General features: G+C 64.0%; 49 protein-coding genes, 2 tRNA genes and 4 pseudogenes (1 of these 55 running past the window's edge). 21 read left to right on the forward strand and 34 right to left on the reverse strand.

Features of this window, described 5'->3' with window-relative positions; genetic code table 11:
- Positions 1-504 precede the first annotated feature (504 nt).
- From FHU13_RS24115 to FHU13_RS24125, 3 genes are all read right to left on the reverse strand, one after another.
- The gene (locus tag FHU13_RS24115) at positions 505-672 is read right to left on the reverse strand and encodes a hypothetical protein (RefSeq protein WP_246714842.1); all 168 of its coding nucleotides are present in this window, start codon (positions 670-672) and stop codon (positions 505-507) included.
- Positions 673-806: 134 nt separating this feature from the next.
- Positions 807-1,004, reverse strand: a complete 198-nt coding sequence (locus FHU13_RS24120; protein WP_183438377.1) for a hypothetical protein — start codon at positions 1,002-1,004, stop codon at positions 807-809.
- A gap of 271 nt (positions 1,005-1,275) precedes the next feature.
- Positions 1,276-1,539 (reverse strand): hypothetical protein, encoded by a 264-nt coding sequence (locus FHU13_RS24125; RefSeq protein ID WP_183438378.1) that lies wholly within the window; start codon positions 1,537-1,539, stop codon positions 1,276-1,278.
- Between the two features lie 159 nt (positions 1,540-1,698).
- Between FHU13_RS24125 and FHU13_RS24130 the strand changes: the two genes are divergently transcribed.
- Positions 1,699-1,772 (forward strand) — tRNA-Gln (locus FHU13_RS24130).
- A gap of 273 nt (positions 1,773-2,045) precedes the next feature.
- On the opposite strand, the gene FHU13_RS24135 is transcribed toward FHU13_RS24130, so the two are convergent.
- The gene (locus FHU13_RS24135; RefSeq protein WP_183438379.1) at positions 2,046-2,999 is read right to left on the reverse strand and encodes a LysR family transcriptional regulator; all 954 of its coding nucleotides are present in this window, start codon (positions 2,997-2,999) and stop codon (positions 2,046-2,048) included.
- Between the two features lie 157 nt (positions 3,000-3,156).
- Here FHU13_RS24135 and FHU13_RS24140 point away from each other — a divergent pair, with 157 nt between their 5' ends.
- Together FHU13_RS24140 and FHU13_RS24145 are read left to right on the forward strand one after the other, a co-directional pair.
- Positions 3,157-3,420: a hypothetical protein gene (locus FHU13_RS24140; RefSeq protein WP_183438380.1), complete on the forward strand. Its 264-nt coding sequence runs from the start codon at positions 3,157-3,159 to the stop codon at positions 3,418-3,420.
- A gap of 31 nt (positions 3,421-3,451) precedes the next feature.
- Positions 3,452-4,204, forward strand: a complete 753-nt coding sequence (locus tag FHU13_RS24145; RefSeq protein ID WP_183438381.1) for a sulfite exporter TauE/SafE family protein — start codon at positions 3,452-3,454, stop codon at positions 4,202-4,204.
- 10 nt (positions 4,205-4,214) lie between these two features.
- On the opposite strand, the gene FHU13_RS24150 is transcribed toward FHU13_RS24145, so the two are convergent.
- Complete coding sequence (locus tag FHU13_RS24150; RefSeq protein ID WP_183438382.1) at positions 4,215-5,087, reverse strand: AprI/Inh family metalloprotease inhibitor; 873 nt, start codon at positions 5,085-5,087, stop codon at positions 4,215-4,217.
- Entirely contained in the window at positions 5,084-6,058 is a 975-nt protein-coding gene (locus FHU13_RS24155) for a 2-hydroxyacid dehydrogenase (protein WP_183438383.1), read from the reverse strand. The genes FHU13_RS24150 and FHU13_RS24155 overlap by 4 nt, the downstream gene beginning before the upstream one ends.
- A gap of 285 nt (positions 6,059-6,343) precedes the next feature.
- Here FHU13_RS24155 and leuC point away from each other — a divergent pair, with 285 nt between their 5' ends.
- Positions 6,344-7,753, forward strand: coding sequence for a 3-isopropylmalate dehydratase large subunit (leuC, locus tag FHU13_RS24160; protein WP_183438384.1), 1,410 nt, complete (start codon positions 6,344-6,346; stop codon positions 7,751-7,753).
- Between the two features lie 153 nt (positions 7,754-7,906).
- Positions 7,907-7,991: transfer RNA gene (locus FHU13_RS24165), tRNA-Leu, on the forward strand.
- Between the two features lie 593 nt (positions 7,992-8,584).
- Here the strand turns inward: FHU13_RS24165 and FHU13_RS24170 are convergent.
- The 12 genes and pseudogenes from FHU13_RS24170 to FHU13_RS24210 form a co-directional block, all read right to left on the reverse strand.
- Positions 8,585-8,740 carry a hypothetical protein gene (locus FHU13_RS24170; RefSeq protein ID WP_183438385.1) on the reverse strand — a complete coding sequence of 52 codons (156 nt, stop codon included), beginning with the start codon at positions 8,738-8,740 and terminating at the stop codon, positions 8,585-8,587.
- Between the two features lie 356 nt (positions 8,741-9,096).
- Positions 9,097-11,574: a TonB-dependent siderophore receptor gene (locus FHU13_RS24175; RefSeq protein WP_246714843.1), complete on the reverse strand. Its 2,478-nt coding sequence runs from the start codon at positions 11,572-11,574 to the stop codon at positions 9,097-9,099.
- A gap of 186 nt (positions 11,575-11,760) precedes the next feature.
- Entirely contained in the window at positions 11,761-12,765 is a 1,005-nt protein-coding gene (locus FHU13_RS24180; RefSeq protein WP_183438387.1) for a FecR family protein, read from the reverse strand.
- 106 nt (positions 12,766-12,871) lie between these two features.
- Positions 12,872-13,426, reverse strand: a complete 555-nt coding sequence (locus FHU13_RS24185; protein ID WP_312889639.1) for an RNA polymerase sigma factor — start codon at positions 13,424-13,426, stop codon at positions 12,872-12,874.
- 300 nt (positions 13,427-13,726) lie between these two features.
- A pseudogene (locus tag FHU13_RS28665) lies at positions 13,727-13,952 on the reverse strand (SOS response-associated peptidase); the annotation flags it as partial.
- Between the two features lie 433 nt (positions 13,953-14,385).
- Positions 14,386-14,559: pseudogene (locus FHU13_RS28670) on the reverse strand (DUF4113 domain-containing protein); the annotation flags it as partial.
- Between the two features lie 177 nt (positions 14,560-14,736).
- Positions 14,737-18,429, reverse strand: a complete 3,693-nt coding sequence (locus FHU13_RS24190; RefSeq protein ID WP_246714850.1) for a hypothetical protein — start codon at positions 18,427-18,429, stop codon at positions 14,737-14,739.
- Positions 18,430-18,588: 159 nt separating this feature from the next.
- A pseudogene (locus tag FHU13_RS28460) lies at positions 18,589-19,038 on the reverse strand (peptidoglycan-binding domain-containing protein); the annotation flags it as partial.
- A gap of 1,491 nt (positions 19,039-20,529) precedes the next feature.
- Positions 20,530-21,441 (reverse strand): succinate--CoA ligase subunit alpha, encoded by a 912-nt coding sequence (gene sucD, locus FHU13_RS24195; RefSeq protein WP_183438390.1) that lies wholly within the window; start codon positions 21,439-21,441, stop codon positions 20,530-20,532.
- Positions 21,438-22,592 (reverse strand): succinate--CoA ligase subunit beta, encoded by a 1,155-nt coding sequence (locus tag FHU13_RS24200; RefSeq protein WP_183438391.1) that lies wholly within the window; start codon positions 22,590-22,592, stop codon positions 21,438-21,440. Before FHU13_RS24200 ends, sucD begins: the two co-directional genes overlap by 4 nt.
- On the reverse strand, positions 22,589-24,061 hold the full coding sequence (gene sauS / locus FHU13_RS24205) for an acylating sulfoacetaldehyde dehydrogenase (protein WP_183438392.1): 1,473 nt from the start codon (positions 24,059-24,061) through the stop codon (positions 22,589-22,591). Before sauS ends, FHU13_RS24200 begins: the two co-directional genes overlap by 4 nt.
- Positions 24,062-24,117: 56 nt before the next feature.
- On the reverse strand, positions 24,118-25,425 hold the full coding sequence (locus tag FHU13_RS24210) for an MFS transporter (protein WP_183438393.1): 1,308 nt from the start codon (positions 25,423-25,425) through the stop codon (positions 24,118-24,120).
- A 285-nt stretch (positions 25,426-25,710) separates the two neighbouring features.
- Here FHU13_RS24210 and FHU13_RS24215 point away from each other — a divergent pair, with 285 nt between their 5' ends.
- The 8 genes from FHU13_RS24215 (at position 25,711) to FHU13_RS24250 (ending at position 33,215) form a co-directional block, all read left to right on the forward strand.
- Entirely contained in the window at positions 25,711-26,526 is an 816-nt protein-coding gene (locus FHU13_RS24215) for a LysR substrate-binding domain-containing protein (RefSeq protein WP_312889640.1), read from the forward strand.
- A 124-nt stretch (positions 26,527-26,650) separates the two neighbouring features.
- Entirely contained in the window at positions 26,651-26,866 is a 216-nt protein-coding gene (locus tag FHU13_RS24220; protein ID WP_183438394.1) for a hypothetical protein, read from the forward strand.
- Between the two features lie 293 nt (positions 26,867-27,159).
- A complete protein-coding gene (locus tag FHU13_RS24225) occupies positions 27,160-28,845 on the forward strand; it encodes a GMC family oxidoreductase (protein ID WP_183438395.1) in 1,686 nt (561 codons plus the stop codon).
- Complete coding sequence (locus FHU13_RS24230; protein ID WP_183438396.1) at positions 28,842-30,230, forward strand: MFS transporter; 1,389 nt, start codon at positions 28,842-28,844, stop codon at positions 30,228-30,230. Before FHU13_RS24225 ends, FHU13_RS24230 begins: the two co-directional genes overlap by 4 nt.
- A gap of 95 nt (positions 30,231-30,325) precedes the next feature.
- Positions 30,326-31,396, forward strand: coding sequence for a YeiH family protein (locus FHU13_RS24235; RefSeq protein WP_409518536.1), 1,071 nt, complete (start codon positions 30,326-30,328; stop codon positions 31,394-31,396).
- Positions 31,397-31,455: 59 nt separating this feature from the next.
- Positions 31,456-32,661: a molybdopterin-dependent oxidoreductase gene (locus tag FHU13_RS24240; RefSeq protein ID WP_183438398.1), complete on the forward strand. Its 1,206-nt coding sequence runs from the start codon at positions 31,456-31,458 to the stop codon at positions 32,659-32,661.
- 11 nt (positions 32,662-32,672) lie between these two features.
- Positions 32,673-32,996 (forward strand): cytochrome c, encoded by a 324-nt coding sequence (locus FHU13_RS24245; RefSeq protein WP_183438399.1) that lies wholly within the window; start codon positions 32,673-32,675, stop codon positions 32,994-32,996.
- A 78-nt stretch (positions 32,997-33,074) separates the two neighbouring features.
- Positions 33,075-33,215 (forward strand): hypothetical protein, encoded by a 141-nt coding sequence (locus FHU13_RS24250; protein ID WP_246714845.1) that lies wholly within the window; start codon positions 33,075-33,077, stop codon positions 33,213-33,215.
- Between the two features lie 92 nt (positions 33,216-33,307).
- On the opposite strand, the gene xsc is transcribed toward FHU13_RS24250, so the two are convergent.
- A complete protein-coding gene (gene xsc, locus FHU13_RS24255; RefSeq protein WP_183438400.1) occupies positions 33,308-35,083 on the reverse strand; it encodes a sulfoacetaldehyde acetyltransferase in 1,776 nt (591 codons plus the stop codon).
- 210 nt (positions 35,084-35,293) lie between these two features.
- On the opposite strand from xsc, the gene FHU13_RS24260 reads away from it, so the two are divergent.
- From FHU13_RS24260 to FHU13_RS24270, 3 genes are all read left to right on the forward strand, one after another.
- On the forward strand, positions 35,294-36,070 hold the full coding sequence (locus FHU13_RS24260; protein ID WP_183438401.1) for an IclR family transcriptional regulator: 777 nt from the start codon (positions 35,294-35,296) through the stop codon (positions 36,068-36,070).
- Positions 36,071-36,107: 37 nt separating this feature from the next.
- Complete coding sequence (locus tag FHU13_RS24265) at positions 36,108-37,292, forward strand: acetate/propionate family kinase (RefSeq protein WP_183438402.1); 1,185 nt, start codon at positions 36,108-36,110, stop codon at positions 37,290-37,292.
- Between the two features lie 210 nt (positions 37,293-37,502).
- Positions 37,503-37,835 (forward strand): hypothetical protein, encoded by a 333-nt coding sequence (locus FHU13_RS24270; RefSeq protein ID WP_183438403.1) that lies wholly within the window; start codon positions 37,503-37,505, stop codon positions 37,833-37,835.
- A gap of 1,314 nt (positions 37,836-39,149) precedes the next feature.
- Here FHU13_RS24270 and FHU13_RS24275 read toward each other — a convergent pair.
- From FHU13_RS24275 to FHU13_RS24300, 6 genes are all read right to left on the reverse strand, one after another.
- A complete protein-coding gene (locus tag FHU13_RS24275) occupies positions 39,150-39,359 on the reverse strand; it encodes a cold-shock protein (RefSeq protein ID WP_183438404.1) in 210 nt (69 codons plus the stop codon).
- An 817-nt stretch (positions 39,360-40,176) separates the two neighbouring features.
- Positions 40,177-40,374, reverse strand: coding sequence for a hypothetical protein (locus FHU13_RS24280; protein ID WP_183438405.1), 198 nt, complete (start codon positions 40,372-40,374; stop codon positions 40,177-40,179).
- Between the two features lie 668 nt (positions 40,375-41,042).
- The gene (locus FHU13_RS24285; RefSeq protein ID WP_183438406.1) at positions 41,043-41,246 is read right to left on the reverse strand and encodes a hypothetical protein; all 204 of its coding nucleotides are present in this window, start codon (positions 41,244-41,246) and stop codon (positions 41,043-41,045) included.
- 579 nt (positions 41,247-41,825) lie between these two features.
- Positions 41,826-42,029, reverse strand: coding sequence for a hypothetical protein (locus FHU13_RS24290; protein ID WP_183438407.1), 204 nt, complete (start codon positions 42,027-42,029; stop codon positions 41,826-41,828).
- 53 nt (positions 42,030-42,082) lie between these two features.
- Positions 42,083-42,451 carry a septal ring lytic transglycosylase RlpA family protein gene (locus tag FHU13_RS24295; RefSeq protein WP_183438442.1) on the reverse strand — a complete coding sequence of 123 codons (369 nt, stop codon included), beginning with the start codon at positions 42,449-42,451 and terminating at the stop codon, positions 42,083-42,085.
- A 261-nt stretch (positions 42,452-42,712) separates the two neighbouring features.
- Entirely contained in the window at positions 42,713-43,012 is a 300-nt protein-coding gene (locus tag FHU13_RS24300) for a hypothetical protein (RefSeq protein WP_183438408.1), read from the reverse strand.
- A 419-nt stretch (positions 43,013-43,431) separates the two neighbouring features.
- On the opposite strand from FHU13_RS24300, the gene FHU13_RS24305 reads away from it, so the two are divergent.
- A complete protein-coding gene (locus FHU13_RS24305; RefSeq protein WP_183438409.1) occupies positions 43,432-43,836 on the forward strand; it encodes a cupin domain-containing protein in 405 nt (134 codons plus the stop codon).
- Positions 43,837-44,559: 723 nt separating this feature from the next.
- Positions 44,560-46,815, forward strand: coding sequence for an EAL domain-containing protein (locus tag FHU13_RS24310; RefSeq protein WP_312889641.1), 2,256 nt, complete (start codon positions 44,560-44,562; stop codon positions 46,813-46,815).
- A 6-nt stretch (positions 46,816-46,821) separates the two neighbouring features.
- Here FHU13_RS24310 and FHU13_RS24315 read toward each other — a convergent pair whose 3' ends face one another.
- Complete coding sequence (locus tag FHU13_RS24315) at positions 46,822-48,297, reverse strand: thioesterase family protein (RefSeq protein ID WP_312889642.1); 1,476 nt, start codon at positions 48,295-48,297, stop codon at positions 46,822-46,824.
- Positions 48,298-49,068: 771 nt separating this feature from the next.
- Here FHU13_RS24315 and FHU13_RS24320 point away from each other — a divergent pair.
- Entirely contained in the window at positions 49,069-49,254 is a 186-nt protein-coding gene (locus tag FHU13_RS24320) for a hypothetical protein (protein WP_183438412.1), read from the forward strand.
- 424 nt (positions 49,255-49,678) lie between these two features.
- On the opposite strand, the gene FHU13_RS24325 is transcribed toward FHU13_RS24320, so the two are convergent.
- The 4 genes from FHU13_RS24325 to FHU13_RS24340 form a co-directional block, all read right to left on the reverse strand.
- A complete protein-coding gene (locus FHU13_RS24325; RefSeq protein ID WP_183438413.1) occupies positions 49,679-49,930 on the reverse strand; it encodes a hypothetical protein in 252 nt (83 codons plus the stop codon).
- A gap of 268 nt (positions 49,931-50,198) precedes the next feature.
- Positions 50,199-50,495, reverse strand: a complete 297-nt coding sequence (locus FHU13_RS24330) for a hypothetical protein (protein WP_183438414.1) — start codon at positions 50,493-50,495, stop codon at positions 50,199-50,201.
- A 117-nt stretch (positions 50,496-50,612) separates the two neighbouring features.
- Complete coding sequence (locus tag FHU13_RS24335) at positions 50,613-51,557, reverse strand: YsnF/AvaK domain-containing protein (RefSeq protein ID WP_183438415.1); 945 nt, start codon at positions 51,555-51,557, stop codon at positions 50,613-50,615.
- Positions 51,526-52,074, reverse strand: coding sequence for a DUF2382 domain-containing protein (locus tag FHU13_RS24340; protein WP_183438416.1), 549 nt, complete (start codon positions 52,072-52,074; stop codon positions 51,526-51,528). Before FHU13_RS24340 ends, FHU13_RS24335 begins: the two co-directional genes overlap by 32 nt.
- An 817-nt stretch (positions 52,075-52,891) precedes the next feature.
- Here FHU13_RS24340 and FHU13_RS24345 point away from each other — a divergent pair.
- Complete coding sequence (locus tag FHU13_RS24345; protein WP_183438417.1) at positions 52,892-53,209, forward strand: hypothetical protein; 318 nt, start codon at positions 52,892-52,894, stop codon at positions 53,207-53,209.
- Positions 53,210-54,630: 1,421 nt separating this feature from the next.
- Here the strand turns inward: FHU13_RS24345 and FHU13_RS24350 are convergent.
- Positions 54,631-54,861 carry a hypothetical protein gene (locus FHU13_RS24350; RefSeq protein ID WP_183438418.1) on the reverse strand — a complete coding sequence of 77 codons (231 nt, stop codon included), beginning with the start codon at positions 54,859-54,861 and terminating at the stop codon, positions 54,631-54,633.
- Between the two features lie 241 nt (positions 54,862-55,102).
- Here FHU13_RS24350 and FHU13_RS24355 point away from each other — a divergent pair, with 241 nt between their 5' ends.
- Positions 55,103-55,462 carry an ATPase inhibitor subunit zeta gene (locus tag FHU13_RS24355; RefSeq protein ID WP_183438419.1) on the forward strand — a complete coding sequence of 120 codons (360 nt, stop codon included), beginning with the start codon at positions 55,103-55,105 and terminating at the stop codon, positions 55,460-55,462.
- A 150-nt stretch (positions 55,463-55,612) separates the two neighbouring features.
- Here the strand turns inward: FHU13_RS24355 and FHU13_RS24360 are convergent, their stop codons facing one another.
- The 3 genes and pseudogenes from FHU13_RS24360 to FHU13_RS24370 all read right to left on the reverse strand — a co-directional run.
- Positions 55,613-56,500, reverse strand: a complete 888-nt coding sequence (locus FHU13_RS24360) for an alpha/beta hydrolase (protein WP_183438420.1) — start codon at positions 56,498-56,500, stop codon at positions 55,613-55,615.
- Positions 56,501-56,574: 74 nt separating this feature from the next.
- Positions 56,575-56,895 carry a hypothetical protein gene (locus FHU13_RS24365; protein WP_183438421.1) on the reverse strand — a complete coding sequence of 107 codons (321 nt, stop codon included), beginning with the start codon at positions 56,893-56,895 and terminating at the stop codon, positions 56,575-56,577.
- A gap of 323 nt (positions 56,896-57,218) precedes the next feature.
- Positions 57,219-57,542, reverse strand: a pseudogene (locus FHU13_RS24370) (heme NO-binding domain-containing protein); its annotated part runs 57 nt beyond the window's last position; the annotation flags it as partial.

Here is a 57,542-nt window from a genome sequence, read left to right on the forward strand (position 1 = left end):
TCGCCTTGCGTTGCAGGCGGAAGCGCTCGTCTCCTCCAGCCATCAGCGCCTGCGTCAGAACCGCTGATGATGGGTACTGACATAGATCCATGTTGCCGGATGTCTCTAGGACAGGTTGATTTTAACCGGCGACAGCTCCCTTGAGCTATATCATACACCTTCGAGCGGGAGGGGAGCCGGAGCGTTCTCCGCCTGAACATCGGTCCTCCGCTCCTCAATCGTAGTGGACGAGGCCCTGCATCGGCGCTTGGTGGCAGACGGGTGAGCTTCCGTTCGGCGGGCCACCATCCGGGTGACGACATCGTGTCCGGCCAGCGGCGTGACAGGAATGGACCGCTCGCCTCTGGCCGATCATTGATACCGCACACGCAATCAGCCCCTGCGGGCACCTCTCCAGCCCCGCCCGGTTCACCGGCGCGGGGTTTTTGTGCGGTTTCAGATGGAGCCTGGACAACGCTCCTAGAGGCCAGTTGCCCCTTCATGGACCTTGGCGTGTTCGTGCTATCAGGCCGGCCGCGGCGTCGGATCGAACCCGCGTTCCTCCAGCATCCGCCGGTAATGCGCGTCCATGTCCCGCATGAACTTCACGTCGCGTGAGCCACAAGCCGTGCAGCGTGCGCGCCGGATGATCTGGCTGCGCTTCGTCTCGGGCGGCAGGCGAGTGATGTCCACCGCGGCGTGATGCCCGCAGGGCTTGGCGATGCAGAACAGAGCGATCGTCGTCTCGCCCTCGGCGATCCAGTCGGCGACGGTGCGGTCTTTGATGCCTTCAGGCTAACGTGGAGAGGACCGCTCCGCGAGGGCTGCTAGGGCTTCTCCAGCGAGCCCGCGAACCGTTCGCGCGCTTCTCGGAGCCTGCCCTGTTGATGGGCGATGCCATGAGAGATCATCGCTTCGGCAGGATGGGCGAGTCGTGTCAATTCCAGCATTCGCTCAACGGCCTCGGCCATTTCGATCAGCATCTGGTCCCTGTTCCGCTGGTGCGCCCGCTTAGCTTCGATCATAGGCGTCTCCTCGGCGGCGGCCTTGGCTGGCGGGAGTCTTATCTTTTCGTCCGAGCCGCCCGGCGATCAGCATTCCACTTAACGTCGTGCTTACAAGACGCGAAGGTTGCGCAGACGCGATGGCGCTGGCCACCCGGCTGTGGATTGGGGGTGAGCGGGAGGTAGGCCAGCTTCAGGGTCGCATCATGCCCGCACCCAAGCGCCACGCAGTAGAGCGGCATGGTCGTCAGGCTCACATCGACCTATTCGCCAACGGTGCGAGCCGGCCTTCTCAGTCCTTCTGCGCCCGCGCGAGCAGGATCGCGGTGCGCACCGCTCCGCGCTTCAGAGATTGAGTTGCATCGAACAGCCCCATGACCTGGGTCGCCCAGCGGTGCGCAGCGACGGCGTCGCCGAGATCGAGGCTGTAGCCGTCGGCGATCGGGTGTGCGCTCGTCTCGTACTGGGCGAGACAAGCATCAACCGTCGCGTTCACCTGCTCGCCGGTGGCGGCCTTCGCCTTGAAGAGTTCGCCGACGGTGGGGGCTTCAGGCATGGGACGAGCGCGAACTTTCGCTTTGTGATGGCCCATCCACAGGTTGACGGGCGGTTCAGCTCAGCCTATCTGATCCCGGCACCGGCCGCGAGCCTTGGAAACCAGGTATCGCGGATTGGAAACCGGCCGGAGATTCCGCTGGTTTTACAATGTGTTCGGTGGGGGATAGTTTAACGGTAGAACCGCGGACTCTGACTCCGCTAGTCCTGGTTCGAATCCAGGTCCCCCAGCCATCCATGTTCGCCCGCCCAGTCGATGACTTGGCGGGTTTTTTATCGCGTGTCGAGGCGCCGGCCGGCACGGCAGAACGGCCCTTGTGCTCCGCTCACAGACGCAACGCAGCCGGAGCAGGCTTGCTGTTTGACGAGGCGTCCGCCGCTCCTGCTACGAGTAGCAGGGTGCCCGCGGCATCCCGTATCGGGCGAGCATCTCGTTTGACCGGGATCGCTGACGAAGCGGACGGAGCCGTCCGGCCCCTGCGCCACGAGCACCCCCGAGGGCTCCCGTCAACCAGGGCTCCGTCCTGGACCCCCGAAAGGGCGCGTCCTCTCGAAACCGGGATCTTCGGTCGCCCCGAGATGCGCGATCAAGTGCTCTGCGAGTTGGCGGGCGTGCGGCGGGAGCGCCGCGAAGCGGCGGGCGCAGAGCTTCAGGCGGCGCAGGGCCCAGGGCTCGTCGATCGGGATCGCGCGGATCGCCAGCGTCTCGGCCGCGCGCCGCGCCGCCGCCTCGGGCACGATCGCCACGCCGACTCCTCGCTCGACCATGCGGCAGACCGCGTCGAGCCCGTTCAGCCGCACCCGAAGCTTGAACGGACGGCCGGCGCGGGCGGCGTGAGTCGCCAGATGCGCCTGGAGCGCCCGGCCGTGGCTGAGGCCGACCAGGGGCTCGTCCAGCACCTCCCGGAACGTGACGCTGACCCGCTGCGCCAGGGCGTGGTTCGTCGGCACCACGAGGACGATCCGATCGAGGTGGAGCGGCAGGGTTTCGAGCGTACCGAGATCGGTCGTGTCGGCGACGATGCCGATATCGGCGAGCCCGCCCGCCAGGGCATCGACAGTCTCGCGGCTGGTGCGCTCCTCCAGATCGATATCGACGCTCGGATGCGCCGCGAGGAAGCCGGACAGTGCATCGGGGAGAAACGCCGCGATCGCCGCGGTGATCGATAGAAGCCGGACATGGCCGCGCAGGCCATGGGCATACTGGCCGAGTTCGCCGCGCATCTGTTCGAGTTGGCCGAGCACGAGCCGGGCGTGATGCGCCACCGCGAGGCCCGCCGGCGTCGGCCGAACCCCGCGGGCATGGCGCTCCAAGAGCGGCACACCGCCATCCGCCTCCATGCCGCGGATGCGCTCGCTCGCCGAGGCGAGCGCCAGCCCGGCTCGCTCGGCGCCGCGGGTGATGCTTTCCGCCTCGACGACGTGGAGGAACAGGCGCAGGTCGGTCAGGTCGAAGCGCATGGCGCCATCGTCGGCGAGCCGGCATCGCTCGGCAAGGATTGCTCTGCAAGGGTTTCGCTCGGCAAGGGCATTGCACGGCAAGGGTTTCGGCTCAGCCGAAGGCTGGTACGGGCCACTTCCGCATTGTCGCGCAGCGTCAGGCTGCCAAACTCGGCCCATGGCACGGGACACACGGACCAGAACCCGCTCGGGCGACGCCTGGCTCGAAACGGCAGCCCTCCTCCTCGCAGCGTTGACGGCGCTGGTTGCCATCGCTCGCTCGGATGCCATTTCGCGCCGCCTCGATGTGTCGGCGGCGATCCCCCGGGCGGTCTCCGTCGCCGCGCCCAGCGCTGAGCTCGATTGCGCGCCGTCGGCGCGGGAGACCGAAGCGGAGGCCGTCCGGCAGGCGATCCTGCGCGACATGCTGCTCCACGATTGAACAACTCCCTTCCCCGAAGCAGAACGCGCGCATGTCTTTCTCCATGGATCCCCTCCCCCTCGCTGTGGCGGCGTCGGCCTTCCTGCTTGCTGGCTTCGTCAAGGGCATGGTGGGTCTCGGCCTGCCCCCCGTCGCCATGGGCCTGCTCAGCCTCGTCATGGCCCCGGTGCAGGCGGCGGCGCTGCTCGTCGTTCCCGCTTTCGTCACCAATGTCTGGCAGCTCGCCGCAGGCCCGCGCTTCGGCACGCTTTTGCGGCGTCTCTGGCCGATGCTGCTGGCGAGCGTGGTCGGCACCCTGGTCGCGGCGGGGATCCTTCACGGCAATTACGGCGCGGAGGCCACGGTCTTCCTCGGCCTCGCCCTGATCGCCTACGCCGTGGTGGGGCTTGCCGCCCTGCGGCTCCACGTTCCGCCCGGAACAGAGCGCTGGCTCGGACCGCTCGTCGGCGCCGCGACGGGGCTGGTGACGGCGGCGACGGCCGTCTCCTCGTTCCCCTCGGCGCCCTATCTCGGGGCGCTGGGCCTGACCAAGGATGACCTGATCCAGGCGCTCGGGCTGTCCTTCACCGTCTCCACCGTGGCGCTGGCCGTTGCCCTGGCGGGCGGCGGTGCCCTCTCGCTCAGCGTCGCGGGAACTTCCCTCATCGCCCTCGTGCCGGCCTTGCTCGGCATGGCGCTCGGCGGCTGGGTGCGGGGACGTGTCAGCGAGCGCGTGTTCCGGCGCTGCTTCTTTGTCGGCCTGCTGGGCCTCGGGCTGCACCTCGCCCTGCGGCCGCTGTTCTGAACACGGCGCCCTAGGGCTCGACCTTCCTGAGCACGAGGGGGGTGCCGATCTCGGGATCGCGCCGCCAGCGCCCCTCCCCGTCCGCCACGAGATTCACGGCGTGGCCGCGGCGCGCCTTCAGCGTCAGGTGACCGTTGGCGTAGCGCCAACTCACCGGATCGAACACCGTGATCCCGCTGTCGCGGCAATCCGGCAGAACCCGCACGGGGGCCGTGTCCTTCCCGACTTCGAGGGACAGCGAGAGTTCGAGGCGGCAGACATCCTTCTGCTCGGCGCGTTCGAGGGCGTAGAGGCCGGGAGCCGGCCCTTGAGCGGGAGCTTCCGCCGGCTTTTCCGGCGCGGCGGAGGGCGATGCGTCGCTCTGCGCCGCGGCCGTGACGGTGGCCGTGCCGGGAGCGGCGGGCGGCTGCATCGCCGCGATCTGGAGCGGCACGAGGTTGTAACGCTCGCCGTTCTCGGCGGTTGCGCCGAAGCTCATTCCGTCCGAATTCGCGGCGAAGGTCAGCACCGGGCGCAGGTTTCGATCCACGAGGCGCAGGCCCTCGCCGGTGAACAACCAACCGCCGATGCCGGCGAGGAGCGGCAGGGCCCGGCGGCAGCCGGCGGGAAAGCGCGCCGCGCGCCCGCTCGGGCCGGTCTCCATGGCGAGCGTGATGACGCAGCGTCGCCGCCCGCCATCGAGGGAGAGATCCCAGGTGCCCGCCGCGCCCGCCAGGGTCCTCGGCAGCGTCGTGAGGCCGGGCGGCACGGAGCCGTTCTCCGCGGGCACCGTCGCGGGGGGCGGCTCTGGCGCCGGCGGGCTCTCCTGCGCCAGCGCCGCGCTCAGCGCCAGCGCGGCCAACACCCCCGCGCCAGCCATGCGCGTCATCGTCGGGCTCTTCATCGCTGGCCCTTCCAGGGCGTTTCCGGCACCGGCGTCACTGGGCCCTCGCCTTCGAACCAGGAGAACAGATTGTCGGTGAGCAGCCGGCCCATCGCCGCGCGGGTGTAGTGCGAACCCGATCCGACATGTGGCAGCAGCACCGTCTGATCGAGATCGATCAGCGCCTGCGGCACGTGCGGTTCGTTCTCGAACACGTCGAGGCCCGCGCCGAGGATCGCCCCGGACTGGAGTGCTGCGATCAGCGCCGCTTCGTCGATCACGCTGCCGCGGGCGATGTTGACGACAATGCCGTCCGCGCCGAGCGCCGCCAGGACCGCGGCATCGACGATCCCGTTCGTGCCCGGTCCACCGGGGGCAGCCACGATCAGCGTATCGACTGCGTGCGCCAGACCGAGCAGGCTGTCGTGATAGGCGTAGGCCACGTCTCCTTGAGGCGTCCGGCCGTGATAGGCGATTCCAACCCCAAAACCTTCGAGGCGCCGGGCGATCGCCCGCCCGATCCGGCCGAGCCCGAGGATTCCGACCCGGCGCTCCCGCAGGCTCGTGGTGAGCGGGAAGCTCCCCTCCCGCCAGCGTCCGGCGCGCAGGTAGCGGTCGGCCTGCGGGATGCGGCGGAGGGTAGCGAGCAGCAGGCCGAGCGCGAGGTCGGCCACCTCGTCGGAGAGCACGTCCGGCGTGTGGGTGACGACGATGCCGCGGCGATGCGCCTCCGCCACGTCGATGGTGTCGTAGCCGACGCCGAAGCTCGCCACGATCTCGAGCCGCGGCAGCCGGTCGAACAGGGCGGCGTCGACCGGGCACATCGCGCCGACCGCGAGCGCCCGGATGCGCGGACCGATCTCGGCGAAGAACGCCTCGCGGTCGGGCGCTTCTTCCATGCGGTGCAGGCGGAAGCGCTCGGCGAGCCGCCCGGCCACGTCGGGGCGGGTCTGCCGGATCAGCAGGATATCGGGCGTCTCAGGCGGCGGCACCGGTTCACGGCCTCCCGAAGGTCGATGGAGGAGCGGTCAACAAAGGTTGGACCGGGAGTAATGCCGCGCCGCGTGCCGGTCCAGCCGCGGCCGACCGGTAGGGCGAGCACGTGGCAGAAGTGCCATGCACGCTGGATGTGCGCTGCCGCCCTTCCGAAATCGCCCGGGGCGCATTACACAAGAGCCTCTTCCGGATGTTCCCCGCGATCCGGCCGCACGGTTTCCGGCGGCCCGACCGGGGCGTTTTCCGTGATGGAGCCTTCAACCCGTCAGAATAGCCGCATCATGACCGCGCCGCGCACCCTCTACGACAAGATCTGGGACGACCACGTCGTCGATGTTCAGCCGGATGGCTCCGCCCTCCTCTACATCGACCGCCACCTCGTGCACGAGGTGACGAGCCCCCAGGCGTTCGAGGGGCTTCGCGTCGCCGGCCGCAAGGTGCGCGCGCCGCACAAGACGCTGGCGGTGGTCGATCACAACGTCCAGACCTCGGACCGCTCGAAGGGCATCGAGGATCCCGAGAGCCGCACGCAGCTTGAGGCGCTCGCCGAGAACGTGCGCGATTTCGGCATCGAGTTCTACGACGCCCTCGATCGGCGTCAGGGCATCGTCCACATCATCGGGCCGGAGCAGGGCTTCACCCTGCCGGGGCAGACGATCGTGTGCGGTGATTCCCACACCTCGACCCACGGCGCCTTCGGCGCGCTGGCCCACGGCATCGGCACCTCGGAGGTCGAGCACGTGCTCGCCACGCAGACGCTGATCCAGCGCAAGGCCAAGAACATGCGGGTGACGGTCGACGGCACTCTGCCGCCGGGCGTCAGCGCCAAGGATATCGTGCTGGCCATCATCGGCGAGATCGGCACCGCCGGCGGCACCGGCCACGTCATCGAGTATGCCGGCGAGGCGATTCGAGCCCTCTCGATGGAGGGTCGGATGACGATCTGCAACATGTCGATCGAGGGCGGCGCCCGCGCCGGCATGGTCGCCCCCGACGAGACCACCTATGCCTACGTCAAGGACCGCCCGAAGGCCCCGAAGGGCGCAGCCTTCGATGCGGCCCGCCGCTACTGGGAGAGCCTCGTTACCGACGAGGCTGCGCATTTCGACCGCGAGATCCGCCTTGACGCGGCCAACCTCCCCCCGCTGGTCTCCTGGGGCACGAGCCCTGAGGACATCGTCTCGATCCTCGGCACGGTGCCCGATCCGGCGCAGATCGCGGACGAGAACAAGCGGCAGTCCAAGGAGAAGGCGCTGGCCTATATGGGTCTGACGCCGGGCACGCGGATGACCGACGTCACCCTCGACCGGGTGTTCATCGGCTCCTGCACCAACGGCCGCATCGAGGACCTGCGGGTCGTCGCCAAGATAGTCGAGGGTCGCAAGGTGCATGACGGCGTCTCGGCGATGGTGGTGCCGGGCTCCGGCCTCGTGAAGGCGCAGGCCGAAGCCGAAGGGATCGACCGCATCCTGAAGGAGGCGGGCTTCGACTGGCGCGAGCCCGGCTGCTCGATGTGCCTCGGGATGAACCCGGACAAGCTGCGGCCCGGCGAGCGCTGCGCCTCGACCTCGAACCGCAACTTCGAGGGCCGTCAGGGCCCGCGCGGCCGCACGCACCTCGTCTCCCCGGCAATGGCGGCGGCGGCGGCGGTGGCCGGCCGCTTCGTCGACATCCGCGACTGGCGCGGCTGAGGCGACCTGGACCGATCCGCGGCATGGGTGTGTTGCCCGCGCGCCGCGGAAAAAGCCGGCTTCGGCATTTTTAGCGGCGGCGGCGAAACAGCGATTGACGCCTTCGCTGCCGCCCCCTAAACGAACCCCATCGCCGACCGGCAACGGTCCGGCGCCCAGGTGGCGGAATTGGTAGACGCGCTGGTTTCAGGTACCAGTCTCGCAAGAGGTGAAGGTTCGAGTCCTTTCCTGGGCACCAATCGCTGAAATCATCATTGATTTCATTGCGGTATCTCTGATGAAAGTCCCCCATCGGCTCTGATGGCCGCGGAAAGTGGGACACTCCCCTCCCCGCTTCGATTGAAATCTATCAGGTGCATAGCGCCCCCGGCTAGCCGTTGCTGCTCGGTCTTGCGGGTGTAGTGCTCTGCCATCTTCGACGTGCGCCAACCGAACATTGCCATGAGATGCCGTTCGGTCGCGCCGTTCTCAGCCGCGAGCGTCGCCTCAGCCTTGCGCAGTCCATGGGCGGAGCCAGTGTGGCAAGCCGGCCTCGCGGCAGCGGTCCTTGAACCAGGTCCCGAATCCGTTCGCCGTAAACGGCTTGCCGCGCTCTGTGACGAGGAAGGTGAGGTTCTGGCTCGGGCAGGCGTCGATGGCTGCGCGAACAGCCGGCAGCACCGGTACCTCCAGCGTCATTGGTTTCGCGTTACGGCCCTTATGCTGGGTGTGAGGTTGCGGCCCTGACGCCGGTTCGCCGCAGCGTAAACGATGCTCTTGAGGCTTAGGTGCCGGGCTATCGGGAGGCTAACCGCACGGCGCAGGGCTACTTCCAGCAGGGCGAGGCGTTCGTCAGCGCGAGGCAGCCGCACCGCTGCAAACACCCGCCTGCTGTCCATTCTCGCAGACCATCTTCGGTTCGGCGTAGCCGAGGCGTGTGGTGGCCGTCGCACTCGACAGCACGAGGGCGACGGCAATCAGGAGGCGGTATAGAGGAAGACCGATCATCGTCGTGGCTTAGGTGAACACGTGAATGGCGGGATCAGCGCGGCTGTTGGGACGGCATGTGAATCGTGACCATCTGGCCGCTGATCGGATCGAAGACGGTGATGGTCATCGCGAGTGCTCTTGCGTCTGCCTGGATCGAAGTGTCCGGCTAACGCCTTTGTCCGTGATGGTTTCCGCGCCCTGTTCGGATGTGGTTAGTCATCCGTTGAGGTTGATTCGCCGGGTTGTGTCCCCGTCTCACCAAGGCAGGAAGCGCTTCGAAGTCAGTCGTCTCGCCTGCATGGATGCTCCGCCAACAAACCTTCCGGTCGTTGGTCGGGCTGCTGCGCGCTGAGCAGCCCGACCGGCGCTAAGGCTCACCAGCGGTAGCGCAGCGTCGCCAGGATCGTCTGTCGGTTGCCGTAGAAGCAGCCGGTTGCCGCGATGCAGGTCGTCACGTGTGTTTTGTCGAACAGGTTCGTTGCATTCACCGCCATATCGACGCCCTTGAGCGCCGGATGCCGGTATCCGAAGTCATAACGGATCGCGGCGTCAACCAACGTGACGGCAGGGGTCCGATAGAGGTTGGCGTTGTCGCCGACTGAGGTGCCGATGTAGCGTACGCCGGCTCCTAACCCAAGACCTGCAAAAGTCCCGGTCCTAACCGTGTAGTCGAGCCAGGCGGCAGCCTGATGCCGCGGCACGAACGGCAACGCGTTTCCGACGATGCTGACGCCGGCAGCGTTGGCGTTCGCCTTCGTAAACTCACTGCTCATCCCCGCGTAGGAAGCGGTCAGGTCGAGGCTGTCAGTCAGGCTCGCCTTGGCCTCAAGTTCCACACCGCGGACCCGAGCCTCGCCCGCCTGTGTATTGAAGCGGAAGTCCGCGCTATCCGGCGTCAGCACGTTCTGCTGCGTCAGGTCGAACACGGCGCCCGTCAGCAAGAGATTGGTGCCGGGCGGCTGCACCTTGATGCCGGCCTCGATCTGTTCGCCCGTGGTCGGCGCGAAAGGTGAACCGAGACGGTTCGTGCCCGAGGTCGGCTGGAACGACGTGGCGTAGCTGATATAGGGTGCGAGGCCACCGTCGAAGAGGTAGCTCAAACCGACCCGCCCAGTGAAGGCGGCATCGTTTTGGCGGACCTGGGTCAGGGCGCCACTCGTCACTGTGCGGGTTCGGGTTACGGCGTCTGCCCAATCCTGCCGCCCGCTCAGCGTCAGCGTGAAGCCGCCCGAGCGGATCTCGTCCTGGGCATAGAGGCCGGTCTGGTTGCGCCCTTGCGTGATCCGGGTTCCGAGCGGGGGCCGCGTGACCGTTCCGGCATAGGTTGGAGCGAAGATGTCGACCGACGGAACGACCTGCAGTTCGGATTCATCGTAGCGCGCATCCTCGCGCAGGTAGTCGGCTCCGAACAGGAGAGTGTGTGCGAAAGGGCCTGTGAGAAAGCGCGCCTCTGCCTGATTGTCTACGTTGAAAAGGTTCGAACGCTCGGGAAACGCCCAGGCGTAACGGGACAGCGTACGGCCGTTGGCCGCGAGACCAATCGCCTGCACGCGCTGGGTGTCGGCTTCGACGTGGGAGAACCGCAAATTTTGACGCACGGTCCAGACATCGTTGTAGCGATGCTCGAAGGCATAGCCGATGAAACCCTGGTCGAGCTTGAAGCGGTCGTAGTTCGGTTCGCCGATGAAGCGGCGGGTGGGAATGCGTCCGTTGGGATTGCTGTACAGCGTGCCGAGCGTCGGCAAGCCCTGCGGCGCACCGCCTCCGGGTGAGTCGATGTGCAGGTACTGCGACAGAATGGTGAGGGACGTGTCGGCATCCGGCCGGAACGCCACGCTCGGCGCGATGAAGACCCGGTCTTCCTCCAGATAATCCACCTGGGTGCCGGTGGTGCGTGCGAGCCCGGTCAGCCGATACAGGATTTTGCCATCCGGATCGACGGGACCAGACAGGTCGAAGGCGGCCTGCGCGCGCCCGAAGCTGCCGGTCTGAAGTTGGATCTCGCGTAGGGGAACCGCACTCGGCCGCTTGCTGATGAGGTTGAGCAGGCCACCCGGCGAGTTCTGCCCATACAGCCCTGATGACGGGCCCTTCAGCAATTCGATCCGCTCCAAACCGTACGACTCGATGCGCGGCTGCGAGTATCCCCGTGCGCCGAACGGTAGGCGCAGTCCGTCGAGGTAGCGTCCGGGTACGAAGCCACGAACATAGAGCCAGTCGTAGCGCAGGTCCGTGCCGTACTGCGTGAGAACCCCCGGCGTATAGAGCAGTGCCTGACTCACGCTCTGCGCTTGCCGATCCTCTATCTCCTTGCGGCCGACTACGTTGATGGCCTGCGGTGTTTCCAAGATTGATGTACCGGTCTTGGTGGCGGTCGCGCTGCGGCGCGCGACGTAGCCGTTGACGGGTCCGACCGTGCCGTCCCCCATCACCTCCAGCATGTCGAGGGTGACGTCCGCGTCCGACGCGAGGGCAGGTGCGACTTCGGCCACCACCCGGACCAGAGTTGCCATCCGCTCTCCCGCGAATTGCGGCACGAGACCGGTGCCGGCGAGCAACTGCCGCAATCCATCCGCACGGCTGAAGTCACCTGACAGGCCGGGGGAGCGAACCCGGCCCGAGGTGCGGGCATCGTAGATCAGTTGTACGCCGCTCGCCCCGGCATAGGCAGCCAGCGCGTCATCGAGCGGCCCGGCCGGGATCGCGAAGACGATCGTTTCCTCGGATCGCGCGATCGCCGACACGCGCACGATCGGCCGGATCGTCGACCCGGCCACCATGCCGTGCCCGGCATCGATGCCCGCCGCCACCGGATTCGGCATGGCGGCGGCGAGCACCGCGAATCCGCTCAATCCTGCCGCCATCCGCCGTCCGTTCCGCTCCGCATTTTCCGCCCGTCGCCGTACTTGCCGCCGCCCGTTCATCAGCCCACCGTCTCCCGCGCGGCTTGGCGCCGCTCTCCGGCAGGTCGATCCGTGCCTGCCTGAGTGCTGAGACGTGCGGGCGCCCGAAACCCGCAAAGATAGTTTCGCGCGGCTTCAGCGCAGGACGACGAGGCCGGCGCCCAGGCGGTACTCCGTGAGGCCGAGAGCAGTGCCAATGCTGGTCAGCGCCTCGTCTGGCCGGTCGAGGTGGAACACGCCGGTGACACGGCGCGAGGTGGCGACGGCGCTCGCCAGCATGATCCGCCCGGGCCGGTAGCGGTTGAGGTCACTCACGACCGCTGCGAGAGGGGTGTCCCGGAAGACCAGAAGGCCGCGGCGCCACGCGGCAGCCGTAGCGGCGTCGATTCCGTGAACGATGCCCGCACCGTGTCCGGTTTCGATGCCATGCCCCGCCCGCAGGCGCGTCGGCGTCACGCCCGCACCGCTCTGGAAGTCCGCTTCGCCGGACAGGCAGGCGACACCGACATCCGCGTGGCCGAACCAGCCGACCGCATTGTCTGCTAGGCGACACGAGACGGCGAGTTCGGCTGCGAGGTCGGGACGAGTGTTCGTTTGGGTGTCATCGGCCCGGATGGTGACCGGGACGTTCTCCGGCGCCGTTACGACGAGGGCGCCGGCGTGGAGGCTGACGACGTGCCTTTGTCCGATGGTCTCGAGATCGAGAGCTGTCTGAGCGTCGAGGTCGAGACGCGTGCCGTCCGGCAGCTTCACCGATCGAACCTCGCCTGTTCCGGTGCGATGGGTGGCACTCAGTTCCTGCCAGCGGAGCGCTATCGCTCCTCCGCCTGCCGCGACGGAGGCGGCACCAGCGCCCCAGGCCGCCCGGCGCAGAACCTGTCGGCGTGTCGGCCGCGGCAGGGCCTGCCTCTCCTGGGCGGGGACACCGTTCCTCAGAGCCGGCCCAGTCTGCTGCCAGAGGCGGGTAGCAGCGCGGAAGGCAGCCTCGTGATCGGCGATCGCGCGCCAGGCGGCGCAGGCGTCCGCATCGGCCTGAGTCGCCGAACCCGAGGTTAGCCGGACGATCCAGGCGCGCGCTTGCGCATCGAGGCTGGCGCTCGTCGGCTCGTTCGGTCGGTTCTCGTTCTCGGCTCCCGTCATGCCCGACGCATCCGCCTCTACCCTATGCAAACGGCGGCGTTGCCGCACCCGCCTCGTAGGCTCGTTGCCCTGATCGTTCGACGTCTCAAGGGGAAAGCCTCCGCAATCAACGATTGGGCTGCGTTCGGCTGAGCCGCTCGGCACAGTGATCCAGAGCCATCCTGATCTCGGCTTCGACGGTGCGCACCGAAACACCGAGGCGGGCTGCGATAGCCCTGTGGCTTAGACCTTCCAGGCGGCTGAGCCGAAACGCTTCCGCACGTCGCGGCGGTATCTCGGCCAGGGCGCGGGCGAGGCGCTGACCTTCGAGGCGTGCCTGCGCAGCGTCGGCGGGACGCGCGGTGTCATCGGGGATGTTGAGGATGGTGTCGATCTCGTCGCTCGTCAGAAGGCGCGAGCGGTGACGTGCTTCCCGACCATGATCGGCCGCGAGGTTGCTCGCCACTTGGAACAGGAATGCCTTGTCGTTGCGGACTGATCGCGGATCGGCCTTGGCGCGGGCCATCCGGATGAAGGCTTCTTGGAGAAGATCCGGCGCATCATCCTGGCCGACCCGTCGCGTGAGAAATCGCAGCAAGGCGGTCCGGTATAGGCGATAGAGCAGGCCGAGATGGGAATTTGACTCGTCCTGCGGTTCGGAAGCCGCGGCCATTGAGAACATCCGATGCACCGCCACGCTGCGGCGACGTCGCAGGAGCCTCCAATGACCGGCTTCCGCCGTGCTTCCTATGACCTAGAAAGCACACTCACCAGTCAAGTATTTGCTTTAGAAGCATTATAATCAAAATCTACCCCGCCATGGTTGAATGAAAACTGGTAATACAAACTAATCTGGGCCCGCATCGGAACGATGGCCGCGAACAATACGGCATCCCGCACATTGGTGCTTGTTGAGCAGAGCAGCATGCCGATGGCGTCTGAAATTGATATGAGGGCACCTCATCTTCTGTCCTTCCGCTCGCCTCGCCACGACCATCAGCGCCTGATCCGGCAAAGGCCGCTGCAAGGCGGATGCCTCGGACCAAGGCGCCCGCAGCCACGCGTCCCGCTCCTCGTCCCTCGTCAGGACCACCGGCATCGCCTTCGGGTGGACGGCCCCTACCTCGGCGTTCGGCTCGGTGGTCAGGAGGGCGTAGAAGTCGTCCGTCGTCTCGACGTCCTTCAGCTTTGCGCTCCGAAGTCCAGCCTCAGCCCGGACCCATGTTCCAGCCCCAGCGTTGAACCGGGATAGGAGGCGTCGATGGCTGTGCGAACTCTATCGTCCTGGGTGTTGCTGTTCGGCCTTCTCATGACGGGAGGCGCAGCCGCGCAGGGGATGGCGCTGACTGAGCCCCGAAAGCCCGAACCAAATCGCATCATAGAAGAGCCTCCGACCATGCGGCCATGGATGCTCACCGGCCATGGAACGCTCAGAGAAGCTGGTGGCCGCTTACCCAACCAAGTGACTGGGCCGAAGCGCGAGCGTGCAGTGCACGACATCTGCATCGGGTGCGGCGCGCGATAGCCGTGAACTCCGTGCAGGTGGCGTTCGTGGCCCTCATCAGGACTAGCGTGATTGGCACCAAGCTCTTCGCTCAGGCTTAACGCTGTCCGGAGTGGTCCGGCTGGGCAGTCGCCTCGTCAGGCATGGGCGACCGGCAACTCTCCACCTGGGTCGTAGCGCGGCGTGCGCATCTCGAACTTCGTGATTCAAATCCGGCGCTGGCGCTCCAGCCCGGAGCGGGCCGGCACCACACTGCCGCGGCCGAAGCGGACGTTGCAGGCGTCCATTAGCCAGCCTGAGCGCTCGCGGTCCGAGCTGGCCAATTAGCTTGTGGGCCGTTGGCTACAGTGCAGACTGTGCGATCAATAGCTGACTTAGTAGCTCACGAGCATCTCCTGCGTAATGTCGGCTGAGCACCTGTGCGTTGTGGCGACGGGGCAGGCTCCTGGCATGAGAGGATGATCTGTCAGCGACCATGCGAGCCGCTTCTACAGCTTGACATCCGGCAGAGCCTTCGCGGCGGCACCCGAGCTACGATCCTGCTGCACTAACTCTCGCCCTGCCTTGATGGCTTCCGCGTGAGCCTTGTGGTTGACGAGCCAAGTGGTCAGTCGTGCCGCCTCGTCGTCCGGGATGCGCTCTCCGGCAAAGCCGAGCCTTGTAGAGGGTTGGAAATCAGCCTTCACCGTGGTCCCGCAGCGTTCGTGCTGCCCCTCGGGAGCGACGAACGTCCATTGCACGGTCCAGATGCGGCGCGTGGTACGCAGGCGCGCTGCCGCCTCTGCATCGCGCGTAAGCTCGTCCGGCGCGACGAATTTCGGTCCAATTGCCTCGCCTCGGATAAGTCTGGCGTCGAGCCACGGATGGTTGATGGCCGAGATAACAGTTCCGCAGTTGGGCAAGTCCGCTGTCTTTCCCCAACTCATGACGTCCGGCCGCAGCGGGGCACCGTACTTCTCTTCGAGCTTCGTCTGTATCGCTGAGAGTGTCGCCCCGGACTTGTCTAGGTAGAGATCGCGGCGTGCGCCGAGGAGCTTCCCGCCGAGTGCCTCCGGAGCGTACAGAGCGCTGATGAGTTCCAGGCCATCGTCGCGGACGTAGAGCCGCGTCACAGAGGCGAGCGGCGAGTTCCCCTCGGCGGCCCCCACGTGTTCAAGGACGTGGGCGATCTTCATCTGGCCTGCCAACTTCGCCTCGGCTTCCGCCATAGCCATCCCGATCTTCAGGCCCACGATGTCGGGCTCGGTATCCCGAATTTCCGGCAAGGGCGCCGTCGGTGCCGTCTTCAAGGCGGCGAGCAGCGGCCGCGGCGTCACCGCGGTTCTGCCGCCCCACCACCGTACCTCCGTGGCGGAGGTATCGAAGGCGATCTGGGGCAATCCGGTCCCGGCATCCGTGGCGACTAAGTGAGTGATGTCGAGATCGACATACATCTGGTAGTGGTCGCCGACCCCGGCCGCCGGGAGGTTCGGCAGCCTGAGGTATGCCAGCGGGACTGCGTTCGAACCCTGTTGGTGGTTCATCTCGATGATGCCACCCTTAAAGATCCTCTGACCCGATGGGTCGGTGCGGAAGTCCAGAGTCCCGTAATAGCTCTCTTCCAGGCTGCGCCGGCTCACCCCGATTTTATCGAGGACCTCGGCGTGGTTTCGAGCGGTCCGGCCGAACGACGAGGAGCCGTCGTGGCTGTGCCAGAAGAAGGTCACCTTACGCGGAAGCGCGGCGATGCGGAGCGCGGTCCAGCGGCGAAACGTGGGCGTGAAGCGCGCGACATCCTGGTCGGAAAGCGTCCGGAGTCCCTTCGGAAAGAAGGTCCCCCAGACGTTGCGCAGGCCATTGTCTCCCGTCCCGTGCTCGCCGCCATTGCCGTACGGATCGTGCTCGGCCATCCATCGGCGCACAAGCAGCCAGCGCAAGACCTGTTCGTCCGGCTCGCGTCCCGACTGTGCGAGCACGTAGAGCACCATCGTCTCGTCGTTGAGCGGCACCCGATCGGGCGTGACGGCGAGGCGGATGGCTTCAGGGTCGGCCAAGGCGGGAACCATCCCCTGTGCGGCCACGATCGCGCCTGCCGCCGCGCGGGCGACGGCCCGATCCGCCTGACGTGGGTGGAGCAGGACGATCTCCTCGATCTGCACCAACAGGTCCGCCTTCGGGCCCGTCGTGCTCGCGACAGGCGTAGCCTTCGGCGATCCGATCCGGAACAGTGCCTGAAAGCTCCGGGACGGCTCGGACTTGATCAGGATCTGCGCCGTCGCCGCATCGATCGGAAAGCGGGCCAACACTTCGGGATTCGCTACCCCGAGGCCGAGCAACCCATCCCGGGGCTGCGGCTTCGTGCCGTCCCGCGCATAGGCGAGGCTGTAGCTGTCCACCACGAAGGCTGTCCGCCCATCATGCTGGCCGAGCTTCACGGAGCCCATAAGATATACCGGTTCGCCGGGTTTGGGCGTGCCCACCGTGGCGGACCGGCGAAGGCTGTCCAGCACCGCTTCGCGGTCGAACTCGCTGGCATTGACGTAGGCGGACGAGGTCTTCGCGCTTCGCTCCAGAAAATCGGGCTCGGCGCCAGATCGGGCTGCAAGCCCGAACGCTCCCCATAGAGTGAGGCGGCGCAGCGTCCCGAGCGTGAGATTGGGCAGGGGATCTACGGCGGCTTGCGGCGCCTGAGCGCGCATCCCGTCGAGCGGAACGTCCCAGAGTAGGCGCGTCAACGCCTCGTCCTCGTAGAAGGCGAGCCGGTGCACGCGGGCGTCCAACCCCCGCGACTGGATGTTGAAGCTACCCCCGAAAATGTAGCCGAAATCCTTCTCCACTTCCGGATGAGCTGGGGCCAAGCTGAGCAGTTCGAGGTCAACCGCTTGGTAGAAGCGGGCTCCTCTGCCCGGCTGTCCGGTTCGGATGCGGTCGTTGATCGCCCGTGCCCGGCGCTCCTCCACACCAATCGCGTCGGGATAGGAGACGAGGTCGGTCCGAACGTCGAAGAGCTCACCGAGCATGGGCCAGGTCAGACGGCCATCGGAGCGATTGAACGTGTACCCGTCGACGGGGAAGGATCCGCGGGCGAGGTCGTATGTCCGCGGCAGAACGGGGGAAATGATCCGCAGGCGGACCGGCAGCTGCGGCCGCAACGCGATCAACGAAGGCAAGTACTTCGTCTTGAAGGTGTCGATGGTATCACGCCGCCGGAAGACGTCTTTGTTGAGCGCGTCGAGGAAGCCGTGATCGATGCGGCGTGAGAAGAGCTGTGCGTTCTGGGCGGGAGTGAGCAGCCGCGAGCTGATGGTGAAAACGTTCGGGAGATTGTTGGCGATCCCGGGCGACCGTGCCAGGGCGAGATGAAGCAGCGCGCGCTGGAGGGCCTGGCTGTCCTCCGGGGCATCACCGCCCTGGCGACCGAGGCGGGCGACGAGCATGTCGCCTTCGGCTCGGACCCCAAGCCTCGTCCAGCTCTCGATCGCATTGCGGGCTTCAGGCGGCCGCGCAGCCTCGGGTTCTGTCAGCGCCGGTCGCTTCACCGGCAGCGTCGCAATGCGCGTCCCGAGCTCGGCGCCCGGCGTCGTAGGCGGCAGATGGATGGCGACATCTTCAATCCGGCCGCTGGCCTGCAACGAGGAATCGCCCGCCCGATCGCTCGCCGCGATGTTGCTCACGGTCATGCGGATCGCGGCGTAAACGGTCCTGTTCTGGCCGAGCTGGGCAGCCAGCCGAACCGCCTCCGGCTCTGCCATCGGCAACTGGGTGATGTCGTCCCAATCATCGACGCCGACCTTGATCGACGGTCCGCCGGTCCAATGCAGAACCATCGGATCAGCATAGCCCGAGCCTTCGCTACCGAAGTTCAACGGGAACGCCCCTCGTTTCCTGTCATAGCGTCCAAGGACCGATGTCCGGATCCGCAGGACCTTCAGAGGGGCACCTGTCGCCTCGGCGGCGAGAAAGGTCTTGAACTCATCGAGCGCAGTCTCCTGCTCGAATTCAGTGCCGTTGGTGACACGGCGCTGGCGCTGAAGATTCTCTGGCGTCGGCCAGACGGAGTTCTCACTATAGGCGAGCGTTGCGAGAAGACGCTTCAGGCCCTCCGGATCTTCAAAGATCGAAGGGGTTGCCTTGATGTAGCGTCTCAACACCGCCCGCGAGAACTCGTTGCGCGGTCCACCGCCCCGCGCACCGTCGATCAAAACATCCTCGACGCCGGTCCTTGGCAGGTCGGACGCACCCGCTAGAGCCAAGGCTGGAGTTGGCGCACCAGCTCGGGCCGGAAGAGTACTATCAAGGTTCACGCCCCGGGCAGCACCGGATCTTCGGGCTGCCTCGGCGGACCGGCGCAGCTGTCCGAGTTGACGCGGAGAGAAGTATCCTGTCTGCGGCTCGTTCAGGGATGCCTGGAAGCGCCGTATCGCAGGACGCGTCCCCGATCCTAAGTTGCCATCCCGCGTACCTTCGTAAAAACCGAGGAGAGCCAAGTCTTCCTGGACGAAGCTTCGATCCTGTGGAGACAGGCGCCGCTCTGCCGGCGCAAGATCCGCTCCACCTGTCTCGTGAGGTGGCCCCAAACCACGCAGCGGCAACTGTGCTCTTTCTTGGATGCCACGCATGAGCAGACCCAAGAAATCCTGGGCAGAAGCAGACCGGCTCACACAGAGTAGCGGGAGAAGCAGACATGCGGTGACCCATGGGATGAGCCATGGGCCACCTCGACGTTTCATGTTGGTCATGTCCGACGTCTCCCGCTCGAACTGGCCGGGCCCCGTCAACGCTACCAAGTTGGTCTTCCGCAACCAAGACATACTGAGGCTGCGTCCGCATACTCAATAATGAGGCACAGCCAGTTCACTTGGCGTACGCCGAAGGCGCGACTTGATCATGCGCTGTTTGGCGGAGTCGCAGGATAATCATTCCTCCACATTCTCCGAGGTGCGGTGCTGCCGAGCCTGAGGGTCGCGCTTTATACTGCCAGCATAGCTGCCAGCGGCTCTCTCGGTTCTGCACGGCTTAGGATTATACTGAAGGGAACGCCCTGCTGCCGATCTGCGGACTGGGTATCGTCAGGCTCGTTGCCATCTCAGCGACCCTTCGCGGACAGGGGCACGGTCGCGTCTTAAATGCGAGGGTGGCGGGTTATGCGGGTAAGCTTGGCATCCGCAACCGAACATCGCCATGAGCTGCCGCTCGGTCGCGCCGTTCTCGGCGGCCAGCGTCGCACCAGCCTGACGCAGGCCGTGGGCGAAGCAGCGCGGCCGGCCGACCTCGCGGCAGCGGTCCTTGAACCAGTTCCCGAATCCGTTCGACGTGAATAGTTTGCCGCGCTCGATTATGAGGAAGGTGAAGTTCCGGCTTTCGGGATGTCGTTCGGCTGTGGGCGCAGGGTTCGCCGATCGAAACCAAGGATCTGCTCAAGGTGCGCCGCTACCGCTGGAGCGGAGCGCGGCGCTGCTGGTACATCGACCTCAAGGAAGACCAGATCGAGATCGAGCGCTCGTTCCTGAGCGAGATCGCTTACCGCCGTCCCTGCGGCGAGCTGCCGGCGGACCGGTTCACCGCCCGCGACCGGTTTCCCGCACGGACCAATCCCGAGTTCAAGCGCGTCGATCGTCCCGGTCCAGGCCGTCCCAATCGTCGCGCAGGGTCAGCTAGCCGACTAGGTCGTGCAACTCATCCGGCAGGTCGTCGTCCTTCCCTGACTTCAGCAGCAGGCCCAGGCCGCAGGCGATGCCGTGCAGCCGCGGAGGCATCGACCTAGGCGGCATGCAGGTGGTCGAACGTACGCATATAGCCCCTGATGACCGACCGTTCCGAACAGCCTCACCCGGTCGCCGCAACACGTTAGAGAGAAAACTTCTACCGCAATCCGCCTGGAGAGAAGGCGTCGTTCGGAAGCGGCGCAAATACGAAAAACGCGGCCATTGGATCCGAGATACGCTGAGGCAATATCTTGAAGCGTGTTCCAGCCCCTTCGGTCGTCATGCGTCCCGTCCAATACGACTCTTTCGGAGAGCCTATCGCACAGGCGAGCAGCGAAGATCATGCCGTCTCGCGAATTGCCATTCGGTCCGGCGTCGGGCTCTTCTGGGTGATTGTGATTGTCGCTGCGCGAGCGGCTTACTTCAATCCGGCTTTTGCAGAGACTTTTACCAGTGTTGCTTCGCTGGCCGCTTATATCAAGGCAGTCGTCGGGGTATGACGAGCGCGGTTTAGAATGTAGACATCGTCATAGACGAAGGCGCCGCGGAGATCCCGCAGCGTCTTTTCTGTATGCAAAGGCCTTGTCCCGGAGCGGGTCAAGCTGGAACGATATGCGCCGCCGGCTTGGTCCCGTCGTGACTGAGGCCAGAACTGAGTAGTCCTGGGATCTCGGCCGGGGTGTCGGCTACGGCGACGCCCGCCGCCTCCAGCGCACGGCGCTTTCCATCGTAGCTACCCACGGTTCCGGATACGATCGCACCCGCATGGCCCATTTTCTTGCCGGGCGGTGAGGCACGCCCGGCGATGAAGGACACGACTGGCTTCGACATGCCTGCCGCGTACTCCGCGGCTGCTTCCTCCATCGCGCCACCGATCTCTCCGACAAGCACGACAGCACGGGTGCGCGGATCGTCATCGAGCGCCTGAAGAGCGTCCCGCGTCGTCGTGCCGATCATCGGATCACCCCCGATTCCGAGAAAGGCGGACTGGCCGAGACCGGCTCGAGTGAGGTTCAGGCAGATTAGCGTGCCAAGGCTCCCCGAACGCGAGATCACGCCGACCTCACCCGGCTGGAAAATGTTGGGATTGTGCCCCGGCATGATGCCGACAAATCCCTCACCCGGCGTGACGATTCCGGCGGTGTTCGGTCCAATGATGCGGGTCCGATGCTGCGCCGCGGCGTGGTGGATCGCGATGACATCGCGCGCCGGGATATGCTCCGTCAGGATGACGACGCTCCGGGCACCGGCCTCAATCGCGTCGAGAGCCGCCTCGCGGGCCATGGCCGGCGGGATGAACATCACCGCCATATCGAACGGGGTCTCAGCCATGGCGGCCTTCGCCGTGGCATAGACCGGCACGCTGAGATGGCGCTCGCCCGCCCGCTTTGGATTGACGCCGGCGACGACCCGCGTGCCGCACTCTATCATCTTCTCGGTCCAGAAGGTGCCCTGCTTGCCCGTAATGCCCTGGACGAGCACGCGGGCGGACTGGCGATAGATGATCATCGTGCGGCTCCCCCGCTCGCTGCCGAATGTGCTGCGTTGACGGCGGCCTGCACCGCATCCTCCATGAGATCGAAGGGCTCCTGGCCGAGCCCTTCGCGAACGAGGCGAACCGCCTCGTCCTCTCCGGTTCCGTGAATCGAGAAGAACACCGGAATACTCGGGTCGAGCCGCTTCCAGGCGGTGACGACGCCCTCGGCCATCACATCCGTCCGCGCAAAGGCGCCGCAGAAATTCACGACGAGACTTTTGACGCCGGGATTGGACAGCACGAGCTTCAGCGCCACTTCCGATTTCGTATAGGCCTCGCCCCCGATCTCGAGGAAATTCGCCGGACGGCCGCCGCAATGGCTGATCACATCCATCGTCGTCATCGTCAGCCCGGCGCCGTTGGCGAGGACACCGACATCGCCATCGAGCTGGATGAACTTAAGGCCGTTGGCGGCGCCTTCGCGCTCGAGGTCGGTCATCGGCTCCGCTGCCGCCTCGTCGGCGAGATCGGGCTGGCGGAAGGCGGCAGCATCATCGAGCGTGAGCTTGCAATCGAGGGCGACGACGCGACCGTCGGCCAGCACGGCGAGCGGGTTTATCTCGATCAGCTCCGCATCGATCCGCCTACTCGTCGCGTACAGCGCCGCCAGGATCTCGGCGACCTGTCCCTCGGCCCCCGAGAGGTCCAGGCCCGACAACATCGACCGGGCCGCCGCATCGTCGAAACCGGCGTCGAGATTGACGCGGTGGCGGCGTAACGCGTCCGGACGGGTTGCGGCGACCTCTTCGATGTCCATCCCACCTTCCGTGGAGAACAGAACCAGAGGGCACCGGCTCGCGGTGTCGATCAGGATTGCGGCGTAGAACTCGTGTGCGATCCGGGCTTGCTCCTCCAGCAGCACCGACCCGACAGGGTGGCCATCGATGCGCATGCCGAGGATGCGTTCGGCCACTCTGCGCGCTTCGTCCGCGGAATTTGCCGGTTTGATGCCGCCGGCCTTGCCGCGCTTGCCGGTCGGCACCTGGGCCTTGACCATGCAGGGGCCGAGCGCCTCGAAAGCGGCGGCTGCGTCCTCCGGTGTGCGGCAATGGACGGCGCGCGGGACCGGGATGCCGGCGGGTGCGAGAACGCGTGCCTTGGCGACGTGCTCCATGAAATTCATCGTGCGGCCTCCCCGTATCCAATTCGCTCCCAGTGAGGTCCGAACAGTTCCTGCTCGGTCGGCTTGTCCTCGGGGATCGGCGTGACGAGATGGGTGATGTTGAGCATGTGCCGGTAGCTCAGGTTTTCGGAGATCGAATTCTTCTGCCAGGAGCCGCAGCCCATGCTCAAAGTGAAGCCGAGGCCTGAGTTGAACCCGCCGCCGTTTCCGAAGGTGTGAGCGAAGTTCACAAGAACCCGCACGACATCCAGATCCTCCGCCAGTTCGCGAGCACGATCCATGTTCGTGGTGTGCAGACCGCAGGAATGGCCCTTGCCCTGATGATCGAGGATCTCGCGCACCCGCTCCTTGGCGGCCGCGAAGTCGCTGGCGCGGTAGACCGTGAGCACGAGAGCCAACTTCTCGCCCGAGAGTGGGTAGTCTTTGCCCACCCCGGTCTCCTCAACGAGGAAGAAGGTTTTTCCTTCAGCGTTCGCGGGCAGGTCGAAAGCCTTCGCCAGGACGTCGGCATCGCGCGCGATGAGGTCGCGGTTGAGCTTGTTCTTGACCCAGAGTCGGTCGACGACACGCTGCCGCTCTTCCGGCGTGCAGAGATAGGCGCCGGCCCGTCCCAGCGCAGCGATCGCCGCATCGTAGACCGCATCTACGATGACGACGGCATTCTCCGACGAGCAGGAGGTGGAATTGTCGAAGATCTTCGAGTCGCGGATCCGCTCGGCCGCCGCATCGAGGTCGGCGGTCTCGTCGATGATGACCGGCACGTTGCCGGCCCCCACGCCGATGGCCGGCGTTCCGCTCGAATAGGCGCGGCGGACGTTGTCCTGCGAGCCCGTCACAACGACGAGGTCGCAGACCCTCATTAGGGCCTCGGTCGCCTCCTTCGTGATCGGAGCGGGAAGGATCTGGACGAGATCCTCCGGCAGGCCGATCCCGGCGAGTTCCTGCCGCATCAGCGCGACGATGCGCGCCGTGGTACGGTAACCGAGCGGGGACGGGGCGATGACGATGGCGTTGCGCCCCTTCACGGCCATCATCGCCTTGTTGACCGGTGTCGCCCCCGGATTGGTCGAGGGAGTCACCGCGCCGATCACGCCCATCGGCTTGGCGTACTTGACGAGCCCCTTCGCCTCGTCCCGCTCGATCACGCCAACGGACGGGGCACGCAGCAGGTCACGCAGGGTGCCGAAGGTCTTGCGCTGCTTCTTGCGGATCTTGTCGGAGACATTGCCAAGTCCGGTGTCCTGCACGGCGAGTTCAGCGAGTTCGCGGGCATGGTCGGGGTTGTAAAGGGACCACGCGAGCGCCCTGACGGCGGCGTCTGCGGTCTCCTGATCGACGTTGGAGAATGCTTTCTGTGCAGTTCTCGCCCGGAGCATGACGCCTTCGACGGAGTCCGGTTCACCCGGACTTGTAGCTTGGTCCTGCCGAGCGTGCGGTGATTCCGGAGCTTTGAGACTGACGACGGCCATCGCGGTGTCCTCTTGCGGCTGTCGGAGGGGAAGACGAGGGGGAGTAGAACCTGTGGTCAGGCGTTCGGCCTGACCGCCGCCGGACCGGTCACGATGGGCGGCGTCTCCTCGATCTCGTCGAGGAAGGGCTCGTCCGGCCGCATACGCAGTGCGAGCACCGCGCCGAGGAGAAGCAGGCCGAGCGATGCGACGAAGGGAAGGTCCCAGCGCCCGGTCGCGTCGATGACAGCGCCGAACACCACCGGCGAGATCATCCCAGCAAGGCCGAACCCAAAATTCATGAAGCCGGAGGCGGTCCCCGAGTGCTGGGGTGCGATGTCCATCGGCACGGCCCAGATCGGTGCGACGATCAGTTCGGCGAAGAAGAACGCCGCGGACAGGCACAACGTGATTGTCACGAGGTCTGTGACGAACACCACCGGCAGCATGAACAGGAAGGCGCCGAGGAAGCCGACCACGATCACGCTCACCCGTGCTTTCGAGACGCTGCCGGTCCTCCTCAGGATGCGGTCGCTGACGATGCCCCCGACCGTGTCGCCGACCACCCCGGCGAAGAATACGCCGGAGGCGAAAATAGCCGACTTCTTGATATCGAGCTGATACTGATGAAGGAAGTAGGACGGGATCCAGTTGAGGAATAGCCACAGCGTCCAGCCGTAGCAAAAATCTGTCATCGTGACCGGCATCATCCGCTTCAGAAGGCGCCGCCACGGCACCGCCTTGCGCTCTCCGGCGATCTTCACTGTCGGAAGAACCGCGATTTCCTCCGGTGTGACATGCTTGTGGTCACGCGGGTCGTCCCGGAAGTACCAGAACCAGAGGGCCACCCAGGCGAAGCTGATCAGGCCGACGATGATGAATGAATCACGCCAGGACAGCGCGACGATGAGAAAGGCGATCAGCGGCGGCGTCAGCGCGTTGCCGAGCCGTGCGAAGGCGTGGGTGATACCTTGTGCGAAGCCGCGCCGGTCAGCCGCCATCCAATTCGCGAGCGCCCGGGTCGCAGTCGGAAAGGCCGATCCTTCGCCGATGCCGAGAACGAAGCGAGCGATGACGAGCGAGACCGCCCCCTCAACGAAGCCGATGGCTACGGTGGCAGCCGACCAGATCGCGCCGCAGATCAGCAACGTTATCCGTGGCCCGAGACGATCGCCCAGCCAGCCTCCTGCAATCTGAAAGAATGCATAAGGATAGGCGAAGGCGGAGAAGGCAAGTCCGAGCTCGAAGTTGCTCAGACCGAGTTCTTTCTGCATCGCCGGCGCAGCCGTGCCGATGTTTACCCGGTCGATGTAGGTGACCAAATACATCAGGCAAATGATAAGCAGCACGCGGTCTGTGGCTTTGAATCGGACAAGCCTCAGCATTCTGCCCTCCTGCTGAAGTCTGAGTAAGGTTCCTCGGCCAGCGTGTATCTTCACGCAAGGGCGGAGAAGTCTCTCAGCATTCGTTGAGCGTTCCTCACCTTCGAGACAGCGGCTCGTTCAGGATCTTTGGTCGCCCTGAATCGTGCGCCGTCCGCCGTCTCGATCACACCGTAGCGATTGCCTTTGCATCGGAGAAATTTATTCTCTGCATCGAGATCATGCAGGAAATTTATCGATATGATTCCGGATCTCGAGATCCCGCTCCTACGGACCTTCATCGCAGTCGTGGAAACCGGCAGTATAACGCTGGCCGGCAGGCAGGTCGGCCGTACCCAACCGGCCATCACGCACCAGATGCAGCGTCTGGAGAAGGCGCTCACCAAGCCTCTTTTTCAAGACGACCGCCGCCATCTCACCTTGACGCGAGAGGGGGAGATGCTGCTCGGATATGCCCGAACGCTTCTCGGGCTCAACGACGAGATCCGCGAGCGTTTCGAGGCGCCCGACATTACCGGCCATGTCCGTCTCGGCGTGCCCGACCTCTATGCGGCCTTCCTGCTGCCGTCCGTTCTGAGCGGCTTCTCGCGCGCTTATCCGCAGATTGAGATCGAGTTGCGCTGTTCGCGCAGTGTGAACCTACACGCGGCGCTGCAAAACGAGGAGATCGACATTGCCCTGATGACGCGCCAGCCGGAACTCGGCAGAGGCACGGTCGTGCGGGAGGAGCCATTGGTCTGGGTGGCCGCCCGCGATTATGCAGTCGCTCCGAAGGGGGCCCTGCCGCTGGCGCTGCTTCCGGCAGGGAGCGTTTACCGGCAACACGCGCTCGATGCGCTCGGCCAGATCGGACGATCCTGGAGCATCGCGGCGGTCAGCGACAGCATCGCCGGACTTCAGGCTGCCGTTTATGCGGGACTTGCGATCTCGGCCTTTCCGCTCTGTGCACTCGGTCCCCATGTCCGCCGGCTCGGTCAAGCCGACGGCCTGCCCGACATGCCCGATCTCGAAATCGTCCTACAGCGTAAGCTCAGCGGGATCACGACCGCCGCCGAGCACCTTGCCGAATACATGGTGGCCGGCATCGGAAACATCAGACGCTGAGAGGTCGTTGACCGTTTCTTCCGCGTCCTCGGCAAGGCTCTCATGTCTCGGAGGCAGGCTGCACGCCGTTGCGTCGCACAATGCCGCGCGCTAGATAGTGTGCATCGCAACAAACCTGTCCGTCATGCCGCCCGTCGAGCGCCTTCGCCAGATCCTGCCCTTTGCCGTTGCGGTCTATCTCGCCGGCAGCGTGGCTCAGCTCCAAGCCATCCAGCCGGCCTTCTCCGCGCCGCATCGCGGCATCTCGGTCGAGTCGCTCGTCTCCGGCATCAAGTGGCACATGCTGGAGATTGCTAAGAACGAGCAGTCCGAAATGTCCTTCGGTTACCCGGGCAACTGACCCCGTCGCCAAAGCTGCCCTCTTCACCACGTCTGACTTCGAGCTTGAGCAGGACGCTCATCGGCGAAGCGTCCAGGCGCGTCCCGCCCCGCGCGGCTTCTCAGGGCTCCTTCGCCTGTTTCATCACCGACCGAGCTGTCAGTCGTCCGGTCGCGATGGAGGCTGCCTTCGTCTGCTCGCATTGACACCTCCGCAGTTTCCTCATCTAATCGAACGCAACGTTCCACTTTCCGAGACGTAAGATCTCGAAGTGGGGCGAACTACGAGGAAACGCTCTCGGCGAGGTGCTGGCGATGACAGTCGCCCCCTTCGACTTCATCATCATCGGCGGCGGAACCGCGGGATGTGTCCTCGCAAACCGCCTCTCAGCCGACGGTCGGCATCGGGTTCTGCTGCTGGAGGCTGGTCCACGCGACCGCTCGCCCTGGATCCATCTTCCCATCGGCTATGGGAAGACGATGTTCCACAAGACCCTCAACTGGGGGTTCTTCACCGAACCCGAGCCGACCATGAACGACCGCCGGATCTACTGGCCGCGTGGCCGGACTCTGGGCGGCTCTTCATCGATCAACGGTCTGATATACGTTCGCGGCCAAGCCGAGGACTATGATCAGTGGGCAGCCGTCGGGAATGCGGGCTGGTCCTGGAAGGATGTTCTGCCCTATTTCATCCGTTCCGAGCACAACACCAAGGGCGCCGGGCCCGCCCACGGCGCCGACGGGCCGCTCTGGTGCTCCGACATCGAGCACCGGCACGAACTCATCGAAGCGATCATCGCGGGGGCCGGTGAACTCGGCATCCGCCACACCACGGACTTCAATACCGGTGATCAGGAAGGCGTCGGGTATTATCAGCTCTTCACCCGCAAGGGCTGGCGCTGCAGCACGGCGGTCGCCTACCTGCGCCCCGCGTGGAGCCGTCGGAATCTCCGTGTCGAGACCGGAGCGCAATCGACCGGCCTGATCCTCGAAGGGCGCCGCGCCGTCGGCGTTCGCTACCGGCAGAACGGCCGGATGCGGGAGACGCGCGCCACGACGGAGGTGATCCTGGCCGCGGGTGCGCTGCAGAGCCCGCAACTCCTCATGCTGTCTGGGATCGGACCCGAGGCGGAACTGGCGCGCCACGGCATTGCGGTCACGCACGCCCTGCCCGGCGTCGGCGCGAACCTGCAGGACCATCTGCAGATCCGGCTCATGTACCGGGTCGCCAAGCCGATCACGACGAACGACGACCTACGCACCCTGTTCGGCAAGGCGCGCATCGGCCTGCGGTGGCTCTTGACCCGCAGCGGCCCGCTGGCCGTGGGGATCAATCAGGGCGGCCTGTTTACCCGCGTGATGCCCGGACCCGGCACGCCGGACGTGCAGTTCCACTTCGCCACGCTATCGGCCGACATGGCCGGCGGCGCGCCCCATCCCTGGTCGGGCTGCACATTCTCGGTTTGCCAGCTGCGCCCCGAATCCCGTGGGACCGTCACTCTGCGCAGCGCCGATCCCTTCGCGGCTCCGGTGATGCGAGCCAACTACCTCGCCACCGAGGCTGACCGGCGCTGCACGGTGGAGGGTATCAAATTCGCCCGACGCCTTGCCGCCACGTCACCCCTGCGAACGCTGCTGACCGAGGTCAAGCCGGGCCGCGAGATCGAGGGCGACGAGGCCCTGCTCGATTTCGCGCGGGGAACAGGCGCGACGATCTTCCACCCGTCGGGGACGTGCAAGATGGGCTCGGACCCGATGGCCGTGACGGATGCACGCCTGCGCGTCCATGGCATCGGCGGCCTTCGCGTCGTTGATTGCTCGATCATGCCGACGCTCGTCTCCGGCAATACCAGCGCACCCGTGGTCATGATCGCTGAGAAAGCCTCCGACATGATCCTGGCCGATGCGCGCGCCGGAGCGTCTTCGATCGTCGCCACCGATCCGGTCGCGACCGAACGCAGCCGGCACGCCGCGCTGGCGCCAGAAGGGAGCCCGGCATGACGACGAGCCACACGGCACCCGATCGAAGCGGCCTCGGTCGCGTTGTCACCGCCGCTTTGATCGGTGCGACAATCGAGTGGTACGACTTCTTCCTGTACGGCGTCGTCGCCGGCATCGTCTTGAACAAGCTGTATTTTCCGGCCGACGATCCCCTCATCTCGACGCTGCTCGCCTACTCGACATTCGCAGTCGGCTTCGTGACCCGGCCGCTCGGCGGTGTGATCTTCGGGCATTTCGGCGACCGGATTGGCCGCAAGAGCATGCTGGTGATCACCCTCATGCTGATGGGCGTGGCGACCTTCCTGATCGGCTTGGTGCCGACCTACGCGCAGATCGGAGTCGCCGCGCCGGTCCTGCTGCTGCTGCTGCGGATCGTCCAGGGCATTGGCCTTGGCGGCGAATGGGGCGGAGCCGTGCTGATGGCATTCGAGTATGCGCCCCCGGAGAAGCGCGGCCTTTACGCGAGCATCCCGCAGATCGGCCTCGCGCTGGGGCTCTGCATCGCGTCCGGCGTGGTTGCGGCACTCTCCTATGGTCTCACGGACGAGCAGTTCCTCACCTGGGGCTGGCGGCTCGCCTTCCTCCTCAGCGCCGTACTCGTTGCGGTCGGAGCCTATATCCGGCTCAACGTGATGGAGACACCGGAATTCGCCCGCGTGAAGGAGACGAACCGCGAGGCGGCGATCCCCTTCGTTTCGATGATGCGGGAGTTTCCTGGCAACGTGCTCGCCGGCATGGGCGCGCGCGCCATCGACGGTGTCTTCTTCAATATCTTCGCGGTGTTCTCGATCGGCTATCTCACCGGGACGGTGAAGATGCCGCGAACCGAGGCCCTGCTCGGCGTCACATCCGCAGCGCTCCTGCTCTGCGCCACCATTCCCTTGGCCGGCTGGCTCTCCGATCGCCTCGGCCGCACCCGCGTCTATGCCTGGGGCTCGCTTCTCACGGGATTCTCGGCATTTCCCGCCTTCTGGGTCTTCCTGAACAGCGGCGGCAGCACCGGAGCGGTCTGGCTCGCCCTGATCGTGCCCTTCGGGATTCTCTATGCCTCGGTCTACGGACCGGAAGCAGCCCTGTTCTCCGAGCTTTTCCCGGCACGCGTGCGCTACACCGGCATCTCTTTCGTCTATCAATTCTCGGGCATCTTCGCGAGCGGCCTGACCCCGATCGTTGCAACCGCGCTCCTGCAATATTCCGGCGAGAACAAGCCGTGGCTGGTCTGTGCCTACTGCGCACTCGCTGGTCTCATCAGCGCGGGCTCGGCGATCTGGATCGGCCGTGCGGCACGGCAGGCGTCGAATGCTGACGTCACCCAGCAACCTGACGGTCAATGGCCGCCGGTGGACGTAATGCGAAGAACGTTCCACAGTACGGAACGGATATAGAAGAATTTTTTAAGTAGGGCGTACAGAACGCACAAGACTTGCTATGAAGGTGCCGCAGAGGCGGTGCCGGAACTCGGCGTCGAGGAGCGACGATGCTGCAGAAGAACCGCCTCGTGAGGCCGACAGAGCCCCGTTTCCCGATGTTGCGCCTGCGGGAACTGGCGCCGGGAATCGCGCTGTGCCTCGCGGTCACGCTGGTCTCGATCGGCCTGCAGCACCTCGAAGAGGGCATGTTCGAGCATCCCTATATCGAGGCGCTGGTCATCGCGATCCTGCTCGGCATGGCAATCCGGACCTTTTGGGCGCCGAGCCCGCTCTGGCGCTCCGGCATCGCCTTCAGCGCGAAGCAACTCCTCGAAGTCGCGGTGATGCTGCTCGGCGCCTCGATCAGTTTCGCGGCCATCGTCGCGTCGGGACCAGTGCTGCTCGCGGCGATCGTCGCGACGGTGATCGTGACGATCGCCGCGAGTTTCCTGATCAGTCGCCTGCTCGGGCTCGCCGTGCGGATCTCGATCCTGATCGCCTGCGGTAACTCGATCTGCGGGAATTCGGCCATCGCGGCGGTCGCCCCCGTGATCGGCGCCAGCAGCGACGATGTCGCCTCCTCGATCTCCTTCACGGCCATCCTCGGCGTGCTGATGGTGCTTGGCCTGCCGCTTCTGATCCCCCTGCTCGGCCTCGGCGCCGGCCAGTACGGAATCCTGGCGGGCCTCACGGTCTACGCGGTGCCGCAGGTTCTCGCCGCCACCGTCCCAGCGGGGCTCGTGGCAACGCAGATCGGCACCCTGGTCAAGCTCGTGCGGGTGCTGATGCTCGGCCCCGTCGTCGTCGGCCTCTCCCTGCTGGCGCCGCGGTTGAGCGGTGCCGCGCCGGAGACCAGCCGGACTGGACGGTTTGATCCGTTCAAGCTGGTGCCGTGGTTCATCATCGGCTTCCTCGTGCTCGCCGCGTTCCGCTCGCTCGGCGTCGTGCCCGATGTCGCGGTTGGCCCAATCACGCGGATTGCCGGCACCCTCACCATCGTTTCGATGGCCGCCCTTGGGCTCGGCGTCGACGTGCGGGTGATCGGTCGCGTCGGCGGACGTGTCACCGCGGCGGTAACGCTGTCGCTCACGCTGCTGCTGCTGGTCAGCCTCGGGCTGATCCACCTGCTGCGGCTCGGCTGAGACGCCGGAAGAAAATGCGGCGAATCCGAAAAGAGATTCGCCCGCAGAAGGAGGAAACCATGTTGCACCGACGCGCCCTGTTGCGCGGCGCCGGCTCCGTCCTGCTCGCGAATGCCGCGATCGGTCAGGCTCGTGCCGCCCCGCCCGGACAGGTGATCCTCCCCTTCGGCAACGGCGAACGCCCACTCGTGGCCTATCCCGGCAAGCGCCCGCTGATTCAGATGACCAGCCGGCCGCCCCAGTTGGAGACGCCGTTCTCGGTCTTCGATGAGAGCACGATCACGCCCAACGACGCCTTCTTCGTGCGCTATCACCTCGCTGGCCTTCCCAACGAGATCGACCCGAAGTCCTTCCGCCTGGAGATCAAGGGCAAGGTCGATAAGCCGCTCACCCTGTCGCTGGCGGACATCAAGGCGTTCGACGCGGAGGAGATCACGGCGGTCAATCAGTGTTCCGGCAATTCGCGCGGCTTCTTCGAGCCGCGGGTCGCGGGCGGGCAACTCGCCAACGGCGCCATGGGCTGCGCCCGCTGGAAGGGTGTGCCGCTCAAGGTCGTGCTCGACCGGGCGGGCGTGCAGGCCGGTGCGCGGCAGGTGATGTTCGAGGGCCTCGACGGACCCGTGCTCGAGAAGACGCCCGACTTCGCCAAGGCGCTCGACCTCGACCACGCCCGCGACGGCGAGGTGATGCTGGCCTACGCCATGAATGGCGAGGATCTGCCCTTCCTCAACGGCTTTCCGCTGCGGCTGGTCGTGCCGGGCTACTACGGCACCTACTGGCTGAAGCACCTCAACGCGATCACGGTCCTCGATACGACGTTCGAGAACTTCTGGATGAAGACGGCCTATCGCATTCCGGCCAATGCCTGCGCCTGCACCGAACCCGGCAAGACGCCGACGGCGACGGTACCGATCAATCGCTTCACCATCCGCTCCTTCATCACGAACATTCCCGATAGGGGGACCGTCAAGGCAGGGGCCGACACGGTTCTGCGCGGTATCGCCTTCGACGGCGGCTACGGTATCTCCGACGTCCTGATATCGGGCGATGACGGGCGCAACTGGACCGCCGCGAAACTCGGACGGGACGAGGGTCGCTACGCCTTCCGGGGATGGGAGGCGAGCCTACGGCTCCCGGCGGGCGAACACCGCTTGCGGGTTCGAGCGTTGAACCGAATCGGACAGTCGCAGCCGCTCGAAGCCTTGTGGAATCCGGCCGGCTACCTGCGAAACGTCGTCGAGACGACGCGCGTCACCGCAAGCTGAGGGAGGGCTTCATGATACGATCAGCCTCACGGATCGCTCGCTCGAGCGTCGTCGCCCTCTTCCTGATTTCGTCGTGGCACGGATCCGCGGGTGCCGGGCCGGTCCCCTACGATCTGCCGCAGGATACGGCAAAGCTCCGTCCCGGTCCCGGTGCCGAGGTCGCCGAAGCCAACTGCCTGACCTGCCACTCGCCGGACTACATCGCCATGCAGCCGCCCAAGAAGGGGCACGCCTTCTGGACGGCCGAGGTGACGAAGATGATCAAGGTCTACGGCGCGCCGATCGAGGATTCCGACGCCAAGGCCATCGCAGATTATCTGGCGGCGTCCCACTGATTGCAGGTGTTACCGTGCTCTGCCCCTACGCGCCGACCCTGTCCGACTACATCCACACAATCGTTGCACCCGGACGAGGTGTACGCGGTCGTCGCCTACGTCCTCAATATGAACGGGCTCGTTCCGGACGACGCGGTCATGGATGCCAAGACGCTTCCGGTGGTGAAGCTGCCGAACCGTGACGGGTTCGATCCGGATCCGCGTCCCGACGTCCGTTGACGGGCTTTCGGCGGATCGTATGATGCCGCCCGGAACCCGGCTGAGTGTCGGGTTCCGGGCGGTCTATTCGGCGTTCCCTTCCGGCGGCCGAGTCAGGCCGGGTGCTGGGGCCGCATGTCGCCGCGGTCGATGCCGGCGACGACGACCGGTTTCTTCATTGCGTCGCGGCGGAAGGGTTCGCCGAGTTCCTGATTGAGCATCACCTCGATGAAGGTCGTCACGCCGTCCGCCTGAGCCTCCCCGGCCTGCTGAATCGCTTCGGTCAACGCCTGCTGTGTTTCGACGCGGACGCCTCGGAAGCCGCACCCTTCCGCGATCTTCGCATAGCTCAGCTTCGTATCGAGTTCGGTGCCGACGAAGTTGTTGTCGTACCAGAGGATCGAGTTTCGCTTCTCCGCGCCCCACTGGAAGTTGCGGAAGATCACCATGGTGACCGCCGGCCACTCGTCCCGGCCGATCGACGTCATCTCGTTCATCGAGATGCCGAAGGCGCCATCGCCCGCGAAGCCGAAGACCGGCACATCGGGACAGCCGATCTTGGCGCCGATGATTGCGGGAAAGCCGTAGCCGCACGGGCCGAACATACCCGGCGCCAGATACTTCCTTCCCTGCTCGAAGGTCGGATAGGCGTTGCCGATAGCGCAGTTGTTGCCGATGTCGGTCGACAGGATCGCCGCCTGCGGCAGGCCGGCTTGGATCGCGCGCCAGGCTTGGCGCGGAGACATCTTTTCGCCCTCGCGTTCCCGGGCCTCGAGGTTCCAATTCGTGCCCTCGTCGTCGTCCTCGTGGTCCATGGATGACAGGGCCTGCGCCCAGGCGGACTTGGTGCGGTGGATCAGCGCCTGCCGCTCCTCGCGGCCGACATCGCCCGCCTCGCTGGAAAGCTGTTGCAGAAGTTCGCGCGCGACGTGCTTGGCATCGCCGCAAATGCCGACCGTGATCTTCTTGGTCAGGCCGATCCGGTCCGGATTGATGTCCACTTGGATGATTTTGGCGTTCTTCGGCCAATAATCGATGCCGTAGCCCGGTAGCGTCGAAAACGGATTGAGGCGCGTGCCAAGCGCCAGCACCACGTCGGCCTTGGCGATGAGTTCCATCGCCGCCTTCGAGCCGTTGTAACCCAGCGGCCCGACTGCGAGGCGATGCGAACCCGGAAACGAATCGTTGTGCTGATAGCCGCACGCCACCGGCGCATCGAGCCGCTCGGCGAGAGCGACGGATTCTTGGATTGCATCGCCGATGACGACGCCGGCCCCATTCAGGATCACGGGGAACTGCGCGTTCGACAGCAGCGCCGCGGCCTCGGCGATCGCTTGGCGGCCACCGGTCGGCCGCTCCAGCCGAACGATCTGCGGCAGCTCGATGTCGACCTGATGCGTCCAGAAATCGCGCGGGATGTTGATCTGCGCCGGCGCGCAACCGCGCCACGCCTTCTCGATCACCCGGTTGAGCACCTCGGCGACACGGGTCGGATCACGGACTTCCTCCTGGTAGCAGACCATGTCCTCGAACAAGGCCATTTGCTCGACTTCCTGGAAACCGCCCTGGCCGATCGTCTTGTTGGCCGCCTGCGGCGTGACCAGCAGCATCGGCGTGTGATTCCAGTAGGCCGTCTTGATGGCCGTGACGAAGCCGGTCACGCCCGGTCCGTTCTGAGCGACCGCCATCGCCATCTTGCCGGTCACGCGGGAATAGCCGTCGGCGATGAGCGCAGCGTTGCTCTCGTGCGCACAGTCCCAGAAGGTGATGCCGGCCTTCGGGAACAGGTCGGAGACCGGCATCATCGCGGAACCGATGATGCCGAAGGCATGCTCGATCCCGTGCATCTGCAAGACTTTGATGAAGGCTTCTTCCGTGGTCATCCTCATGGCGCGCTCTCCCACCCTGGCTTTGCCAAGTCGTTGTGATGGTCGTTCGTCAATTCGGACGGCGGCGCGTGGCCATGGCGCTCACGCTGCACCGATCGGAGGACGTGCCATGCGTGCTGCATCCTCACCCAACCAAAACTTAGCGCCTGTATCTGCCGGAGCGCAACACAAATCTCGTTTTTTTGCTTCCCACGTTCAGGAAAGTGGAATATGAAGCCTTCAGCAATGGATGACGCCACCGAATCCTCGCCGGCTCTCAAGGCTTTCAGCCTGCTGGAGATCATCGCTGAGATGGATCACCCGCCGACGCTCGCGGAGCTCACGGAAGCCGCCAACCTGCCCAAACCGACCCTGCATCGGTGGTTGAGCATGCTGGAGGGAGCCGACCTGCTGAGGCGGATGCCGGATGGCCGCCGCTACGAGCTCGCAGCACGTGCCACCGCTCTCGCGTTCGCAATCCTGTCGAACAATTCAGGCTCGACCCAACGCCATCAGATCCTCGAGCGGGTGGTTCGCACGCTCGGCGAATCCTGCAACCTCACGGTTCTCGAGGGCAGTGAGGTCATGTATCTCGACCGCGTCGAGGCCGCCGCACCCTTGCGGGTCGCCTTCCAGAAGGGATCGCGGGTGCCGGCCCACGCCTCGGCGAGTGGCAAGCTGTTCCTGGCGATGATGCCGCCGGCCAAGCGAGAGCGGTTGATCGGATCGCTGACGCTGGAGCGATACACGGCCAATACTCTCGCCGATGCGGATGCGCTCCGGGCCGAGCTCGGCCGGATCAAGCGCGACGGATACGCCTTCGACGACGAGGAATTCCTATCCGGCCTGTTCTGCGTGGCCGTGCCGATCTTCGATCACAACGGACGCGACTGCATCGCCGCCCTCGCGCTCCAGGCGCCGGTGGTGCGGGTCGCCCGCGCGAACGCGGCCGAGCGTCTGCCAACCCTGCGAGAGGCGGCCGAAGCCTTGGCTGTCACGCTGCGATAAGCGTCCTAGGGGCGCGCCGGGAGAGGAGACACGCCCCATGATGCGCACTGAGGACGCCGCCATTCTGGTGCTCAACGCCGGCTCATCGAGCGTGAAATTCGCGCTCTTCCAGGCCGATACGCTCGAGCCTCTCTGCCGCGGCGGCATCGAAGGCATCGGCAGCAGGGCGCAGTTCGGGGGCGCCGCCGGCGCGAAGGCGCATTTGTTCGACGGGGCGGTGCTGCCCGAGGGCAGCAGTCACGAAGCCGCCACGCACTGGCTTCTTGATCGCCTCCGCCGTGCGGACAACCTCGACCTCTGCGCGGCTGGGCACCGCGTCGTCCATGGCGGACCGGATTTCTCGGCGCCGGTCGTGATCGACGATGTCGTGATGACGACACTCGAAGCGCTGATCCCGCTGGCCCCGGCGCACCAGCCGCACAATCTCGCGGCGATCCGGGCGGTGGCGAAGGCCTGGCCAAGTCTGCCGCAACTCGCCTGTTTCGATACGGCCTTCCATCGGACGATGCCGCGGCTTGCTCAGCTCTTCGCGATCCCCCACGCGCTGACCGATCAGGGCCTCGTACGCTACGGCTTTCACGGTCTGTCCTACCAGCACATCGCCGATGTGCTGCCGGACATTGCCGGGGATTGTGCGAAGGGCCGGGTCATCGTCGCCCATCTCGGCCACGGCGCGAGCCTCTGCGCCATGCGTGAAGGGCGCAGCGTCGCCACGACCATGGGCTTCACTGCCCTCGATGGTCTGATGATGGGAATGCGCTGCGGTTCCATTGACGCCGGTCTCGTACTCTACCTGATCGAGCAGCGCGGCATGACAGCGGCAGAGGTTTCCGAGATCCTGAACCGCCGTTCGGGCCTACTGGGTGTCTCCGGCATCAGCAATGACGCGCGCACCCTTCTGGCGAGCGAGGAACCCCGGGCAGCGGAAGCGCTCGACCTCTTCGCCTACCGCGTCGTGCGCGAGGCCGGCTCGATGGTGGCCGCCCTCGGCGGCCTCGACGCCTTCGTCTTCACCGCTGGCATCGGCGAGCGCTCGGCCCGAATCCGCGCGGACATCAGTCGGGGTTTGGCGTGGACCGGCGCCCGCCTGGACGAGGACCGCAACGCAGCCAACCTGACATGCATCAGTGCCGATGACGCGAAGGTGCCCCTCTACGTCATTTCTGCCGATGAGGAACTGCCGATCGCGCGCGCCGCCGCCGGTCAACTCGTACCAGCGTGATCCGCCTTTGATGGCGGAAAGTCTGCGGTCCCGCCTCAAGCGGCTCGGAAGGAGCAAGGCAGCGGCCTGTTAGCCTCTTGTAAATCGATCCCGCTCACATCGAGTATGCTCCTCGGCGCGGTGGCGGGTGAGAGACCGTCAGCCTCTGGGGACATCAAGCCCGCAAGTGAGCCGGGGGCCTCGCCCGCCGTTCCAGGCTCGGCCAAGACGGTGAGTTCCGAGCGGGTTGTCCCGCTGCATCAGGCTGTGCTGGATGCGGGCTTCGTTGCCTTCGTGCGCGGGCTCGGTGCTGGACCGCTGTTTGCGGAGCTATCGCCGGACAAGTTCGGCCAGCGTGGCGGCAACGGCATCAAGATTCTGGGCCGTCGGGTCGCGGTCTTGGGCTGGACGAAAAGTGGCTGGCTCCGGCACACAGCTGGCGTCGCTGGCGCGGCGCTTAGGCTGGCCGAGGACGTGACGCGTGCCCTGATGGAGCACGGCAAGCGGGGCGTGGCTGAGGGCTACGGCGAGTTCGAGCCGGCCGTTAACCCTTCGTGCCGTTGAACAACTTCGCCGTGCCGGTTGCAAAATGCGTCTCCCCTGTTTCGGGCGAAGAATCTAACCTGCCAAGTGGGCTTTTTGTGCCCGGAAGGTTGGCTTCCTGAGGCGCAGCTCCGTAGCCAAGCCTTAACCTCCAGGCTGCGGCCTCTTCCTCATGGCCTCTGTTTCTCGCCGCGTGAGGGTGCCTGATGGCGTCTCGCAGATGATCTGCGCGGGTAGGCTCCGGGTAGATCAGCGACGCTACAGAGCCGAATGCGGTCCAGACCGGAAGCGAGCCTTCTCGAACGAACATGCCGATGGCTTCGATAGCCTCCCAACGCTCGAAGGCGTCAGGCCCATGCAATGCCCGGCCGACAATGCGAGCACGGAGGAACGGGTCCTCAGACGTGGGAGCAGTCTCCAACGAGAACATCACTTCTGAACGATCCGGCCGCAACTCATCCGGAAGCGCCTCGACCTTGCGCCACAAGCAGTGCCACTTCGCGCACGCTGCCGGACGATTCTTGTAAATGCCGCACGCGGCACCCGTGTTGTGCTCGCATAGAGTGCCGGCAGGCTTGCCAAGCGTTTTAATTTCGAGAACTCGGCAGCACGCCGTACAAGTGCCACAGGTTCTGTCACGGACAAGTGACTGCACGGCTCAGTCGAACTCTAATCTGCTGCTTCGTCGTAGGTGTTGACATCCTCTCTTCACAAGAGGTTTTCTCGTCAGACTGTTGTCGGTAGCATCCCTAGCGAGCCGTGCCGCCTTCAACCGCGCACTCTTCTCATCCAAGAAGCTAGCGGCTCCTTGCTGCGCAATTTTCGGTAATGCAGGGGTCTGCGTTTTCGCAAACTCAGCGTCGGCGCGCTTCCACTCCTTGCTGCGATCTCCAATCATTTCATTTTCCGCCCCCAACGGCCGCCCTCAGGCGCGATTATGCTTCCGCTTCGCTCTTGCCTTCGGCACCAAGGCCGCCTCAGCGGCAGCTTCCGTTTGGGCAGCCTCTTTCGCGAGCCGCAGTGTCTTTAGGCGAGCCGTCTTTTCATCACGTGCCTGAAGTTCCTCGCCGTGATGCGTCCAGGCGTCCGCGCTCTCCTGAGCCCAGCGCTTCTTCCGGTCTGCCAAGGGCTCTAGGAGGACTGGGATATATCCTGAAAAGTCGGCCATGGAAGCGTCCTGCTTCGCGTTACGAAGATTTGGATGCCGCTGCATTGTACTTGCCGCCTGACGGAGCAAATCTATGCTGCGGAATGGCCCTGCTTCTGCAGGGCAAAAACAGATGAAGCCGCCCCTAAGGAGCGGCTTCGAACTCGTCGGTGGCTGACGAGTAAAGCTCAGGCGGCCTGGAGGCTGCCGGCAGACTGCTTTCCGGAGCGGCGGTCAGTTTCCATCTCGTAAGAGACCTTCTGCCCCTCAATTAGGTTGCGCATTCCAGCGCGCTCAACGGCGGAGATATGGACGAACACGTCCTTGCCGCCGTCGTCAGGCTGGATAAAGCCAAAACCTTTGGTGTCGTTAAACCACTTTACGGTACCAATGCTCATAGGAAGTCCTTTATCTTCGTGGAAGATTTCGTTCGCGGGGCGCCTTATTGCGCTCGCCGCTCAGCCGAGCGCGTCTAGAACGATCTTGCGCAGCTCTTCGCGGGAGAGGCCGCAGGAATGCGGCTTCCAAGTGGGTTTAGCTGTCGCGAGCGTCGTAGCAGCTTGCGGGTATAGCTCTGCCGTGGCGAGCTTTGGTTCAGAGATGATGTGCATATTGATCCGCAGGCCATTCCGGCCGAAGCCATGAGATGGCGCATATGTTTAGGATCGTTGCGTGCCAGGGCAGGCAACGTGGCGCTGCAGCTGATGCAGCGATCAAACTTTGATTTTACCGGGAAACCGGACTCGGCGCTCGATCAGGAGCAAGAGAGCGGGCCGAAGACATCTAATCCGATAGAGCCCTTATATCGAAAGAGGGCGGCAGCTTCAAGCGGCAACTGAACGATTGAAGAATTTATTGGTGTCCTTGCTGTTATGGCTTTGCCCGCTCAAACGGAAGATCGTGATGAATATCAGTGCGATAGGGGGCGTATGCGGCGTGTTTTCGAGAATGCCGCTGAGTAGAGCGTGTGCGGCAGCTCGAAGCCGTGTGCACCGTCTTGGGCAAGCCCCAGAGTGGCGTGAGGCAGCACTGACGCGTGCCAGACGGCGTCAGGCTCTAAGTCCACCACCTTGTTGAGCACAGAGATGGCGGCCCTGCCCTGAAGCCGTCCTAGGCGCACTGCCCGAAGCACCCCAGCGAGAAGACGGCTCGGGCTCGGGCAGTGGGGACGTCAGACCGCTTGGCGGCTGATATCACTGTTAGATCAGCAGGGTTTTACCGGCTTCCATACCCGGTCACGTTCCGGTCGATGGCGTTCATCGCATTCTCGAAAGCTTTAGCCTCACTGGTAAACGTGCGGTCCGACCGCTCGGTCAGCTTGCCATGCTTCCTGAGAGCCCAACCAAACTGGCCTTCCGGCTTCTTCAGCGGCTCAACTGCGATGGAATAGGGGTGCGGTACATCGTTTGTCATGCCGACTCTATACCACGTCGGTCCTGCAGAAGCCAGTGCAGCCCTCCTCAGCCCCAGGGAGGCCAAAGCCGGTGCGGCCAGGAGCGGCTACCGCAAAGGGTCGCATTCGCAGATTCTTCGTGGTGGGCGTTCTCGAGGGCTACGGTGTAAGTCCGGGTGCTGGACCGGGGAGATAAAGCCGCTGTTTACCCCGTTGCCAATCCATCGAACCCAAACCCGGATCGAGCCTATATCTGGGCGCCGATCAGGAGCCATTGAATGCCTAATGATGCGAGGTCTCCGGCCTCGGACACCCTCGCCCATATCCCGCCGGGAGACTTCGTTGCTCGCTGGCGGGTTCTCGTAGGCGAACCTCCTGCCATTATGCTGGAGAGCCGATCCGCGATGATCCGCCTGCTGGTTGAGAGCACGCCATCCGCCCCATTTCGCCTCGATGGGCAAGCTCTGGGTCTACCGCAAGATGACCAGATCGAGGGCTGAAAAGAGAACGGCCACGGGGGCCGGAACGAAGGTGCGCGTACATCCGGCGTCACCCTAATCCCGGCATCGTGGCCGTGTCCGATCAAGCGACAGGATCGCGATCGGCATGTTCCTGAGATGGGAAGTGTATAGTTAACAATCAATGAGCAGGGCCGCCGCCCGATCTGCCGGAGTCACCCTCGGCGTACTCACTCGTCCTTCATCTCGATGATTGTCGCCTGGTAGCCGCGCAGGACCGTCAGAGCGTCTATCTCCTGCCACAGTGCCGCCTCGGCCTCGGCCGTATCGAAACCTGCCTCCGCGAGGGACAGCAGCGTCACAATCCGCGCCGCGACCTCCGTCTCCCTCTCCTGGATCACGCGCTTCAGCTCGGCGAACTCATCGTCCGTCATCGCTCTGCCTCATCGGGCCTGCCCCGGATACACCACACCATCATCCGAGGTCAGGAGGTGCCCCTGCAGCCTCTCGCCTCGTCGGCCCGGTGTTGTCCCTTGCAGCCAGATGCGTGAAGCCGCCAGCGTTCCCGCTCGCCTGCCAGAGCGCCACGGCCTTCTGGCTTGGGTCAACGCTGGGTAAACGCCCGCATTTGCGAGACGGGTCCATGGGACGCGGCGGATCCTGTGTCATTCGGCTGCCCACGCTCTCCATCGTGACCGCGCCGACAGCACGCGATCCTGGCTGGGTATGGGGGAGCAGGCGAATGTGTACAGCTCGCACATTCGGGACGGATCGCGGCCGGGCCGGCCACTCCCATCCCGCCTTCGCAAGCCTGCTTCCTCCCGCACGATCCCAAGGCGCGAATGACAACAGCCGCAAGCTTCAGGCTTCTGACGTGTCGGCCGGGGAAAGTAGCCTTGGACGGCTGCGGGGGTGGGCAATCAGAACGTCGAGCATCGGCTTGGCCGCGGTCGCCTGATCCTCTTGGCCGCGGGCAAGCCGAGCTGGTCCCTCGAACTGCCATTGCAGTAGGCTCAGGGTCCCTGGATCGAAAGCGCGCGTATTTTGATGTCATCCAGAGCGACTTCGTTGCCGTCCGATGTGGAGGCGCGAACGACGTAGCCGCCAGCCTGAAGCTCTGCGACCTTCTCCCAAGCGTCTGAGGCGGTCTCGACTTGGTAACTGATGGCTGGCGTTTCCTTGTTCGCGAGGTTCGCCCCGCCGATGATGTAGCCCATAACGCACTCCTGCTTGCCGCACCTGCGGCCGGTCACGCCGTTCACCAATGCGCCTACACGCGCGTGAGGCTGACCTTTGCAACTCCCGAAACGCCGATGGCGCGGGCAGAGGCTTTGGACAGGTCGATCACCCGGTCGCCCACAAACGGGCCCCGGTCGTTGATGCGCACCACCACGGAGCGTCCGTTGCTCTTGTTGGTGACCCGAACCTGGGCTCCGAAGGGCAGCGTCCGGTGGGCAGCCGTCAGCGCATGTGTGTTGAAGCGCTCGCCGTTGGCGGTGAGCCGCCCGTGAAAGCCCGGACCGTACCAAGAGGCGGCACCGGACTGCCCCGCCGCCTTCGGCGCGGCTTCGGCACCAGAAATCGTGAAGGAGCTTAAGACAGCCAAGCCAAGGACAGCAAAGCGAGCGCCCAAAATCATTTCCGCTTTCTCATTATTACTGATCGAGCGGCAAAATATCTTTGAATGTGACCACACTAAGGTGCGGTGCAATATGGCAGTTGAGCCACAACCTGATCACAAATTTGGCAGAGGGATTTTTTGCCTCAATTGGTCGGATGCTTCACCGGACAACGATTGCTCGTCTCGACCGGCGTCGCGTGCTCGTGTGGGCGCGAACTCGGAATGTCAGCCCATGTCCATGCATGCTCCAGCTTCATCGTGAGCCGTTGAAGCATGCATTTATGAATTGTAAGCAACAAAACATATCATGCTAGAGCTGCGTTCGCGAGCCAGCGTCTGCGCTTCCTCATCGCTTGCTGACGCGCTATTGGAACTAGCCTGCTGGATCTCGTAGGCGTCGTACTGCGCAGCATCGCTGTCGGCATTGACGTAGCCAAAGCTGCGTGTGGGACGGCCAGCATGTCGATCGATCAGACAAACTGCGTCTGCAGGTGAAGCCACATCACCTGCCGCGCCGAACCGAACCGTGTCGCCATAGACGCGACCTGTGGCTCTTTCGATCACGATGAAGCGCGCCATGCAGAGCCTCCCTTTCCAGATCCTGCGCCAGGGATGATCGGCTTCATACAAGGCAGTGAGCACGGTGAGGCCGGCCGGAACGTGCTGGCGATCGCTGCGGAGGTTCTGAAGGGCGCATCGCGGCAGCGAGAACCCTGCTATCGATGGGGCAAACCGGTCTCGCAGCTGCGGCCTCGATCTCGGTGCGCACTTTTAAACGAATGGAGGCCAGCGAAGACCCAGCGGCAGGAATGGCTAACAACGTGCGTGCAGCGATCGCTGTACTTGAAGCAGCAGGCATCGAGTTCATCTCCGAAACCGAAGACAGGGCAGGAGTCCGCCTCCGGAATCGCACCGACGGCACTCGGGAAGAGCACTTGGGAACGAGTTTCGCGCCTACTGCTGCCGTGGCATTCTCTGACCAAACCCGGAGGATCAGAATGCTACGACGTGCGACACTCCATACTGCTGGCTGTGCCCTTGCTCTCGCGACGGTATTCCTCGTACCGGCCTGCTTTGCGCAGGAGGTGAAGCGGACCGAACTCGGACGCTCGCCGGTCTCCGGCGTAGAGGGCAAGGAGATCGTCGTTCAGCTCGTCGAGATCCCGCCAGGCGCCACGTCGCGGCGTCACTTCCACAATGGCGAGGAAGCATTCTACGTGGTCGAGGGCGGTACGGCGCAGTTGCCGGGCAAAGAGCCGAAGGAGCGCCCCGCAGGCGAGCACGGCATCAACCAGCGCGAGGTGCCGCATGCCGGCTACACCGTCGTCGGCGACAAGCCACTCAAGATCCTGTCGGTGTACGTCGTTGATACCGGCAAGCCGCTACAGGTGCCGGTGCCTTAAGGCACACCGGGCATGGTCCCAGGGCGGCAGACACTCACTCGTACATACCGCGGGGTCTCTCCCTTGAGACGGCCGCTCGATACCTCCGTATCCCCACCGGACTATTCGACAAATTGCTTCAGCAGAGGCAGTTGCCTGGCCCCCGGCCCCTAAACGGAACGGCTGTGTCGGATCGGAATCAGCTCGATCAGTCTCCGAAACTTTTCCGGCCGTCGAGGGCAGCGCAGTTTCAGGTTCGCGCGGCCTAACAGACGGAGATTGCCATCGCATCAGCGTACCAGCGCGTCAGTATGCCGTTCAAGTTCTGGCGCGCGGACAGATCCGCCGGTGATAGTCGGCCATCCACATAGGCAAACGACGCGGCACCGATGATGAGTGCGGGCGCTATATGGCAGCCGGCTGGATCGGTGCTATCGCGAGGCCACTGTGATAGCTCGCCTTTTCACGCTCGAAACGCTCACGAAATGAAACGCAAAAGAGTACAAATCGATCAATTCAATCATCTCAAATGCCTAGCAGCGCGTTTACGGCGCTTTAAACCAAGAAATGCATTGTGCGATGAAAGGGCCGAGCCGGTGTGGGTTCGAAAGGTAAAAAACTTAGATCTAATATCGTATGCTTTCCCATGGGGTATCTGTGTCACGTGAGATGCTTATTTCCTTCCTGATCGATACTAATCGTGGATACGACGCTCTCGATGCAAACTTGAGGGCGCGCGTACGTGTGGAGCAGCTCGACGTTGCTCTCCGTCTCATTCCTTTCACTGTCCTCGTCAGCCTCAGCGTCGTCCAAGTCATCGTCTACCTGTTCTGGAATTCTGCCAATAGCACCTACCTGGCCGCGCTTGAGGCGGCCATTCTGCCGCTGACGATCGTTGTACTCCAACAGTGCTGGCTCTGGCGTTCGCGCCCTAAGCCGCGCGAAGTAACCGTATCGTTCATCCGTCGCGCCGTCTTGGTCGCATATGCGTATGGCTGTCTCCTGGCTTCGATCCCGATCATGCTGTTTGCAGGAGCAAATCCGGACGGACGCCTCCTTATTGCCGCAAGCTGTGCAGGGCTCATCGCAACAGGCATGAGCGCAGCCGTGCTGCCACGAGTTGCCATCAGCTTTTCCAGCCTCATCATCGCTGGATCTTTCTTCGGGTTAGCGACAACGGGAGAGCGCTTTTACACGTACGTCGCTATCCTTCTTGCGTTCTATGCAGCCTTTATCTGCTTCACAATCCTGCACTTCAGCCGCCTTTTGAAGATGCGTGTCATTGCGCAGATTGACCTAGAGCGTCAGCAGGAATTCACTAATCTACTGCTCAATGAATTCGAGGAGAATGCCAGCGACTGGCTCTGGGAAACAAACGCTGAGCTTCGCCTTCAGCATGTTTCGCCAAGGTTGGCCGAGGTCGCCCGTTCATCGGAGCGGCAGCTTCACGGTTTGCCTCTGGAACAACTGCTGCTGCCCGCTGTCGCTCCGCCCGCTGGGCATCCGAGCACCGTTCTTTGGAACTGCATCGCGGAACGCCGCACATTCCGCAATCTCATCCTCCCGCTCAACATCGCGGGTGAACAGCGCACTTGGGAGTTGAGTGGAAAGCCGACCTTCACCAACGGTGTCAGCTTTTCAGGGTATCGTGGTGTCGGGTCCGATGTAACGGAGAAGCGGCGCTCAGAGGAGCGCTTGTCATATCTTGCGCTGCATGATCCGCTGACAGACCTCCCGAACCGGGTCCAGTTTCAGCAGCTTCTGGAAGCCGCGCGCGAGCAGCTCGAAGCGGGCGAGCGATTTGCGGTGCTTGCGCTGGATCTCGACGAATTCAAGAGCGTGAACGACACGTTCGGGCATGCAGCTGGCGACGGGCTTTTAAGGGCTGTTGCCGAACGTTTGCGGCGCTTTGCGTCCCCCGATGTACAGCTCGCCCGCCTTGCAGGGGACGAGTTCGCTGTTCTAGCGATCGGGTCAGCGGCGCGGGATCGCCACGCGATCGCACTGCTCGCGAGCGACATCGTCGCGGCGATCGCCTCGCCTTTTACCATCAGCGGCATTCGGGTCAGCGTAGGTGTCAGTATTGGCATTGCTATCGCCCCCCAAGACGGCTGTGTGGAGATCATGCGGCGAGCCGATCTCGCACTTTACCGAACGAAGGGCGAGGGACGGAACGGATACCGCTTTTACGAAGCCGAGATGGACGAGCGGATCGAGGCACGACGTGCGTTGTCCACAGAGCTGCGGGGCGCCCTCGAGCGGAACGAGTTCCTCCTCTACTTTCAACCCATCGTGACGCGAGAGGGCCGTATCCGAGGCTTCGAAGCTCTCGTGCGCTGGATGCATCCAAAACGCGGCTTCGTCTCGCCCGCGGAATTCATCCCGCTGGCCGAAGAAACAGGCGTTATCATACCATTAGGAGAGTGGATCCTGCAGCAGGCCTGCGCGACCGCAGCGGGATGGCCTAACGGCATCAGCGTCGCCGTCAACCTGTCACCGATCCAGTTCCGCCACTCCGATCTGCCGCTTCTGGTGAGTTCCGCGCTGCAGGAGAGCGGCTTGGCCGCCTCGCGGCTGGAGCTGGAAGTCACAGAGTCAGTGTTTCTTGAGGCAACTCCAGCCATCAAAACAGCACTCGCCAAACTCCGCGATTTGGGCGTGCGGCTTTCCCTCGACGATTTCGGAACTGGCTATTCTAGCTTGAGCTATCTCCGCCGACTTGCCTTCGACAAGATCAAGATCGACCAGTGTTTCGTCAGAGACCTTCCGCACGAGCAAAGCGGCGCAGCAATCGTCCGCGCGATCATTGATCTCGCGACAAGCCTCAAGATGACGGTGGTTGCTGAAGGCGTCGACACCGAGGCGCAACGCCGGTTCCTTCTGAGCCTGGGCTGCCACGAGCTTCAAGGCTACCTGTTCAGCAGACCCGTACCTGCCGAGGAGGCCCATGCCCTAGCGAACCAAAAAGGACTTCGGCGGGAGACAATTCATGCCGCGTGAGGAAGCTTAGACGCTGAGGCTGGTGGCTCCCAATGGGCTCGGCACGGATGAGGCCGCGTGCGGGGAGCTCTTGGGCCAATAGGGAAGAAAGCCCTCGATGATGGTCCGCGGGATGTCCAGCGGGCGATACTGTACCGTATCTACGAACATCAGCGACTGCTCCCCTCGACCGAGCAGCCCATTGAGTCCGCTATGGATTTCATGTGCCAGCGTCACGAACTTTCGGTTGTGGCTGGCGATGCGGATACGAACTGTGATGGGCTCGAACTCGGCGGCCTCTCGCCGGAAATCATGCTGGAACGATTTCGTCAGCACATAGAATTCAGTCGACTTCAAGTCGAAATCGGGCATGCAAGTGTTGAAGAACAGCTCTCTCGCCTTCCCGACCCAGCGGACGTAATTCGCGAAATAGACGTTTCCGACAGAATTGGTGTCGTCATAGGTCGGCGTCAAATTCAAAACGAACCACTGTCCGTCGAAGCCGTGTGAGGCGACCGCCTCATCTCGGGCCACGGATACCACCACGGTCTTCGCAGTGGGCTCGTCTGCCGGTGCCGGCACGGGTGTCGCCGGCTTACCACCCAATCCGAGCAGATCTGCCATCATCGGCAGTGCACCGATGAGCCCTATAAGCGGCGCTATGGCCAAGTACGCCCAGTTTGGCTCGATGTAGCCGCTCAGGAAAACGAGACAGGAGGCCAGACCGATCATGTAGCTGAGGACCGGGTCGTAGCGCCGGGACGCTCCGAGTGTCTCGCAGACGAGGCAGGCTGCCCCTCCGACGAGGATCGTCGCGAAGGGCACCATCAGGTACATCAGCGACAGATTGAGTTGGTTCGCAACAACCGCAGTAGTGAAAGCCGCAAGCAGGATCCAGATCGGAGATGACACCAGAGACGCCGGCACGAAGGCGAGGAGCGGTGAGTTGCTGCGCGTTGTAATGGCCGTCATGAGCCAGCGAGTCGCGCAGTAGAAGCTGTCGATCGTGGTCGCAGCCGCCACGGCCGTCCAGATCAGAAACGCAACCGTCACGCCGGCAAGAGGATTTCGCGCGGTTGCCTGCGCCACTGCGGCATACGCTCCGGGCAAGCCATCGAACGACAGGACTGGTTCACCAAGGCCCGCCGCGGAAGCGAGCAGAGCATTGATCGTTAGCAGGCCGACAAAGATGATCGCGCCGGACGCATAGGCCATCCGGACGGAAGCGCCCGCGCGTTGGATCTCGACCGCGCGTTGCCACTGCTGCACGTCCATCCACGGGCCGAGCAGAAAGCCTACGAGCGAGGGAAGCGCCAGACCGTAGAATCGCTCGTCAAAGGACGACAGCGGAACTCCTGGACTGCTGAAATCGCTCGCCAGCCTGACCAGCGCCACGATGCCCGCGCACACACCGACGATCAAGGCAACGCCATGCAGGACCTTGATGCTTCGAAGCGGGATCGCATGTCCAATGGAGCACGCCACAAGGACGAGCGCGATCACGCCAAACACAGTATCTCGCCCAAACACAGGCGTCCAAGCGTATGTGGCAAATCCGAAGATTGTGATTGCAACTGCTAGGAACTGGCAAGCGAGGAACAGGACGGCGTAGGGCCCCTGAATAGTGGCCATGATTTTGTCTGGACTTCGTCCCGGTGCTCCGAGGACCCAACCAAACAGACCGAGTCCAGCAGCGTTCGGCAAGGCAAAGGCAAGAAAGCCGAGCCATCCGTATGTCAGGGTAACATGGATTGCATAGAAGAAGCCGAGCCCCCAAAACCATGACAGAGCGATCGTTGGCGCCCAAGTCGCTGAGCGAAGGAACTGAGACGACATTTTGTCTTACGAGCCCGTGATGCGTACCCGAACCTAGCGAACGGAATCGGCTGCGGGAATATGAAAACGTCAGGAGAGGCCTTGGAAAGATCCGAGCCCTGTTGCAACGCCCGGCCGATCCACGCCGCACCTTCTGGCTGTGAATCATTTTCCCGCCTGAGGTAAGTCCAAAGCGACCAGGTTCACTCCATCCTGTCACGTTCAGGCCTTTGCTGTCACGCAGCCGCTCGCTGCGGGCCACGGCAGCCTAGCGCTCTTCAATCGAGCTAAGCCTCAGTTAAATCTCGATAATCTGCATTCTAGGAAGCTTCGTCCTGCTCTGGTCGAAATAGAGGTGAAAGAGTGAAGCTGCGGCTATATCGTATCACGTTGCGTGCCGAGAGCCGACCTGCCGGAACGGTCGCTTCACTCGGCGCTCCGGCTTGGCAGAGGGGTTCCATGAACCCGGAAGCTGGCGACCTGAAAAACAAGAAGAGGACACGACTGGCAGGTTGGCCGAAGCCATCGCCGGAGATCGTCCAGCTCGTGCGCTCTCTCGCGACCGACGACGTGCGCCGCGGTCATGCGTCCGCGACTGAAATACTGCGTCGCCAGAGGAGAGCCAACGATGGTGGCACCAGCTGACGCCATGCCCATCGAGGCCCTAGCTGGATACAGCGCGCTTCTGCCCGACGAGGCGGCAGAACGGGTCCGGGCTTACCAGCGGGACAGCAAGGCTGAAGCGACGGTCCGGGCTCATTCCGTCGGATTGGCGAGAGTTTCAGGCCTGGTGCGGCCGTACTGGCGTCTCATCCACGCCCGCGAGCCCGGATGCGGGAGCCGCCTTCCTCGTCGCGGAAGCGGAGGCCTGGCGCTCAGCCTCGACCATCGGACGGCTCTGCGCCGCAATCCGATATGCACACAAGCTCGCTCAGCAGCCAGGCCCCACCGACGACGAGGAGGTGAGGACTACGATTAAAGGCATCCGGCGACTGATTGGCGTGGCTCCGAAGCAGAAGGCTGCCGCCACGGCCGAGACCAGCTCGGAAAGTGACCGGGTTGCGCAAGCTCATGTCGTACGATCCCGAAGCTGATCGAAGAGCTGCATCAGTTCCTCGTCGTAGTCGTCCATCTCATCGCCAACGGGCAGGGCAAATTCCTCTACGGCCCCGTCCGCCTTGCGGATGATGCACCACGCCGCCATTCCGGGCTCCGGTGGGACCGGCCACGCCTGGAACTCAGCGGGTGACTGACGGCGCAGGCGGAACTCCCGATCCGGGTTGTTGTGGAACCACTGGCTGTCGAGTTCGGTGGGGAACATCGCGGCTCCTCAGGCTAAGGGCGGGTTGGTAACCGCGAACTCGATCATTTCGTCATCAGGCGCGGCTGGCCGATCGGTCGGCGGCACGATTCTCATGGTTGGGTGCCCTGCCCTACGCTCCGATCCGGAATGCGCCATCAGCGTGAAGCTCGGGTGTACCGTGACGGCGTCTCTGCGAACCAGTGTGACCGCATCCAAAAGAGGCCCACCTGCTTCATTTTCGATGAAACAACCGGCGCGCCGCTCGACGTCCAAAATACATTCTGAATTACATGCTTGATGCTCCCAGCGTGTGGATCAGCGTGAGCTTGGGTCGTCTACGACCTGTCAGAAACGTCACCTCTGCCCATGCTTTATCGCTCCGGACGACGTGAACCCGGTAGCCCATCTGCGTGGCAAGGGTTCGAGCCTGTTCAAGGGAGGCACTGGAGAGCTGCAGCGTGAACTCGCCGCGTCCGCTGGCAAGGTTCACGGCCAGGATACCGATCTCAACGCCCTCGTTGAACTCTCCGTCCCGCCCAGGGAAGCGAAGACGTAGGCCATCCTCGACATGAATAAAGCGCATTGCGGCACAGCCTCGAAAGGCTGCATCGCAACGCATTTATGCTTAAGAAAGTCCTAGCATCTCATAAGTAGGGCGCAGGATGCTCAGGTGCTGTGGGATCTCCGCCGCAACGATTGCTCAGCGCCTGTCGGTTGTCGATCCACCGGTGCCGGTACGTGTGACATTCCCACGCTCATCCTCCACCTCGACCTCAGTTCGCCGCACCTTGTCGGTGACAGTCTCGGTGCGCTGGGCAGCATCCTTGCGCAAACCCACCTCCTCAACGACTCTGGCATCCTTCGATACCACTGCCTCCTCGACGCGCTCGGTCGCTTCGATAGTCCTCTCCGCAAACAGCGCCTCATCGGCGGCGGTCACCGGACGATCAACCTTGTGCCGGTCGACGTGAACCGTCTCCTCGCGCAGGTTCACTTGCTCGTTCACCGGCGTCTCGACGGCATAGGAGCGCAGCCGTACACGGCCCTGCTCGGTCACCCGCTTGCCGACGTTCAAGCGCTCCTCGACAACGGGGATAGTGTCACGGCTGCCGACTTGCGCATCATGTGCGACGCCACCGGCACCGGAAGCTCCGCTAGCATAGGCACCTGCAGAACTGGCGCCGCCTGTGGCATGCAGACCGGTTGTGCCAGCGGACGTTCCGGTCGCCGGAATACCGCCGGCTGCCTCGGCACCGGTCGTACCTGCCGTGTAGCCGCTCCAGCCTTCCTGCCGCCAGGAGGACTCGCGCTCGTCGAGGTTGACCGCATTGGTCTGCTCAAGAATGTCGGCGACGTTGCGGATCTTGCCGTCTTCGGCAGAGACCGTCAGCATCGTGCCGCCGCGGTTCAGCCCTTCGCTGTAGGAGTAACGGTCCTCTTCCGGCATGAAGAGGTCCTTGAGCGAGTTCCAAAAGCCGCCTTCGTCACGGGTATGATCGTAAGCTCCGGTGCCCTGAGCGGCGCTCCCTTCCCGCCCTTGGACGAGGCGGATTGAGGCTTCGGGTACGCCGGCCGCTACGAGTTTGCTGCGTGCGTTCTGAGCATCCTGCACGTTATCGTACAGAGCCGTAATCGTCTGCGTCATGGTGTGTCTCCTCCGTAGGTGTAGTGGGATCAGCCCCCTGCGGGCCAAAGCGTTCGATCACCGCGCGCTGCTTGTGCAGGGTGACGGGAACCTCGACGTCCTGGTTCGTGCTCGTCTCGCGGATATGCACCTCCTCCTTGAGGATCAGGCGCTTCTCGACGACGAGAACCTCCTCAAGGATCGGGATGATGGTGACGTTGCCTTCGGTGCGCGTCTGAGGGACAGGCTCGCCCTCTTGGATGATGCGGTCGATGGGCAACCGGCTGACGCCAACGACGTTGCCGTGCAGCGACTCACGCAGTACATTTTTGATCGTTTCGGTTTTTGTGCTGACGCGGATGCGGCCTACTTCGCGTAAGTGCTTCTCAATGTGAGCAGTTTCCTCAACGACGGGAAGAACAAGCTCCTCCACTGATCGAAGCTCGGAAGCAGCTAAATCTTCTTCTGTGCCATGAGTTTGTGACACCGGCCGCTCGAAAGCGCTTGCGTCACCTGCCACAGCAGGTTTTTTGCTCATTCCAAGTCGCCCTGTTCTTCAGCAGGAGAACGGACCACGACGTGAGGCAGTTCCGGGAAATGTTAAAACCAGTCACATCTGGGAAGCGTACCTCGACGATCCGCGCTTCCGCGGCGCCTGCCGGCGCGCTGCGGAGTCGTGAGAAGGCGATCATGCGGCCTAGGTCATCGAGCGCTTGAACGAGACGGCCGCGTAAGAAGGGGATCCCCCGACCAGCGACGAGTTCATCAGGCAGCTTGCGGCACGCAAGCGGACCCGCACCCGATGTTGGAGGCCGGATTGGTGAGCCAGAGTGCGAGGTTGTTCGACAGCCCAGTCATTGCATTCCTCGGCTTTGCCGTTGTGCTCGGCATTTCGCGGTGGGATCACTGGAGCGAGTAGAGCCCTCCGCAAGACCGGTAGAGGCGCAGAGGGCGAGGCGGGCTGAATTGACGCCAGCGGGCAAGTCCGTGTGGGAGGATAGCGAGAGATGGAGCAAGGTACCCCTGAACACGATCGGACGGCTCGGATGATCGCTGAGAATGTCTGCTCCGCCTATATGCGCCAAGCGTCGGGCGAGCTGCATCCGCAAGCGGAACAGACACTCCTAACTCGGCTTGTGAAGGCGATCCGGCCCGAGGTCCCTGGCGGTACACCACGCGACATCATCGATGCAGCCAATGAGGCTCTGGACGCATGGGAGCAGCAGAGCGGCGGAGTCCGCGGTCCACGCGTCAGTGTTCTCGATCGTGCCGACGGTTCGGTGGGAATGGAGGCGACTGGCGCCTCATAAGGGCAGAAGCGAACAGCGACCACCGAAGACCAGGAGCGAGCCGACATGGCAGGCGCCGGCGCAAAGCCCGAGAAGATTGGCGAGCTGTCGCGCTTGGCAACTTTGGCTGCCGAGCGCATTCTCGAGGCGCAAATCACCGACCGTCCACTAACTCGGGAGCTATTCACCGCTCTCGTTCACGCTGCTCAGCTCCTCGAAGATCACAATGTACCCTGGCCGCCGCTGGTAGAGCAGGTTCTGTACGAGGCCGGCAGGCGCTTCAGCGAAGCTGATGCTGCGGGTGAGGCAACGGATCCGAAGCCTGAAGGTGTCGGCTTGACCACGGGCTTTATGCGGTTTCTCGGCAACTTACGACGCCCGTAGCGCAGAATGTGCCCTGCTGCACGGTTCTGAGAGTTCGGCACTCCACCGCGCCTCTAGAAGCTCCGCCGATATGAAGGCTCATAACGCCTAGTCCGCGAAGGTCAGTTCTCAGTGGCGAAGCAGCCTGTTGCCCTGCCTGGCTGAATGCTACCTCCCACCCTCAGCGGTAGTTCAGCTGCTTAGCCATGGGGGCCGAAACGATCGTTCGGGTGACGGCGCGGGCAGCCGCATAAGGCCGCTACCGGATGGCAGCCATGCTCAGGACCGGCTCCGTTCACCCGAGGGCATACAGCGACCTGATCGACGGGCCGCATGTAGCTGCTCAGGGAAGGGTTGCCTTTGTCGTAGGATCAGGACCTCGTGAGAAACTTCGCCGGACCAGGGCAGTTTCCACTCATGCGCTGAGCGCCTGGAGTGTGCTGTGGTCACCATCACCATCACGATCGGACTGCCCACTGGGGTCAGGCTTCTGGCGGCCCATACTGAACGCAAGGCTGCCAACTATGCCGAGGCAGTTGTCTACGCCATACCGCGCGAGGCTTTGCCGGTGCCTCTCTCCGTATCCTGCGCCGATCCCGCTGTCCGCAATCGGCTGACCACGTACCTCCTGGATCTTCAGAACGAATGCCTGCGCGCACCTGCGCCAAACCGGAACGCGTCTGGGGCCTTGGGCTAACTGAGGGGCTCCCTATGCTGCTTCAATCCCGCCTGCTTATCAGAACATGCCATTGATGAACGCTAAGCCGAATACGCCTCCGTCGTCGGCGACCCCGGTGGCCAACCAAGGACCGATCCTGGATGCCCGCACCCGCCTTCGGCTTGGGCTGCAGCTTCAGGCACTCTACGAACCAGTGCTGGACGAGGTGCTTGACCCACGCTTAGCTGAGCTGCTGCAGCAGCTGGAGAGCGATCGGGATCAGAAGCAAGTGAGGCGGCCAGCGCTGCCATTTCATGACTAAGCTGTGGGCGTCGAGCATGGTTTCGAGATCTCGATGCCGATCACGGCTGCACTGAGCGCGCTGGGCGCGGAAATGCTCGCCGCTTGAATGGGCGTGGTGATCAGCCCAGGGCCGCCACGACCCTCACCGTGGTTCATTTACCGCTGTCGGTGCGCCCGCTCAGGATGACATCAGACCGAGGCCGTTCGCCGCCGCCACAGGCTGTGCAGTGCGCGGAAGGGAAGGAGCGGCAATTTGAGCAGAACACGCAGAAGGAGCACGGCCAGAACGGCAAAGACCGCAACCAGGGAATTGACCATCGCGTCTACTCTCTATGATCGGGACTGATCCGTCGATGACAACGGGCTGCCCCTCGCGCGATGAGGCGCCACAAACCCGGCGAGACTGTGAAGGCAGGCGAGCTGCGCATCTTCGCCATTGTCGCACCAGACCGTCGAGCGGCCGTACTGCGTTGCAACAGGTTTAATCCAGGTCCGGTTCGACGGTGATGGCGGCGAAGTACGCAGCTAGGCGCTTTGCCGCTTCGAAATCCTCGCACTCAATGTTTACCTGCGCGGGCCAGACCCGCTCCTCCTGTCGGAGCTGGTGCAGGATGCGCTCAGCCGTATCGGCGGCCTCGGCTTCCGTGTTTCCAGCAACTCGGCACTCGTACCGTTTGCCGGAGATGATGATGGTAAAGGGTGCGGATCGCATGGCCTCAACATGGTCGGCGATCGCCGCTTTCGCGCTGTGACAGAACGCCCACTCTCAGGGCTCCGCACCGCAACCCGAGTCCGGCTAATCACGCCGTCGTGGCACGGCCATGATGGGGGTTTGCCAACATCTCAATGGCCACCTTGGCAGCAAAGACGATTTCTCTTGGTTTTCGCCGCCACTAGTCGCATGTTGAAATCTTCGCACGCTCGCATCCGCCGACCTGCCGTGGAGGGAGAAGATGCTCAGATCTTTCGAGGAGAGAGAACGCGCCGAAGAGCTTCTATATGTGATCGGCGAGGAACGACGCTTTCTGAACCGCCGCGCTGGCGCCCAAGCGCTGGCCGATTTCGCGATCCGAAAGCTTGGCTGTGATGGTCAGACCAGCCGCGCCTACGCTGACGTGCTGATCGATGCGATGGTCCATGGCGCGACCAACGAGGCCCTGCTTGAGCGTGTGCGTACCGATCTGGCAGCCAACCTAGCAGACTTCAGCCTCGAAGAACTAAGAGCCGTGATGCTGGGCGGCAGCGATCCCGCTCTCAAATCCCGGCCGGCCTTCACGCCGCGCTCGCCAGTCCGCACTTTTTCGCGCTTGTAGCACAACGACGGCAGTGATCGCGCTCGCTGCCGATTCCGACAAAGATGCACTTCGCCGGACCTCGGCAGCTGCTGTGAGGAGGACGGTCTCTGCCCCTTCCTCACAATCTTCATGAGCGCGTCGCTCTGAGGCTGGCTTTGTGCCGTCCCATCAGGTGCTGGTACATGTCGCGCGTCGCCGGTCGGCAACATAGGCATAGGCAATACGTGAGAACTCCGGCGTCCGGAGATAACCGTAGGACTTGTGGTGGTTCGCCTCCCCGTTGGGACGCCGGTAAAGGTTCACGACGCGGCGGTCGGTCATGCGCACGCCGAAGTCGCTCATCCCGTAATCCGCGCTCACTGCACCCATGATGGCCACGACATCTTTGCCGTCGGCAAGGTTCGTCCAGGCCGAGACGTTGTTGGGCACCCGTAGAGCGCCGTGCTCCGCCTCGAACTTGAGCTTGACCTTGGCGAGGCTCAAGGGCGCGGCGGCCGTGACGAGATGATCGACCCGCAGCGAGGGTTCCTCGTGCTCCAGCAGTCGCAGCACATCGTAGGCGATGACTGAGCCCATCGAGTGCGCGACGAGGAGGATACGATGGTCTCTGAACGCCCGAAGGCGCTCGATCAGCCGCGCTCGGACCTGCCGGGCGAAATGCTGCTCGGCGTGGTAGTGCCAAAGATCGTCGAAGCGATGTTCCAGGATGAGGTCGTCCACGAGAGTGACCCCTGTGGCCTCCTCGACTTTGTCGATGCCCGCATATACCGGTGCCAGTATGTCCTTGGCAGTCGTTGCGGGTGCCTCCTCCCCTCCCGGCAGAGGTCCCACCCCTTCGTAGGGCAGGAATGGCTCGCGGTTGAGATCCTCCGACAAGGGGGCGTCATAGCGGAGATCGGCCCAGTACACGAACTCGAAGGCAGGCGCCGGGTCGGCTAGCCCCATGTTGCGCGTCAGGCCCTCGACGATGGCAGCCTTCCACCAGCGCGTCTTCTCATCGACGGGCGGCTTATTGGCCAAGCCGTGAATGCCGATGATGACGCAAGGCCGTTCCATGTCTGCGAGGCTGTTCTGGCATCGTGCGGCCTATGCCAGCGGACGAGGGCCGCCGACGAAGGCCACGGCGAACTTCAGTGACGGCGAAGGAGGCTGAACAGTGCAAAGCCTGCCAATCCTGCAAGGCCGAGCGCAAGCAGACGATTGTCTTGGAAGGCGGCAGCCGCCTGACCTCCTGTTTCATGTAGAGAGTGCACGACGGGCGAACGAGCAAGAAGGCGCTCTGCGCGATCTCGGTGCTCGTCGCGGACATGGATTAGAACCTCGAAGTTGTTCCCTTGCCGGTCAATGTCGATGCTGTTGCGAGCAAAGCCCGCGCTGACGAGCCGTTGCTTGGCTGAGCGAGCCGCACTGAGCGAAGGAAACATCGCTGTGGCAAGACTGGTATCGGGCATCTAGTTTCTCCGTGTGAGGAGCCAAACGCCGTCGACTGCGTAAGGGTTCGATGCAGTTTTTTGGTTTCTGAGCAGGAACGAAGTCGAAGCTGCGAAGGCGATTGCCATCGAGCCCGTGCTACCGCGCGACCTCCAGTCGTTCAGGCTGCGACGGCTGGGGAGCCCGTTGCGGGGCTTCAGTTCTTCGCAAAACCGGAGGGTTGAACCCGAGCTTCGTCCGCAGCAATCTATCTGCAACAGCGCGTCATCCGTTGCTGGTAGTGGCACCTATACTCAGTACAAGCCAAGTGATCTGCGATGCGAAAATCAGCCGATCCGAGACCTCAGCCCTGTTGCTCGCTGATCCGGCGCGGACCCCTGAGAACAGCAGCCGCCCCCTTGATGACCCCGACGGCCAAGGCGGAAAGAGGCGTGCAGCTGTAGTAGCCCGTCACGAGTTGCCGATCGGAGCGGCTCCCTGAAAGGAATGAAGGCAGCTCTGCGTCGGGATAAAGTTTGCGAACTTCCGTTTCGTGGAAGTCGACTATCCCCTCCAGGATGTCGAAAAGCCCGCGCTGCTGAGTGAAATGATGTGGGGCATAGTTGACCCAACGATTGAAGCAGTGCGTGCCAAAGCCATCTAAGATGTCACGCAAAGGCCTGCCGGA

Origin of the sequence: Methylobacterium sp. R2-1 (assembly GCF_014191355.1) — a bacterium.
GTDB lineage: Bacteria > Pseudomonadota > Alphaproteobacteria > Rhizobiales > Beijerinckiaceae > Methylobacterium.

Coding starts and splice junctions, on each gene's coding strand:
- FHU13_RS24345 (WP_183438417.1), top strand. CDS start 52,892: ATGGCAGGCGCCGGCGCAAAGCCCGAGAAGATTGGCGAGCTGTCGCGC.
- FHU13_RS24290 (WP_183438407.1), bottom strand. CDS start 42,029: ATGGGCTACATCATCGGCGGGGCGAACCTCGCGAACAAGGAAACGCCA.
- FHU13_RS24140 (WP_183438380.1), top strand. CDS start 3,157: ATGGCACGGGACACACGGACCAGAACCCGCTCGGGCGACGCCTGGCTC.
- leuC (WP_183438384.1), top strand. CDS start 6,344: ATGACCGCGCCGCGCACCCTCTACGACAAGATCTGGGACGACCACGTC.
- FHU13_RS24325 (WP_183438413.1), bottom strand. CDS start 49,930: ATGTTCCCCACCGAACTCGACAGCCAGTGGTTCCACAACAACCCGGAT.
- FHU13_RS24300 (WP_183438408.1), bottom strand. CDS start 43,012: ATGGCGCGCTTCATCGTGATCGAAAGAGCCACAGGTCGCGTCTATGGC.
- FHU13_RS24365 (WP_183438421.1), bottom strand. CDS start 56,895: ATGCCCGATACCAGTCTTGCCACAGCGATGTTTCCTTCGCTCAGTGCG.
- FHU13_RS24125 (WP_183438378.1), bottom strand. CDS start 1,539: ATGCCTGAAGCCCCCACCGTCGGCGAACTCTTCAAGGCGAAGGCCGCC.
- FHU13_RS24295 (WP_183438442.1), bottom strand. CDS start 42,451: ATGATTTTGGGCGCTCGCTTTGCTGTCCTTGGCTTGGCTGTCTTAAGC.
- FHU13_RS24330 (WP_183438414.1), bottom strand. CDS start 50,495: ATGCGCTTTATTCATGTCGAGGATGGCCTACGTCTTCGCTTCCCTGGG.
- xsc (WP_183438400.1), bottom strand. CDS start 35,083: ATGAGGATGACCACGGAAGAAGCCTTCATCAAAGTCTTGCAGATGCAC.
- FHU13_RS24185 (WP_312889639.1), bottom strand. CDS start 13,426: ATGTTCTCAATGGCCGCGGCTTCCGAACCGCAGGACGAGTCAAATTCC.
- FHU13_RS24305 (WP_183438409.1), top strand. CDS start 43,432: ATGCTACGACGTGCGACACTCCATACTGCTGGCTGTGCCCTTGCTCTC.
- FHU13_RS24180 (WP_183438387.1), bottom strand. CDS start 12,765: ATGACGGGAGCCGAGAACGAGAACCGACCGAACGAGCCGACGAGCGCC.
- FHU13_RS24220 (WP_183438394.1), top strand. CDS start 26,651: ATGCCGCCCGTCGAGCGCCTTCGCCAGATCCTGCCCTTTGCCGTTGCG.
- FHU13_RS24200 (WP_183438391.1), bottom strand. CDS start 22,592: ATGAATTTCATGGAGCACGTCGCCAAGGCACGCGTTCTCGCACCCGCC.
- FHU13_RS24120 (WP_183438377.1), bottom strand. CDS start 1,004: ATGATCGAAGCTAAGCGGGCGCACCAGCGGAACAGGGACCAGATGCTG.
- FHU13_RS24145 (WP_183438381.1), top strand. CDS start 3,452: ATGTCTTTCTCCATGGATCCCCTCCCCCTCGCTGTGGCGGCGTCGGCC.
- FHU13_RS24245 (WP_183438399.1), top strand. CDS start 32,673: ATGATACGATCAGCCTCACGGATCGCTCGCTCGAGCGTCGTCGCCCTC.
- sauS (WP_183438392.1), bottom strand. CDS start 24,061: ATGGCCGTCGTCAGTCTCAAAGCTCCGGAATCACCGCACGCTCGGCAG.
- FHU13_RS24135 (WP_183438379.1), bottom strand. CDS start 2,999: ATGCGCTTCGACCTGACCGACCTGCGCCTGTTCCTCCACGTCGTCGAG.
- FHU13_RS24355 (WP_183438419.1), top strand. CDS start 55,103: ATGCTCAGATCTTTCGAGGAGAGAGAACGCGCCGAAGAGCTTCTATAT.
- FHU13_RS24150 (WP_183438382.1), bottom strand. CDS start 5,087: ATGAAGAGCCCGACGATGACGCGCATGGCTGGCGCGGGGGTGTTGGCC.
- FHU13_RS24280 (WP_183438405.1), bottom strand. CDS start 40,374: ATGACAAACGATGTACCGCACCCCTATTCCATCGCAGTTGAGCCGCTG.
- FHU13_RS24225 (WP_183438395.1), top strand. CDS start 27,160: ATGACAGTCGCCCCCTTCGACTTCATCATCATCGGCGGCGGAACCGCG.
- FHU13_RS24340 (WP_183438416.1), bottom strand. CDS start 52,074: ATGAGCAAAAAACCTGCTGTGGCAGGTGACGCAAGCGCTTTCGAGCGG.
- FHU13_RS24260 (WP_183438401.1), top strand. CDS start 35,294: ATGAAGCCTTCAGCAATGGATGACGCCACCGAATCCTCGCCGGCTCTC.
- FHU13_RS24210 (WP_183438393.1), bottom strand. CDS start 25,425: ATGCTGAGGCTTGTCCGATTCAAAGCCACAGACCGCGTGCTGCTTATC.
- FHU13_RS24335 (WP_183438415.1), bottom strand. CDS start 51,557: ATGACGCAGACGATTACGGCTCTGTACGATAACGTGCAGGATGCTCAG.
- FHU13_RS24230 (WP_183438396.1), top strand. CDS start 28,842: ATGACGACGAGCCACACGGCACCCGATCGAAGCGGCCTCGGTCGCGTT.
- FHU13_RS24320 (WP_183438412.1), top strand. CDS start 49,069: ATGAACCCGGAAGCTGGCGACCTGAAAAACAAGAAGAGGACACGACTG.
- FHU13_RS24170 (WP_183438385.1), bottom strand. CDS start 8,740: ATGATCGGTCTTCCTCTATACCGCCTCCTGATTGCCGTCGCCCTCGTG.
- FHU13_RS24285 (WP_183438406.1), bottom strand. CDS start 41,246: ATGACGGACGATGAGTTCGCCGAGCTGAAGCGCGTGATCCAGGAGAGG.
- FHU13_RS24350 (WP_183438418.1), bottom strand. CDS start 54,861: ATGCGATCCGCACCCTTTACCATCATCATCTCCGGCAAACGGTACGAG.
- FHU13_RS24240 (WP_183438398.1), top strand. CDS start 31,456: ATGTTGCACCGACGCGCCCTGTTGCGCGGCGCCGGCTCCGTCCTGCTC.
- FHU13_RS24265 (WP_183438402.1), top strand. CDS start 36,108: ATGATGCGCACTGAGGACGCCGCCATTCTGGTGCTCAACGCCGGCTCA.
- sucD (WP_183438390.1), bottom strand. CDS start 21,441: ATGATCATCTATCGCCAGTCCGCCCGCGTGCTCGTCCAGGGCATTACG.
- FHU13_RS24360 (WP_183438420.1), bottom strand. CDS start 56,500: ATGGAACGGCCTTGCGTCATCATCGGCATTCACGGCTTGGCCAATAAG.
- FHU13_RS24275 (WP_183438404.1), bottom strand. CDS start 39,359: ATGAGCATTGGTACCGTAAAGTGGTTTAACGACACCAAAGGTTTTGGC.